Annotated in this window: 50 protein-coding genes and 1 other RNA gene (1 of these 51 only partly in view); 31 read left to right on the top strand and 20 right to left on the bottom strand. The window is 66.8% G+C overall.

Annotation, left to right across the window (positions count from 1 at the left end; translation table 11 throughout):
* From AC2A1N_RS10385 to AC2A1N_RS10365, 5 genes are all read left to right on the top strand, one after another.
* Nucleotides 1–1,002, top strand: the 3' portion of a protein-coding gene (locus tag AC2A1N_RS10385; protein ID WP_180870327.1) for an NHL repeat-containing protein. The gene continues 114 nt to the left of window position 1, outside the view; the window shows 1,002 of its 1,116 coding nt (coding positions 115–1,116); its start codon lies off the left edge, out of view; its stop codon occupies nt 1,000–1,002.
* Nucleotides 1,003–1,016: 14 nt separating this feature from the next.
* Nucleotides 1,017–2,366: a purple acid phosphatase family protein gene (locus tag AC2A1N_RS10380; protein WP_224329389.1), complete on the top strand. Its 1,350-nt coding sequence runs from the start codon at nt 1,017–1,019 to the stop codon at nt 2,364–2,366.
* Nucleotides 2,367–2,376: 10 nt separating this feature from the next.
* Nucleotides 2,377–2,991, top strand: a complete 615-nt coding sequence (locus AC2A1N_RS10375; RefSeq protein ID WP_242893445.1) for an inorganic diphosphatase — start codon at nt 2,377–2,379, stop codon at nt 2,989–2,991.
* 89 nt (nt 2,992–3,080) lie between these two features.
* The gene (locus AC2A1N_RS10370; RefSeq protein WP_242893442.1) at nt 3,081–4,496 is read left to right on the top strand and encodes a cryptochrome/photolyase family protein; all 1,416 of its coding nucleotides are present in this window, start codon (nt 3,081–3,083) and stop codon (nt 4,494–4,496) included.
* A 139-nt stretch (nt 4,497–4,635) separates the two neighbouring features.
* Complete coding sequence (locus tag AC2A1N_RS10365; protein WP_005416156.1) at nt 4,636–5,331, top strand: YiaD family glycine zipper/OmpA-like lipoprotein; 696 nt, start codon at nt 4,636–4,638, stop codon at nt 5,329–5,331.
* A 256-nt stretch (nt 5,332–5,587) separates the two neighbouring features.
* Here the strand turns inward: AC2A1N_RS10365 and AC2A1N_RS10360 are convergent, their stop codons facing one another.
* The gene (locus AC2A1N_RS10360) at nt 5,588–6,619 is read right to left on the bottom strand and encodes a LysR family transcriptional regulator (RefSeq protein ID WP_061477953.1); all 1,032 of its coding nucleotides are present in this window, start codon (nt 6,617–6,619) and stop codon (nt 5,588–5,590) included.
* 147 nt (nt 6,620–6,766) lie between these two features.
* Here AC2A1N_RS10360 and AC2A1N_RS10355 point away from each other — a divergent pair, with 147 nt between their 5' ends.
* From AC2A1N_RS10355 to AC2A1N_RS10330, 6 genes are all read left to right on the top strand, one after another.
* Complete coding sequence (locus tag AC2A1N_RS10355; protein WP_049414419.1) at nt 6,767–6,994, top strand: hypothetical protein; 228 nt, start codon at nt 6,767–6,769, stop codon at nt 6,992–6,994.
* Nucleotides 6,991–7,761 (top strand): SDR family NAD(P)-dependent oxidoreductase, encoded by a 771-nt coding sequence (locus tag AC2A1N_RS10350; protein WP_053499154.1) that lies wholly within the window; start codon nt 6,991–6,993, stop codon nt 7,759–7,761. The genes AC2A1N_RS10355 and AC2A1N_RS10350 overlap by 4 nt, the downstream gene beginning before the upstream one ends.
* 91 nt (nt 7,762–7,852) lie before the next feature.
* Nucleotides 7,853–9,076: an efflux RND transporter periplasmic adaptor subunit gene (locus tag AC2A1N_RS10345; RefSeq protein WP_049414417.1), complete on the top strand. Its 1,224-nt coding sequence runs from the start codon at nt 7,853–7,855 to the stop codon at nt 9,074–9,076.
* Between the two features lie 127 nt (nt 9,077–9,203).
* Nucleotides 9,204–12,374, top strand: coding sequence for an efflux RND transporter permease subunit (locus AC2A1N_RS10340; RefSeq protein ID WP_111201968.1), 3,171 nt, complete (start codon nt 9,204–9,206; stop codon nt 12,372–12,374).
* A gap of 63 nt (nt 12,375–12,437) precedes the next feature.
* Nucleotides 12,438–13,175, top strand: coding sequence for an SDR family oxidoreductase (locus AC2A1N_RS10335; RefSeq protein WP_242893439.1), 738 nt, complete (start codon nt 12,438–12,440; stop codon nt 13,173–13,175).
* On the top strand, nt 13,169–14,590 hold the full coding sequence (locus AC2A1N_RS10330) for an efflux transporter outer membrane subunit (protein ID WP_072168314.1): 1,422 nt from the start codon (nt 13,169–13,171) through the stop codon (nt 14,588–14,590). Before AC2A1N_RS10335 ends, AC2A1N_RS10330 begins: the two co-directional genes overlap by 7 nt.
* 43 nt (nt 14,591–14,633) lie before the next feature.
* On the opposite strand, the gene AC2A1N_RS10325 is transcribed toward AC2A1N_RS10330, so the two are convergent.
* Nucleotides 14,634–15,011 carry a VOC family protein gene (locus AC2A1N_RS10325; RefSeq protein WP_242893436.1) on the bottom strand — a complete coding sequence of 126 codons (378 nt, stop codon included), beginning with the start codon at nt 15,009–15,011 and terminating at the stop codon, nt 14,634–14,636.
* 142 nt (nt 15,012–15,153) lie between these two features.
* On the opposite strand from AC2A1N_RS10325, the gene AC2A1N_RS10320 reads away from it, so the two are divergent.
* A complete protein-coding gene (locus AC2A1N_RS10320; RefSeq protein WP_032959134.1) occupies nt 15,154–15,417 on the top strand; it encodes a hypothetical protein in 264 nt (87 codons plus the stop codon).
* 19 nt (nt 15,418–15,436) lie between these two features.
* Here the strand turns inward: AC2A1N_RS10320 and AC2A1N_RS10315 are convergent, their stop codons facing one another.
* From AC2A1N_RS10315 to hchA, 3 genes are all read right to left on the bottom strand, one after another.
* On the bottom strand, nt 15,437–16,294 hold the full coding sequence (locus AC2A1N_RS10315) for an endonuclease/exonuclease/phosphatase family protein (RefSeq protein ID WP_061477948.1): 858 nt from the start codon (nt 16,292–16,294) through the stop codon (nt 15,437–15,439).
* A 240-nt stretch (nt 16,295–16,534) separates the two neighbouring features.
* Nucleotides 16,535–17,239 carry a PA1136 family autoinducer-binding transcriptional regulator gene (locus AC2A1N_RS10310; RefSeq protein ID WP_061477947.1) on the bottom strand — a complete coding sequence of 235 codons (705 nt, stop codon included), beginning with the start codon at nt 17,237–17,239 and terminating at the stop codon, nt 16,535–16,537.
* Nucleotides 17,240–17,243: 4 nt separating this feature from the next.
* The gene (hchA, locus tag AC2A1N_RS10305) at nt 17,244–18,116 is read right to left on the bottom strand and encodes a glyoxalase III HchA (RefSeq protein WP_242893433.1); all 873 of its coding nucleotides are present in this window, start codon (nt 18,114–18,116) and stop codon (nt 17,244–17,246) included.
* 379 nt (nt 18,117–18,495) lie between these two features.
* Here hchA and AC2A1N_RS10300 point away from each other — a divergent pair, with 379 nt between their 5' ends.
* The gene (locus AC2A1N_RS10300; RefSeq protein ID WP_241776729.1) at nt 18,496–19,719 is read left to right on the top strand and encodes a cytochrome P450; all 1,224 of its coding nucleotides are present in this window, start codon (nt 18,496–18,498) and stop codon (nt 19,717–19,719) included.
* Between the two features lie 17 nt (nt 19,720–19,736).
* Here the strand turns inward: AC2A1N_RS10300 and AC2A1N_RS10295 are convergent, their stop codons facing one another.
* From AC2A1N_RS10295 to ssrA, 3 genes are all read right to left on the bottom strand, one after another.
* Nucleotides 19,737–21,767 (bottom strand): esterase/lipase family protein, encoded by a 2,031-nt coding sequence (locus tag AC2A1N_RS10295; RefSeq protein ID WP_242893430.1) that lies wholly within the window; start codon nt 21,765–21,767, stop codon nt 19,737–19,739.
* A 136-nt stretch (nt 21,768–21,903) separates the two neighbouring features.
* Nucleotides 21,904–22,386, bottom strand: a complete 483-nt coding sequence (locus AC2A1N_RS10290; protein ID WP_061477943.1) for a hypothetical protein — start codon at nt 22,384–22,386, stop codon at nt 21,904–21,906.
* A gap of 158 nt (nt 22,387–22,544) precedes the next feature.
* Nucleotides 22,545–22,898: a transfer-messenger RNA gene (gene ssrA, locus AC2A1N_RS10285) on the bottom strand.
* 220 nt (nt 22,899–23,118) lie between these two features.
* Here ssrA and AC2A1N_RS10280 point away from each other — a divergent pair.
* Nucleotides 23,119–23,691 carry a hypothetical protein gene (locus AC2A1N_RS10280; RefSeq protein ID WP_061477942.1) on the top strand — a complete coding sequence of 191 codons (573 nt, stop codon included), beginning with the start codon at nt 23,119–23,121 and terminating at the stop codon, nt 23,689–23,691.
* 75 nt (nt 23,692–23,766) lie between these two features.
* On the opposite strand, the gene smpB is transcribed toward AC2A1N_RS10280, so the two are convergent.
* Entirely contained in the window at nt 23,767–24,270 is a 504-nt protein-coding gene (gene smpB, locus AC2A1N_RS10275; protein ID WP_005416174.1) for an SsrA-binding protein SmpB, read from the bottom strand.
* A gap of 57 nt (nt 24,271–24,327) precedes the next feature.
* On the opposite strand from smpB, the gene AC2A1N_RS10270 reads away from it, so the two are divergent.
* Nucleotides 24,328–24,753 (top strand): type II toxin-antitoxin system RatA family toxin, encoded by a 426-nt coding sequence (locus AC2A1N_RS10270; protein WP_061477941.1) that lies wholly within the window; start codon nt 24,328–24,330, stop codon nt 24,751–24,753.
* Between the two features lie 3 nt (nt 24,754–24,756).
* Nucleotides 24,757–25,014 carry an RnfH family protein gene (locus AC2A1N_RS10265; protein ID WP_072168307.1) on the top strand — a complete coding sequence of 86 codons (258 nt, stop codon included), beginning with the start codon at nt 24,757–24,759 and terminating at the stop codon, nt 25,012–25,014.
* Between the two features lie 34 nt (nt 25,015–25,048).
* Here AC2A1N_RS10265 and AC2A1N_RS10260 read toward each other — a convergent pair whose 3' ends face one another.
* Entirely contained in the window at nt 25,049–25,441 is a 393-nt protein-coding gene (locus AC2A1N_RS10260; protein ID WP_005409234.1) for an outer membrane protein assembly factor BamE, read from the bottom strand.
* A 103-nt stretch (nt 25,442–25,544) separates the two neighbouring features.
* On the opposite strand from AC2A1N_RS10260, the gene fur reads away from it, so the two are divergent.
* On the top strand, nt 25,545–25,952 hold the full coding sequence (fur, locus tag AC2A1N_RS10255) for a ferric iron uptake transcriptional regulator (RefSeq protein ID WP_005409235.1): 408 nt from the start codon (nt 25,545–25,547) through the stop codon (nt 25,950–25,952).
* Nucleotides 25,953–26,010: 58 nt separating this feature from the next.
* Here the strand turns inward: fur and AC2A1N_RS10250 are convergent, their stop codons facing one another.
* On the bottom strand, nt 26,011–27,255 hold the full coding sequence (locus AC2A1N_RS10250; RefSeq protein WP_154350563.1) for an SGNH/GDSL hydrolase family protein: 1,245 nt from the start codon (nt 27,253–27,255) through the stop codon (nt 26,011–26,013).
* A 97-nt stretch (nt 27,256–27,352) separates the two neighbouring features.
* On the opposite strand from AC2A1N_RS10250, the gene AC2A1N_RS10245 reads away from it, so the two are divergent.
* Nucleotides 27,353–28,270 (top strand): LysR family transcriptional regulator, encoded by a 918-nt coding sequence (locus AC2A1N_RS10245; RefSeq protein ID WP_242893427.1) that lies wholly within the window; start codon nt 27,353–27,355, stop codon nt 28,268–28,270.
* 122 nt (nt 28,271–28,392) lie between these two features.
* On the opposite strand, the gene recN is transcribed toward AC2A1N_RS10245, so the two are convergent.
* Nucleotides 28,393–30,054 carry a DNA repair protein RecN gene (recN, locus tag AC2A1N_RS10240; RefSeq protein WP_484372199.1) on the bottom strand — a complete coding sequence of 554 codons (1,662 nt, stop codon included), beginning with the start codon at nt 30,052–30,054 and terminating at the stop codon, nt 28,393–28,395.
* 115 nt (nt 30,055–30,169) lie between these two features.
* Here recN and hrcA point away from each other — a divergent pair, with 115 nt between their 5' ends.
* The 4 genes from hrcA (at nt 30,170) to dnaJ (ending at nt 35,196) form a co-directional block, all read left to right on the top strand.
* Complete coding sequence (hrcA, locus tag AC2A1N_RS10235) at nt 30,170–31,234, top strand: heat-inducible transcriptional repressor HrcA (RefSeq protein WP_005416180.1); 1,065 nt, start codon at nt 30,170–30,172, stop codon at nt 31,232–31,234.
* A gap of 63 nt (nt 31,235–31,297) precedes the next feature.
* Nucleotides 31,298–31,813, top strand: coding sequence for a nucleotide exchange factor GrpE (gene grpE / locus AC2A1N_RS10230; RefSeq protein WP_061477936.1), 516 nt, complete (start codon nt 31,298–31,300; stop codon nt 31,811–31,813).
* A gap of 181 nt (nt 31,814–31,994) precedes the next feature.
* Nucleotides 31,995–33,917, top strand: coding sequence for a molecular chaperone DnaK (dnaK, locus tag AC2A1N_RS10225; RefSeq protein ID WP_005416183.1), 1,923 nt, complete (start codon nt 31,995–31,997; stop codon nt 33,915–33,917).
* A gap of 154 nt (nt 33,918–34,071) precedes the next feature.
* The gene (gene dnaJ, locus AC2A1N_RS10220; protein WP_061477935.1) at nt 34,072–35,196 is read left to right on the top strand and encodes a molecular chaperone DnaJ; all 1,125 of its coding nucleotides are present in this window, start codon (nt 34,072–34,074) and stop codon (nt 35,194–35,196) included.
* A gap of 122 nt (nt 35,197–35,318) precedes the next feature.
* Here the strand turns inward: dnaJ and AC2A1N_RS10215 are convergent, their stop codons facing one another.
* Nucleotides 35,319–36,116, bottom strand: coding sequence for an AraC family transcriptional regulator (locus tag AC2A1N_RS10215; RefSeq protein ID WP_154350564.1), 798 nt, complete (start codon nt 36,114–36,116; stop codon nt 35,319–35,321).
* Nucleotides 36,117–36,188: 72 nt separating this feature from the next.
* On the opposite strand from AC2A1N_RS10215, the gene AC2A1N_RS10210 reads away from it, so the two are divergent.
* The 3 genes from AC2A1N_RS10210 (at nt 36,189) to AC2A1N_RS10200 (ending at nt 39,963) form a co-directional block, all read left to right on the top strand.
* A complete protein-coding gene (locus AC2A1N_RS10210) occupies nt 36,189–37,388 on the top strand; it encodes an MFS transporter (protein WP_005416188.1) in 1,200 nt (399 codons plus the stop codon).
* Nucleotides 37,389–37,945: 557 nt separating this feature from the next.
* Nucleotides 37,946–38,854, top strand: coding sequence for a pyridoxal kinase (gene pdxY / locus AC2A1N_RS10205; RefSeq protein WP_484372196.1), 909 nt, complete (start codon nt 37,946–37,948; stop codon nt 38,852–38,854).
* Entirely contained in the window at nt 38,851–39,963 is a 1,113-nt protein-coding gene (locus AC2A1N_RS10200) for a prephenate dehydrogenase (protein WP_484372194.1), read from the top strand. Before pdxY ends, AC2A1N_RS10200 begins: the two co-directional genes overlap by 4 nt.
* A 259-nt stretch (nt 39,964–40,222) precedes the next feature.
* Here AC2A1N_RS10200 and AC2A1N_RS10195 read toward each other — a convergent pair whose 3' ends face one another.
* From AC2A1N_RS10195 to AC2A1N_RS10175, 5 genes are all read right to left on the bottom strand, one after another.
* The gene (locus AC2A1N_RS10195; protein WP_005416191.1) at nt 40,223–40,417 is read right to left on the bottom strand and encodes a hypothetical protein; all 195 of its coding nucleotides are present in this window, start codon (nt 40,415–40,417) and stop codon (nt 40,223–40,225) included.
* Nucleotides 40,418–40,487: 70 nt separating this feature from the next.
* On the bottom strand, nt 40,488–42,260 hold the full coding sequence (locus AC2A1N_RS10190; protein WP_061477930.1) for an ABC transporter transmembrane domain-containing protein: 1,773 nt from the start codon (nt 42,258–42,260) through the stop codon (nt 40,488–40,490).
* A complete protein-coding gene (locus AC2A1N_RS10185; RefSeq protein ID WP_072168299.1) occupies nt 42,253–42,849 on the bottom strand; it encodes an IMPACT family protein in 597 nt (198 codons plus the stop codon). Before AC2A1N_RS10185 ends, AC2A1N_RS10190 begins: the two co-directional genes overlap by 8 nt.
* A gap of 40 nt (nt 42,850–42,889) precedes the next feature.
* Complete coding sequence (locus tag AC2A1N_RS10180; RefSeq protein WP_242894248.1) at nt 42,890–43,885, bottom strand: hypothetical protein; 996 nt, start codon at nt 43,883–43,885, stop codon at nt 42,890–42,892.
* On the bottom strand, nt 43,882–44,400 hold the full coding sequence (locus tag AC2A1N_RS10175; protein WP_229298559.1) for an RNA polymerase sigma factor: 519 nt from the start codon (nt 44,398–44,400) through the stop codon (nt 43,882–43,884). The genes AC2A1N_RS10180 and AC2A1N_RS10175 overlap by 4 nt, the downstream gene beginning before the upstream one ends.
* A 247-nt stretch (nt 44,401–44,647) precedes the next feature.
* Here AC2A1N_RS10175 and AC2A1N_RS10170 point away from each other — a divergent pair, with 247 nt between their 5' ends.
* The gene (locus AC2A1N_RS10170) at nt 44,648–47,488 is read left to right on the top strand and encodes a bifunctional diguanylate cyclase/phosphodiesterase (RefSeq protein WP_242894245.1); all 2,841 of its coding nucleotides are present in this window, start codon (nt 44,648–44,650) and stop codon (nt 47,486–47,488) included.
* A gap of 19 nt (nt 47,489–47,507) precedes the next feature.
* Here the strand turns inward: AC2A1N_RS10170 and AC2A1N_RS10165 are convergent, their stop codons facing one another.
* Nucleotides 47,508–48,101: an LOG family protein gene (locus AC2A1N_RS10165; RefSeq protein WP_005416197.1), complete on the bottom strand. Its 594-nt coding sequence runs from the start codon at nt 48,099–48,101 to the stop codon at nt 47,508–47,510.
* A gap of 255 nt (nt 48,102–48,356) precedes the next feature.
* Nucleotides 48,357–49,853, bottom strand: a complete 1,497-nt coding sequence (locus AC2A1N_RS10160) for an aminotransferase class III-fold pyridoxal phosphate-dependent enzyme (RefSeq protein WP_134968677.1) — start codon at nt 49,851–49,853, stop codon at nt 48,357–48,359.
* Nucleotides 49,854–50,063: 210 nt separating this feature from the next.
* On the opposite strand from AC2A1N_RS10160, the gene queA reads away from it, so the two are divergent.
* From queA to secF, 5 genes are all read left to right on the top strand, one after another.
* Nucleotides 50,064–51,131 carry a tRNA preQ1(34) S-adenosylmethionine ribosyltransferase-isomerase QueA gene (gene queA / locus AC2A1N_RS10155; RefSeq protein ID WP_242894242.1) on the top strand — a complete coding sequence of 356 codons (1,068 nt, stop codon included), beginning with the start codon at nt 50,064–50,066 and terminating at the stop codon, nt 51,129–51,131.
* Nucleotides 51,132–51,308: 177 nt separating this feature from the next.
* A complete protein-coding gene (gene tgt, locus AC2A1N_RS10150; RefSeq protein WP_242894239.1) occupies nt 51,309–52,439 on the top strand; it encodes a tRNA guanosine(34) transglycosylase Tgt in 1,131 nt (376 codons plus the stop codon).
* 134 nt (nt 52,440–52,573) lie between these two features.
* Nucleotides 52,574–52,918 carry a preprotein translocase subunit YajC gene (yajC, locus tag AC2A1N_RS10145; protein WP_005416201.1) on the top strand — a complete coding sequence of 115 codons (345 nt, stop codon included), beginning with the start codon at nt 52,574–52,576 and terminating at the stop codon, nt 52,916–52,918.
* Nucleotides 52,919–52,979: 61 nt separating this feature from the next.
* On the top strand, nt 52,980–54,836 hold the full coding sequence (gene secD / locus AC2A1N_RS10140; protein WP_005416202.1) for a protein translocase subunit SecD: 1,857 nt from the start codon (nt 52,980–52,982) through the stop codon (nt 54,834–54,836).
* 16 nt (nt 54,837–54,852) lie between these two features.
* Entirely contained in the window at nt 54,853–55,833 is a 981-nt protein-coding gene (gene secF / locus AC2A1N_RS10135; protein WP_049413603.1) for a protein translocase subunit SecF, read from the top strand.
* The last annotated feature ends 466 nt before the right edge of the window (nt 55,834–56,299 follow it).

Genomic DNA, 56,299 nt, shown 5'->3' with positions numbered 1-56,299 from the left:
GGCGAGCGCGTGGTGACCACCATCGCCGAAGCCTTCCTGTCACCGATGACCCCGGCCGACAACATCGACTCGCCGGCGGCCTGGCGCGCGCCGGACGGCGCACTGTGGCTGATCGCCACCGCCAAGGCTACCGACAAGCTGGTGGTCTACGACGGCAGCACCGGACAGCACCTGCGTGACGTCGGCAGCAGCGGCACCGCACCGGGGCAGTTCGACCGCCCAAATGGTATCGCGGTGATCGACGACCTGCTGTGGATCGTGGAGCGCGACAATCATCGCGTGCAGGTATTGAGCCTGCCGGACTTCGCACCGCTGGCGACGTTCGCTGCGGACGACCTGCGCAAGCCGTACGGGCTGTGGGTAGACCGCCGCGCCGATGGCTACAGCGTCTACGTCACCGACTCCTGGGACAACGGCGAGGATGCGCAGGGCCGTGACATCCTGCCGCCGCTGGCCGAGCTGGACAAGCGCGTGCGCCAGTATCACGTGACCCGCGATGGTGCGAAGGTCGAGGCGAAGCTCGTCGCCAGCATCGGTGACACCAGCGAAGCCGGTGCACTACGCGTAGTCGAATCGATCTGGGGCGACCCGGATAACGACCGCCTGCTGATTGCCGAAGAGGACGAGAGCTACGCCAGCGAGTTCAAGGTCTACACCCTGTCAGGTCGCTTCACCGGTACCACCTTCGGTCGCGACGTGTTCAAGGCCCAGGCCGAAGGCGTGACCCTGCGCACCTGCGGCAAGGATGGCTGGTGGATCACCACCGAACAGGGCAAGCAGCGCAGCGTGTTCCATCTGTTCGACCGGCATACGCTGAAGCCGGTCGGCGCGTTCCAGGGCAATACCGTGGCCAACACCGACGGCATCTGGATGATGCAGCAAGCCAGCGCGCGCTTCCCGCACGGTGCGCTGTATGCCGTGCACGACGACCAGGGCGTGGTTGCGTTCGACTGGGAGAGCATCGCCAAGCAGTTGGCGCTGCCGCTGGAGTGTGGCGCATGAGCGGGCACTGCGTGATGCGTACGCTGGCGCTGAGCTTGCTGCTGGCGCTGCCGTCGCTGTCGTTCGCAGCGGCCGAACCGAATACCCAGGTGCCGGCGGGCAGCCGCCACTACGCAGCAACGACGGTACCTGACCGCATCGTCGCCTCGCCGGCGGTCGATCCCAGCCATGGATTCGCTGTCGCCTGGCGTACCGACGGCAGCGTGCAGGCACCGCTGCTGGAGATTGCCCTCGCCGGAGATTCGCCGGCCATCGAGGGCATCCGCCAGGTGCGCGCAACGACCCGTTCGCTACAGACCGAGAATGGTCTGTCGCATCATCATCGCGCCGACATCAGCGGCCTGCAGCCGGATACCCAGTACGTCTACCGCGTGCAGGGCAACGGCAGCTGGAGCGCCTGGAACCAGTTGCGCACACTGGCCGCGGCCGACCAGCCGCTGACCCTGCTGTACTTCGGTGATACCCAGAACAAGAACGTCAGCCATGTCAGCCGGGTAGTGCGCGCGGCGCAGAAGGCCGCACCGCAGGCGCGCATGAGCCTGTTTGCCGGCGACCTGGTCAGCGGCGGCGACAACATGGATGACAGTGAGTGGGGCGAGTGGTTTGCTGCGACCAGCTGGCTGGCGCAGGAAACCCTGGTGGCCCCGGCCATCGGCAACCACGAGTATTTCGAGGAGTTCGAGGACACCCCGCAGGAACGCCGCGTGCTGGGCAAGCATTGGCCGGTGACGTTTGCGCTGCCGGGCAATGGCGCCAGCGCCGCGCAGCAGACCAGCTACTGGTTCGATGCGCAGGGCGTGCGCGTGGCCGTGGTCGATGGCACTTCGGCACTCGACCTGGGCACCGCCAAGGCACAGGCACAGTGGCTGGACAAGGTACTGGGCGGCAATCCGCAGCCGTGGACCATCGTGCTGCTGCACCAGCCGTTCTACTCGCCGCGCGAAGGACGCGAGAACGCCGCGTTGCGTGACGTGCTGCTGCCGGTGGTACGCCGCCATAACGTCGACCTGGTGCTGCAGGGCCACGATCACACCTATGGTCGCCGTGGTGAAGGGCAGGCCGCGACGCCGCAGTATGTGGTCACCGTGGCGGGGCCGAAGCAGTATCGCCTTTCCGACGAAGCGCGCAGGACGATGGACCCGGTGGCCGAAGACACCCAGCTGTTCCAGGTGTTGAACATCGATCCGCAGCACCTGCGCTATGAAGCACGCACCGTGACTGGCCGTCTCTACGATGCCTTCGAACTGCGCCGTGATGCCAAGGGTGGCAAGCAGCGCACGGAGCTGACCGAAGGCCGCATCACGCCGCGTGACTGCCCGCGCGCGCAGACTGCCAAGGGCCGCGCTGATCGCTGCTGGGAATGAGGAAATCCAGATGAAAACCGTACGCCGTCTTGTCCCCATGGCTGCCATCGGCGGGGCCCTGCTCCTGCTCGCGACGGCGGTGACCGCCGCCGATAGCGTGCTGCATCCGTTCCTGGCGGCGCAGCCGAAGCAGGCTCCGCAGGAAGTGAATCTGGCGGTGGAGATTCCGGCCGGCAGCTTCACCAAGTACGAGATCAAGGAAGACGGCCTGGTGCATGTGGACCGCTTCCAGTCGATGCCGGTCGCCTATCCGGCCAACTACGGTTCGATGCCGCGCACGTTGGCTGGCGACAACGATCCGCTGGACGCGCTGGTGCTGACCCGTGAACCCCTGCATCCGGGCGTGATCGTACGCTTCCGGCCGATTGGCTACCTGAAGATGATCGACGGCGGCGAGCACGACGAGAAGATCATCGGCGTGCCGACCGACAAGGTTGACCCGACCTACGCCAACATCCGCGACCTGGCCGATCTGCCGGAGATCGAACGGCAGCGCATCGAAGCGTTCTTCCGGGTCTACAAGGACCTGCCGGCCGGGCGCAACCCGGTGCAGCTCAACGGTTGGGGCAACGCCGCCGAGGCGCGCGGGCTGATCAGTGAAGCGATGGAGCGATTCAAGCAGTAGACCCACGCCATGCCTGGATGGCCGGGCGCGCGCATCTCCTTCACCACCGCTGGCTATCATGTGCGCCTTCCACAACGAAGGCAGTGCCTGTGTCGGTAGCGTTGGTATGGTTCCGCCGTGATCTGCGGCTGCAGGACAATCCGGCCCTGCATGCCGCGCTGGATGCCGGTCACGACGTGGTGCCGGTCTACATCCATGCGCCGCACGAAGAAGGCGGGTGGGCACCGGGTGCCGCCTCCGATGCGTGGCGCCACCGTTCACTGGCCGCGCTGGATGCGGACCTGCGCACGCGGGGTTCCTCGCTGGTGCTGCGCAGTGGTGACAGCCTGCCGGCCCTGCAGTTGCTGATCGAGCAGACCGGCGCCGAGGCGGTCTACTGGAACCGCAAATACGAACCGGCCACCCAGCCACGCGACGCCACCATCAAGCGCATGCTGCGCAAGCAGGGCATCGACACGCAGAGCTGCAATGGCAGCCTGTTGTTCGAGCCTTGGGACATCGCCACCCAGCAGGGCCAGCCGTACAAGGTATTTACGCCGTACTGGCGCAACGTACTCAGTCATTGGCGCCTGCCGGCACTGCAGGCCGCACCGGAGGCACTGGCGACGCACGCGGTCGACAGCCTCGCAATTGATGATCTACAGCTTGCACCGACGCTGGATTGGGATACCGGCTTCTGGGAGCACTGGCAGCCGGGCGAAGCCGGTGCGCTGGAGGCGCTGTCGGTGTTCGAGGACGGCGCCTTGCGCGGTTACCGCGAGCAGCGAGACCTGCCCGATCGCGTGGGCACCTCGCGGATGTCGCCGCACCTGCATTTCGGTGAGATCGCACCGTGGCGCATCGCGCATGCGCTGGAAAGACTGCGCAGTGCCGGCACCGATGCCGACATCGACGGCTATCTGCGGCAACTGGGCTGGCGTGATTTCGCCTACCACCTGTTGCATCACTTTCCGAAGACGCCCACGGGCAACCTCAATCCGCGTTTTGACCGCTTCCCCTGGGCGGCGCCGACTGCAGCGCAACTGCACGACTGGCAGCGCGGCAACACCGGCGTGCCGATCGTTGATGCCGGACTGCGCGAGCTGTGGCACACCGGCTACATGCATAACCGGGTTCGGATGATCGTGGCCAGTTACCTGTGCAAGCACCTTCGCGCGCACTGGCTGCATGGCGCGCGCTGGTTCTGGGACACCCTGGTCGATGCCGATCTGGCCAACAACACGATGGGCTGGCAATGGGTGGCCGGGACCGGCGCCGATGCCGCGCCGTACTTCCGGGTGTTCAACCCGGTCACCCAGGCCGAAAAGTTCGATCCGCAGGCCCGCTACATCAGCCGCTGGGTGCCCGAGCTGGCGGCGCTGCCGGTGAAGGCGCGGTTTGCGCCGTGGCAGCATCCCCTGCTCCTGGCCGCACACGCGCCTGACTATCCACGCACGCCGATGGTGGACCTGGCTGAGGGCCGCCATGCTGCGCTGGCGGCATACCGCCAGTCGGGGGCGGGGTAAAGGGTGACCCGAGCGATCCGGTCAGTTAGCTGAACGCGGCCCTGTCGGCGCACCGGATCATCATCCCGACATCGCATTCGGCTGTTTATCCTCTCTGCGCCCGCAAGCCGCCGGCCGACCGGAAACCAAGGAGAACCTCATGATCCGCAACACCACCCGCAACGTCGCACTGGCCCTGATGAGTGCGGCCGTCCTGTCGGCCTGCGCCACCGGCGGCTCCTATGTGCAGAGTGACCAGTACGGCAACCCGACCGAACAGCAGAACCGGACCGGCCGCAACGCGCTGATCGGTACCGCCATCGGCGTGGCGGCCGGCCTGCTGACCGGCGACAGTGCTACCGAGCGGCGCCAGCACGCGCTGATCGGTGCCGGTATCGGCGCACTCAGCGGTGCCGCCGTCGGCCAGTACCAGGATCGCCAGGAACGCGCACTGCGCGAGCGCACCGCCAACACCGGCATCGATGTGCAGCGCCAGGGCGACAACATCATGCTGAACCTCCCGGACGGCATTACCTTTGACTTCGGCAAGGCGACCCTGAAGCCGCAGTTCTATGGCTCGCTCAACGGCGTGGCCGGTACGCTGCGTGAGTACAACCAGACCATGATCGAGGTGGTTGGCCACACCGACAGCATCGGCAGCGACGCGGTCAACAACCGCCTGTCGAAGGAACGCGCCGACTCGGTCGCGCAGTACCTGATCGGCCAGGGCGTGCAGAGCGTGCGTATCGAAACGCTGGGCGCCGGCAAGGCGTACCCGATTGCCGACAACAGCACCGATGCTGGCCGCGCCAAGAACCGCCGCGTCGAGATTCGCGTGATTCCGCTCAAGCAATAACGCGTAGCGTTACTGCTTGAGCCGGTCCGGCCATCGGCCGGAGCGAAAATGCCGCCCTTGCAGGCGGCATTTTTGTGGGTGCCGAGCGTTGCTCGGCACACCGATAGCGTTCCCGGTCGCGGCTTCTCCGAACGGCGCCGGCCAAGGTCGGCATCTACCGAAAGCCACACAGCCGGAACGAAAATGCCGCCCTTGCAGGCGGCATTTTTGTAGGTGCCGAGCCTGCTCGGCACACCGATTGCGTATGTAGAGCCGGTCATGCCGCCGAAGCGGCCACCTTCTCCAGTATCCGCTTGCCACTGTTCTCCAGCGCGGCATCTTCCTGTGCCTTCTGCTGCTGCGCCAGCTTCGCGCCGGGGCACTGCGCCAGCATGTAGTTGGCATCGAAGTTGAGCTTCTCGACCAGGAAGTCGACAAACGCACGCACCTTCGGCGAGACCAGGCGGCCGCCGGCGAATACGGCATTGAAGTCCACTTCCGGGCCGGTCCAGCCGGCCAGCACGCGGCGCACCATGCCCGATTCGACGAACGGCTTGGCCATCACATCACCGGTCAGCAGCAGGCCTTCGCCACAGACCAATGCACCATTCAACGCAGACATGTCGTTGGCGGTCATCAGCGGGGTGACCGGGAAGTCGCGCAGTTCGCCCCCGTTCTCGCCCAGCTGCCAGGTGAAGCGCGGCGAGTTGCCGGTATGGTACGGCTTGCGCATCGCCAGGATGCGATGGAACTGCAGCTCTTCCGGATGCAGCGGTTCGCCATAGCGCTCAATGTAGGCCGGACTGGCGAACACCTGCGTGCGCAGGCTGCCCAGCTTGCGCGCGACCAGATTGGAATCGGGCAGGGCACCCACGCGCAGCGCCAGGTCCGCTTCACCGGCGATCAGGTCCAGCTTCTCGTTGCCCATGTGCATGTCCAGGCGGATCTCTGGATACTGCGCATGGAACTGGCCCAGCAGCGGCGCAATCCAGGTGATGCCGATCGAGTAGGGCACAGTGAAGCGCAGCCAGCCGCGCGGGCCGGACTGCAGCTGGCTCACCGCGCTCTCGGCTTCTTCCAGCTCGCGCGCGATGCGCTGGCAGTGCTCGTGATAGATCGAACCGGCTTCGGTCAGGCCGAGGCGGCGCGTGGTCCGGTGCAGCAGGCGCGCGCCCAGGCGCGTTTCCAGCTCCTGCACTTTGCGGCTGACCGTGGTCTTGGGCAGGCCGAGCGATTTGGCAGCGGCAATGAAGCTGCCTTGCTCGACCACTTTGACGAAGATCAGCGTCTCGTTGAGATCGTGCGACATGGTCGGGGGTCCTGGACGTCGGGGATGGGACAATCGTGACAGAATGATTGGACCGGGTGCGGGATGATTATTCCCCTTAATCAGGACTAATCAAGTAAAGGTTTGAGGTCTATCGTGGCGCCATTCGTTAATTGGAGCCCGTCCGCCATGAGCCTGCGCAACATTCTTGCCCGACTCCGGAACGCCGGCCAGAACACCCTGGACCTGGCGATGACCGTCGAAGCCCGTCCGAGTTCCTTGGTACACAAGGACTTTCGTGAGTTTACCGCGCCCATGCGTCAGCAGCGTGGCGGTGCCATCCGCCTGGTCCCACACAAGGGCGACCGCCTGCGTCGAATCGGGACTATCCCGGATTTGGGAGGAAATGTCCCGTGAATGGGATACTGACGCCCGAAGTCCTGGTCCTTGGCGGTACCGGTGCCGTCGGCCAGGGCGTGGTCGGCGCGTTGCTGGAAGCCGGCAGCCCGGTGCTGGTGGTTGGCCGCGATCCGGGCCGGCTGGCCGCGCTGCATGAGCAGTTCGCGGATGAGCCCGGACTGGAGACGCTGCTGGGTTCGCTCAGCGATGACGGCTCGGCACGCGCGCTGGCCGAACGCATCGCGCAGCGCCCGCGTCCGCTGGCCGCCGTGATCGCCGCAATGGGAGGTCCTTATCGTCGCGGCCGGGTGATCGACCGCAACGGCGATGAGTTGCTGGGCGCGATGCAGGCCGACCTGATGCCGCACGTGCACGCCGTGCGCCACCTGCTGCCGCTGCTGCAGGACAACGTGCATGCGCGCCGCTATGTGATGATCGGCAGTCCGGCCAACGCCAAGCCATGGGCGGGCTACGGCGAGACCTCGATCACCACTGCCGCGCTGCGCATGTACGCGCAGGTGGTGCACCAGGAAGCACAGGCGCTGGGCGTGCGCGCGCAGATGCTGGAAGTCTGCAGCCCCGTCTGTACCCCGGCCAACGCGGCCAATGCCTGCATCGAGTGGCCCAGCTCGCTGCTGGTCGGTCGTCGTGTGGTCTCCCTGCTTGATGGGTGCCGCGACAACCGCGCCATCGTCCGCTGCGACAGCAGCGATGCCGAATTGCCGCGTGGCCTGCTGCACCTGGAAGTTCCTCCGCTGTGGCGCGACACCGCAGGCATCGCTTGACCTCGACCATGGTTGAGGTCGCAGTATTCGCCGCCGATTTTTGCAACACGTTCTCATATCGCTGTACCACCCCTCCGTACGGATGCATGCCATGACTTCCCCCAATACCACCCCACATCGTTTCGGCCATCGCATTGCGATGGCCGGCGTGTCGATCCTCGCCGCGGCCGTGCTTGCAGCCTGCAGCGGCGGCCATGCCGAAGAAGGCGGTGCACCGCCGCCGCCGCAGGTCAGCGCCGCGCCGGTGCTGGTCAAGCAGGTCAGCCAGTGGGACGAGTTCAGTGGCCGCGTCGAAGCGGTGCAGAGCGTTGAACTGCGTCCGCGCGTGTCCGGCTACATCGACAAGGTCAACTACGTCGAAGGCCAGGAAGTGAAGAAGGGCGAAGTGCTCTTCACCATCGACGCGCGCAGTTACCAGGCCGAGTACGATCGGGCAGCCGCCGAACTGGCCCGCGCCCGTACCCAGGCCACGCTGGCCCGCAGCGAGTCCGAGCGCGCCAAGCGGCTGTCCGAGCAGCAGGCGATCTCCACCGAGACCGCCGAGCAGCGCCGTGCGGCTGCCGACCAGTCCGGCGCCGCCGTGCAGGCCGCGCAGGCAGCATTGGATGCAGCCCGCCTCAATCTTGAGTTCACCAAGGTGCGGGCACCGATCGACGGCCGTGCCGGCCGCGCGATGGTCACCGCCGGCAACCTGGTCACCGCCGGCGACAGCGCCAGCGTGCTGACCACGCTGGTCTCGCTGGACACGGTGTTCGTCTACTTCGATGCCGACGAAAGCACCTTCCTGCGCTACGCCCAGATGGCACGCAAGGGCGAGCGCCCGAGCGAGCGTGACAGCGCGCTGCCGGTGAAGGTCGGCCTGTCCGGTGAAGAAGGCTACCCGCACACGGGCAAGGTCGACTTCCTCGACAACCAGGTCGCCCGCAGTACCGGGACCATCCGCGTTCGTGCGCTGCTGGACAACGCCGATCGCCAGTTCACGCCGGGCTTGTTCGCCCGCGTGCAGCTGCTTGGCAGCGGCCAGTTCCAGGCGCTGCTGATCGACGACAAGGCCGTGCTGACCGACCAGGACCGCAAGTACGTGTACGTGGTCGACAAGGATGGCAAGGCCCAGCGCCGTGACATCCAGCTCGGCCGCACCGCCGACGGCCTGCGTATCGTCGAGCACGGCCTGGCCGCCGGTGACAAGGTGATCATCGATGGCGTGCAGAAGGTCTTCATGCCGGGCATGCCGGTGCAGGCCAAGGCGGTGGCGATGCAGCCACAGCCGGCGCCGGCACCGGGCCGCGATGCCACCGCTGCCCTGAAGCACTGATCCGCCGTCTCCTGATCCGCGTTTCCGCTTAGCTGCCGGCGCCAGCGGCAGCCTTCCCTGCCTTCGTCATCCCGGCGAGGGGCGGGGTGGCTGTTGCCCGCCGAATGCCTTTCCCAGGAATTCCTCCATGGACTTTTCCCGCTTCTTCATCGACAGGCCGATCTTCGCGGCGGTGCTGTCGATCGTGATCTTCGCCGCAGGCCTGATCACGATTCCAATCCTGCCGATCAGTGAGTACCCCGAAGTGGTGCCGCCGTCGGTGGTCGTACGCACGGTGTATCCGGGCGCCAACCCCAAGGTCATTGCCGAGACCGTCGCCACGCCGCTTGAAGAGGCGATCAACGGCGTCGAAGGCATGATGTACCTGAAGTCGGTGGCCGGCTCGGACGGCGTGCTGCAGATGACCGTCACCTTCCGCCCGGGCACGGACCCGGACGCAGCGGCGGTGAAGGTGCAGAACCGCGTGGCGCAGGCGCAGGCGCGCCTGCCCGAGGACGTGCGCCGGCAGGGCGTGACCACGCAGAAGCAGTCGCCGACCTTCCTGATGGTGGTGCACCTGACCTCGCCGCAAGGCAAGTACGACACCCTGTACCTGCGCAACTACGCGCGCCTGCACGTCAAGGATGCGCTGGCGCGTATTCCGGGCGTGGGTGACGCGCAGATCTTCGGTGGCGGCGACTACGCCATGCGTGCCTGGCTGGACCCGGACAAGGTGGCCTCGCGCGGCCTGACCGCCAGCGACGTGGTGCGTGCCATGCGCGAGCAGAACGTGCAGGTTTCGGCCGGCCAGCTCGGCGCCGAACCGCTGCCGGACAGCAAGTTCCTGACCCTGATCAATGCCCAGGGCCGTCTGAAGACCGAAAAGGAATTCGGCGACATCGTGCTCAAGAGCGGCACCGATGGCGAGATCGTGCGCCTGGCCGACGTGGCCCGCCTGGAACTGGGTGCGGGCGACTATACCCTGCGCTCGCAGCTGGACGGCAAGAACGCGGTGGGTATCGGTATCTTCCAGTCGCCGGGTGCCAACGCGCTGGAAATCCGCGACCAGGTCATCTCGACGATGGACGAGATGCAGAAAACCATGCCGGCCGATGTGAAGTACGAAGCGGTGTATGACACCACCATCTTCGTGCGCGACTCGATTAAGGCCGTGGTCTCCACGCTGCTGGAAGCGATCGCCCTGGTGGTGCTGGTCGTGATCCTGTTCCTGCAGACCTGGCGTGCGTCGATCATTCCGTTGATCGCGGTGCCGGTGTCGGTGGTGGGTACGTTCGCCGCGCTGTACCTGCTGGGCTTCTCGATCAATACGCTGAGCCTGTTCGGCCTGGTGCTGGCGATCGGCATCGTGGTCGACGACGCGATCGTGGTGGTGGAGAACGTTGAACGCAACATCGAGGAAGGCCTGTCGCCTACTGCGGCTGCACACCAGGCCATGCGTGAAGTATCCGGCCCGATCGTGGCGATCGCGCTGGTGCTGTGTGCCGTGTTCGTGCCGATGGCCTTCCTGTCCGGTGTCACCGGCCAGTTCTACAAGCAGTTCGCGGTCACCATCGCCATTTCCACGGTGATCTCGGCGATCAATTCGTTGACCCTGTCGCCAGCCCTGGCCGCGCGCCTGCTGAAGGCCCATGGCGCTCCGAAGGACGGCCCGAGCCGCCTGATCGACCGCCTGTTCGGCTGGGTGTTCCGTCCGTTCAACCGCTTCTTCAAGTCCAGCTCGGAGAAGTACGAGCGTGGCGTGGCCCGCATCCTCGGCCGCCGCGGTGCGGTGTTCGTGGTCTACGCGATCCTGCTGGTCGGTACCGGCGTGATCTTCAAGCTGGTACCGCCGGGCTTCATTCCGACCCAGGACAAGCTGTACCTGATCGCCGGTGTGAAGCTGCCGGAAGGCTCGTCGATCGCACGCACCGATGAAATGCTGCGCAAGGTCGCCAAGATCGCCCAGGAAACCGATGGCGTCGCTCACACCATCTCGTTCCCCGGTCTGAACGCGCTGCAGTTCACCAATACGCCGAACACCGGTGTGGCGTTCATTCCGCTCAAGCCGTTCGCCGAGCGCCATGGCCGCACCGCCGCGCAGATCAATGCCGAGATCAACCAGAAGATCGCCGGCCTGCAGGAAGGCTTCGCGTTCGCGATGATGCCGCCGCCGATCCTTGGCCTGGGCAATGGCAATGGCTACCAGATGTTCATCGAGGACCGTGGCAATCTGGGTTACGGCGCGCTGCAGAATGCGGTGCAGGCCATGCAGGGCACCGTCGCGCAGACGCCGGGCATGGCCTTCCCGATTTCCAGCTACCAGGCCAACGTGCCGCAGCTCGATGCCGAGGTCGACCGCGTCAAGGCCAAGGCACAGGGCGTGCAGCTCACAGAGCTGTTCGACACGTTGCAGACCTACCTGGGTTCGGCCTACGTCAACGACTTCAACCAGTTCGGCCGCACCTGGCAGGTGATCGCCCAGGCAGATGGTCCGTACCGCGAGACGGTCGAGGACATCGGCAAGCTGCGTACCCGCAACGACCGCGGCGAGATGGTGCCGATCGGTTCGATGGTCACCATCAAGCAGACCTTCGGCCCGGACCCGGTGCTGCGCTTCAACGGCTATCCGGCAGCGGACCTGGCCGGTGAAGCCGACCCGCGCCTGCTGTCCTCGGCCGAAGCGATGACCAAGCTGACCGAGATCGCCGGCAAGGTGCTGCCGGTCGGCATGACCACCGAATGGACCGACCTGAGCTACCAGCAGGCAACCCAGGGCAAGGCCGCCTTCATCGTGTTCCCGGTGGCGATCATGCTGGCCTTCCTGGTGCTGGCCGCGCTGTACGAGAGCTGGTCGCTGCCGCTGGCGGTGATCCTGATCGTGCCGATGACCCTGCTGTCCGCGCTGTTCGGCGTGTGGCTGACCGGTGGTGACAACAACGTGTTCGTGCAGGTCGGCCTGGTGGTGCTGATGGGTCTGGCGTGCAAGAACGCGATCCTGATCGTCGAATTCGCCAGAGAGCTGGAGATGGGCGGCAAGGGCATCGTTGAAGCCGCGCTGGAAGCCTGCCGCCTGCGCCTGCGCCCGATCGTGATGACCTCCATCGCCTTCATCGCCGGCACGGTGCCGCTGGTGCTGTCTCACGGTGCAGGCGCCGAAGTGCGCTCGGTGACCGGCATCACCGTGTTCGCCGGCATGCTGGGTGTGACGCTGTTCGGCCTGTTCCTCACCCCCGTGTTCTACGTGGCCCTGCGCAAGTTCGTCACCCGCAACGGTGGTGGCCAGCTGGTGCAGCACGGCGAACCGACCATCCACCACTGATACGGAACTCCGCCGCCGGTCGTTGGCCGGCGGCCACTCTCCCCACAGACAAGGCATGCATCCATGAACACCCATCAGAACAAGATCGCGCTGGTGACCGGCGCTACCCGTGGCATCGGCCTGGAAACCGTGCGCCAGCTGGCAGAGGCCGGCGTGCACACGCTGCTGGCCGGTCGCAAGCGCCATACCGCGGTGGAGCTGGCACTGAAGCTGCAGGCTGAAGGCCTGCCGGTCGAAGCCCTGCAGCTGGACGTGACCGACGCGGCCAGCATCGCCGAAGCGGTCGAGCAGGTGCGCCAGCGCCACGGTCGCCTCGACATCCTGGTCAACAATGCCGGCATCATGATCGAGAACCCGGCGCAGGCGCCGTCGGAGCAGTCGCTGGACACCTGGAAGCGCACCTTCGACACCAACGTCTATGCGCTGGTCGCGGTAACCCAGGCATTCCTGCCGCTGGTCAAGCAGTCCAAGTCCGGACGCATCGTCAATGTGTCCAGCATGCTCGGCTCGCAGACCCTGCACGCGGATCCCTCGTCGGGCATCTACGACTTCAAGATTCCGGCCTACAACGCGTCCAAGGCCGCAGTGAACAGCTGGACCCTGAGCCTGGCCTACGAACTGCGCAATACCCCGATCAAGGTCAACACCGTGCATCCGGGTTACGTGAAGACCGACATGAACGGTGGCAACGGCGAAATCGAGATCAGCGAAGGTGCACGCTCCAGCGTGGAAATGGCGCTGATCGGTGAGTCCGGTGCCAGCGGCAGCTTCACCTACCTGGGCGAGGTGCTGCCATGGTGATCCGCACGTTGGCGATGGCCGTCTCCAGCCTGGTGCTGGCGGGCTGTGTCAGCGTCGGCCCGAACTACAAGGCCCCGGTGCAGGAACCGGTGGTCCTGCAGGGCGCACAGCAGCCGGTGTTCAGTACCGCTTCGCCGGTCGCCAGCTGGTGGGCGCAGTTCGATGATCCAGTGCTCGAACAGCTGGTGCACGGCGCACTGTCGGACAACCTGGACCTTCGCGTGGCCGTGGCCCGCGTCAGCCAGGCCCGCGCGGTGTTCGTGGAAAGCCGCCTCGACCAGGCTCCGCACGTCACCGCTGGCGGCAGCTACGACCGCCGCAAGCAACCCGATCCGCAGCTGGGTGGGCAGCGGGTGTTCAGTGAAAGCTACCAGCTCGGCTTCGACGCCGGCTGGGAGCTGGATCTGTTCGGCCGCAAGCGCCGTGCTGCTGAAGCCGCGCGCGCCGACCTCGGTGCCGAGCAGGCCAACCTGGCCGATGCGCAGGTCCTGGTCGCCGCTGAAGTGGCACGCAATTACTTCGAGCTGCGTGGTACGCAGAAGCGCATCGCGGTGGCCCAGCACACGCTGGAAAACCTGCGCGATACGCAGAAGCTGACCGAGGCGCGCTGGGAGCTGGGCGCAGGCAGCGAGCTGGATGTGCAGAGCAGCCGTGCCCGCCTGAAGGCGATCGAGGCTGACATCCCGTTGCTGGAAGTGGCCGAGGCGCAGTCGCGCAACCGGCTGGCCGTGCTGCTCGGCCAGCGCCCGGAAGTGCTGACTGACATGCTCGCGCCGCACGACGTACCGGCCTTCGCCAAGGCACTTCCGCTGGGCGATACCCGCGAACTGCTGCGCCAGCGTGCCGACGTGCGCGTGGCCGAGCGTCGCCTGGCGGCTGCGACCGCACGCGTGGGCGTGGCCACGGCGGACCTGTTCCCGCGGTTGTCGCTGTCCGGCTTCGTCGGGTTCCTCGGTGGCGATGCCAGCGGCCTGGTCAATGGCAGCAACAAGGCCTGGTCGCTGACCCCGTCGCTGAGCTGGGCGGCATTCGACTTCGGCACCGTGCGTGCACGCCTGCGTGCCAGCAAGGCTGAAGCCGAAGGCGTGGCCGCGCAGTATGAGCAGGCGGTACTGCTGGCCCTGGAAGACACCGAGAACGCGCTGACCCGCTATTCCAAGCAGCAGGCACGATTGGCGATCGTGGTCGAGCAGGCGCAGGCGGCACGGCGTGCCGAATCGCTGGCGCAGATCCGCTATCGCGAGGGCTCGGAGGACTTCCTGACCCTGCTGGATGCGCAGCGCACGCAGCTGGCAGCCGACGATGCGTTGGCGGCGGCCGAGTCCGAGGTCAACGTCAGCGTGGTGGGCGTGTACAAGGCGCTGGGCGGCTGGGGGCAATCACCGCAGCAACCGAGCGTGGCGCAGGTGCAATGACTCCAGGGGGGACGGAGGCCGTGGCTTCCGTCCCTTTGCTCTTTCAGGGCCACTGATTGGCCGGCACCTCGCGCTCGCGCATGCGCACGATGCAGAAGCGATGGCCGGTCGGTGCTTCCATCACCCACCAGCGCTTGACGAAGCCTATCCGTCGCGCGCCGAGCTTCTCCAGGCGGTCGGCCTCGGCATCGATGTCGTCGCTCTCGATGTCCAGATGCACCCGTGACGGGGGATCGACCCGCTGGACCTCAACGTCCAGGCCCGCCGGTGCGCCCAGCAGGTCGGCATACTCGGCGCCCCCATCGGCACGCGCCGCCTGTGCCTGCAGGCCGAGCGCGGCGGCCCAGAAACGGGCGCCTTCGTCGGCGGGAAGGTCCTGGCAGTCGATGATGAATCCAGCCAGCCGGCTCTGGTGTGCCATGTGCTGCTCCGCAGTTCGAGGGGTACGCGGCAGGGTAGCGCGGTGCATTTCGCGTACGTCTTCACCTTGGTGACGCTTCTGACTCTGCCGGATTGCGGGCCCGCCGTGTAACTAGTGGGTCAGGCACTCGGGAGGACAGGTGATGGCGGACGGAAGGCGGGATACCCAACGGATGTTGTTCGGCGATCCGGGTCCACCGGGTGCGGGGCTGTCAGTGGCAGTCGTGGTGCTGCTGGTGCTGGCGACGATGGCCGCAGCGGTCGGTTTCCTGCGCCTGCAGGATTCGATGCTGGGACTGGGCCTGATCGGCGTGGCGGTGTTCCTGGCGATAGGGGCCCGCATCTGCCAGGCGCGCGATCAGCATCAGGCCCTGTATCGCCTGCTGTCGCGGCAGCCGCCGCCGTAGCTGTGGCTGCCGTGCGGGGTCAGTGCTGCGGCCAGTCCAGTTCGACCACCAGCGGGAAATGATCCGATGGCAGCACGCCATCGATGCGGCGGTCATCGGTCAGGAAGCTGCGCGCGTGGAAACCGCGCACCAGCACCCAGTCCAGCTGCGCGGTGGCCTTCCCAGTGAAATCGTGGAAGGTCAGTCGCGGGCCCTGCGGTGTCTTCACCTGGGTACGGGTGTCGTGCAGTACGCGGGTGAATGCTTTGTAGGTGTCGCCGCCGGGTTCGCTGTTGAAGTCACCGGTCAGCACCACCGGCAGGTCGGCCGGCAGGCCGGCCACGCGCCTGCCGATCAGCTCGGCACCTTTCACCCGGCGTGGTTCGTCCTCGTCGCGGTAGGGCAGGTGGGTATCCATGAAATAGAAGCGGCGGCCGTCATCGATGCGGCGGAACAGCGCCCAGGTGACCATGCGTGGATACAGGTTGCCCCAGGTGATGCTGCCGGGCACATCGGGCGTATCAGACAGCCAGAAGTTGCCTGATTCCTCGATCGCCAGCACCTTGCTGTCGTAGAACACGCCCATGTGCTCGTCGCCGCTGCCGCCGCGGCGGCCCTCGCCGAACCAGCGGTAGCCGGGCAGGTGCTGGGCGAGGTAATCGGCCTGCTCCTGCACCAGCTCCTGGGTACCGATCACCGCCGGGTGCGCATCAAGGATGACCTTCACCATCGCATCGCGACGATCGGGCCAGCGCTTGCCGGGCTCGGTATCGGCCGGGGTGCGCACATTGAACGACATCACCTTCAACGGCGCAGGGGCTGCGGCCCAGGCGCTGGTCAGAGGCAGGGCAAGCGCCAGCAGCGCAGACAGCGCGGGGCGACGGAAACGCGACAACATCGTGGAATCCCTCCATTCCATGAAAACGGTTTCACAGAGCATGCCACGAATGCGCGGACAGCGTTATGCAGGGATGGGTGGCTCGCGGATGCCGGGCGGGCGATGAACGTCCCACGCGGTGGACCGCGCACCGGCGATCATGGGTCGTAGCTCATCCCGTCGCCTTCCTTCTGCAATCGCGCAGATGCACAGCGCGTATGCAGCACGCTGATCAGGCAGCAGGAAGTGCCTCCATCCTGATCAGTCTTCAATCTCGCCACGGCGGCCTGCCGCGCGCACTGCCTGAGCGGTGGTGGCCACGCCAAGTCGTTGCCGTGCTCGCCGCAGGTGGTTCTCAACGGTGCGCGCAGACAGCCCCAGCGTGGCCGCTATCTCTGCCTGGCGCCGTCCAGCGGCGACCCAGCGCAGCACCTCGCGTTCGCGTGCGCTCAGCGCGCCCGCGGGGATATCCGCAGGCGCTTCGGCAAGCTGGCGCGCCGCACGGAAGGCTGACGTTCCGACTATTTCCAGCAGCAGGCGCGCGCTGGCGGATGCATCAATCGAAGTGCCGGCGAAACTGACCGCACCCTCCAGACCGGTCGGGCCGAACACCGGCACCTGCAACCCATGCAGGCCATCGCCGCGAGGCTGTTTCACCACCTGGTAGCGCTCGCCACGCACGCCGTGGCGCTTGCTCCAGAAGAACGGCGCATTGCTGTCCAGCACATGGCGGTTGACCGGACAGGCGTGCAGGTAGCGGGCGAGTCCGCTACCGCTGCCGTCGCCAAACCAGTCACCTTCAATCCAGTAAACACGTTGTGCGTCGCGCCCCAGCCCGGTTCCGGTGGCAAACACCAACAGGCGGTCGAAGCCCAAGGGCGAGGCGGCGGCGCGCAGCACGCCGCCTACCGCCGGCAATGACCGCGCCTGTTCCAGTTCCAGCAGCGCGGGCACCAGCGCAGGCATTGGCTCAGCGCCCCGCCAGCGCATCGAGCAGCGTACGTGCGGCCAGCTTGCCCAACGCGTTGCCGGCCAGCGGACTGTCGCCGGTCAGCAGCAGGCGATCCTGCAGCACGCTGCCATCGATGCCCTCATTGACGATCTGCACGCCCTGCTGGGCCAGTCGTTCGCCGAAGAACCAACGCAGCTGCCCCGGCATGTAGCCGATCTCCGGTGTCTGCCGGTCCATTGCGTCGGGGAAGGCACAGATGCGGTAGCCACGGAACAGCGAGGCACCCTCGGCTTCGTCGACGCCCGCCGCCAGCAGCGCCGCCGGGCCATGGCAGAGGGTGATGATGTGGCGCTGCTCGGCCATGGCCCATTGCAGCGCGGCCTTCACCGCCGCGCTCTCCGGCAGGCCGATCAACGCGCCGTGCCCACCGGGAATGAAGACAGCGGCGTAGTCCGAATCGGCGCCCAGGCCGGCCACCACCTGGTCCAGCTGCAACGGCTGGCGGAAGCGTGCCTGGTAGCGTTCGTACAGGGCGCCGATCTCGCTGTCCTTGTGTGGGAAGGCCCACCATTCGAACTTGACCGGGTTGCCGGACAGCGTCGCCACGTCGATGTCGAAGCCGGCCTTGTCCAGGTGGTACATCGGCAGCAGGGTTTCCACCGGATGGTTGCCGGTGGAGAAAAGGTGGCCATTGGCGGTCGGCAGATAGCGCTCGTCGGCGGCGATCATCAGCACCTTCCAGCGACCATCGCGGCGCGCATCCGGATAGTCGGCGCCGGACAGGTCGCTCTTGGGCGAGGTGAACTGCGACAGCGAATACGGCGACGGGAAGAAGGCATCGCGCTCGGCCGGATCGGGGCTGGGCTGGCGGCTGGGCTCTTGCGTGTTCATGCAGACCTCCGTTGGGGGAAAGTGAGCCCAGCATAGGAGGCCGGATGCGCAGGCGCGATGAGGGATTCCCCTCAATCGGCCGCAACCCGGATGCTGCAGCGCGCCACCCGGCCGGTTGGACAGTGGGATTATGTCGTGTTATCTAGCCGGTGCCGGGATAATCCCGGCATAACCACACAGCAAGCAAAGGAATGAAAATGAAAAGATTCGCCCGAGCATTGCGCGTCACTCTGAATATTCATCCGAACGAAAAGAGCAGCGTGTGGAATACCTGGCCTCTGTGGGTCGAATTCTGATCCTGCGGGCCAAACCCGCGATCGAGCGGTAGCAAGACGAAGGGACTCGTCTTTCGAGTCCCTTCCTGCCGGAGACGCACTGCATGCAAGGGATGTCGAATGAAGGCAGCGCCATTGCTGCCGAGCGCCTGGCTGCGCGCGTGGAGCGCGAAGGGCCGGTGCTGAAACTGGAAACCGGCGGTATCGGGGTTTTCTGCCCGGAACTGGCCGGCAAGGTCGACAAGGAGAATTCCGAGCACCTGTTCGTGGTCGAGTCGCTGGCCGACCTGTTCCGCCGGCACGAACGCGTGCGCTGGACCGAAGTGCGCAGCCTGATCGCCGCCTGCAGTGCTGAGCTCACCGGAGCACAGACCCTGGAGGCACTGCAGTCGCGCATGAGGCAGGCTCTGGATGGGGTATGCGGGCACGCGCTGGATGCCACGCCGGCGGTGTGGAAAGTGATGGCCCATCCCTTGATCCCGCTGGTGATCGACGGGCTCGATGCCCGCGGCACCGCAGCCATCGAACGCGCCCTGCATCTGCGCTACACCACCCAGGTCGAGCAGGTCATCCATCGGCGCCACCTGCTGCGCAACTTCCTCATCGGCCGTGCCGAATCACGGGCGATCGCCGCCGAACTCAAGCGCCGGGTCCGCAGTGGACGTTCGGCGCTGGACTACGCGCAGTCATTGCTGAGCCTGCGAGAGCGCATCGGCCTGGACAAGGTCACCTACCTGGTCACCGTGCAGCTGATCGCCATTTCCGGCGTGCCTGGCATGATGGCCGCCTGCCTGCTGCTGGCGATGCAGATGCATCCGCGCTGGCGCCAGCGCATCGAGGAGGAATTCGCACCGCTCTCGGATGCGGAAATCCATGCGCTGCCGATGGCCAGGATTCCCTGCACGATGCGCTTCCTGAAGGAAGTGATGCGACTGTATTCCACGCCCTTCAACAACCGCCGGGTGGCCGCCTGCGATCTGCAGGTGGAAGGGCAGGCCATCGCCGAAGGCACAGTGTTCGAGTTGAGTTCGTTCATCCAGCACCGCTCGGCGAAGTACTGGGATGACCCGCTGCAGTTCGATCCCGATCGCTGGTTGCCCGAACGGCGCAAGCGTACCGCCGGCATCTATGTGCCTTATGGCTTCCCCACGCGTTCCTGCGTGGGATCGGCGGTCGGCAATGCACAGCTGGTACTGCTGTGCGCGCTGCTGGCACGCGAGTTCCGCTTCACCCCCAGCGCCGACTATCGGCCCGAGGTGCGCATGGAGGGCTTTGCGATTCCGGCGGCGCTGCATGGCACGTTCTCGCGGCGTACGGCCGGTGCCTGATCTGTCGGGACGGCGGCTTACTTTCCCGTTCGCCCGTGTGCCTGCATGTCCTCATGCAGGATCCGCCGCAGCTCGACGATGGCCGGCGTAGCTTCCTGCACGCTGTGCCCGGACACGATCACCTTCTCCGAATCCGCGTGCGGCAGGTGCGAACTCCAGTAGGGCACCAGCCCGTCATCGGTCTTCTCAAGTGGGCCATCGGGCTTGGCGCGGGCGATGATCGAGTGGTAGTGCACCTTCGGTGACATCGGCAGGTCAGCCACGGCGCGGACGAACGGGTCGTCCTTGTCCAGGTTCTGGATGCTGTTCATCTGGTAGCCGTGCTTGCCGTCATTGCGGTCGATCTGGCCGTCGTTGGCAATGGTGGCGACGTCTTCCAGCACGGTCAGTGGCAACCGCACCAGCCGGCCGATCCACCGGCCGAGGCGGGTGCCCGCCACGTCGGTGCCGCGATGCGGCGTGGCGATGAACACCACGCGGGACACTTCCGGTTCCGGCAGGAAGGTCAGCACCGGTGCGCCTTTGGTGCGCAGCAGTTCGCGCTGGGCGGGCGTCATCTGCGCGGTGGCCAGCAGGGTGTCGACCAGGTGGTCGCCGGAGGAGGAGATCATCAACCGTGCGATCACCCCGCCCATGCTGTGCCCCACCAGCACCATGTCATGCGAGGCCTGCGCCTTGCCGCTGGGGTCGAAGTGCTTGAACACTTCAGCCAGCGTGTGGCGCATCGCATCGTGGCTCATCGCGATGGGCATGTTGGTCGGGTAATAGAACTGCCAGACCTGGAACTCCTGGCGGATCTCGTCGTCGCGCAGCAGTTCGTTGGCCACGTTGACCCAGGCTTCCGGACTGCTGGCCAGGCCATGGATCATCAGCAGCACGCGGCGGTTCGGGTCATAGGGCTGCATCATGTACAGATGCGGCGTGTCGATGCCGCCCTTGCCACCGAACAGCGTGCGCAGCGACTGTCGGCTGAAGTTGGAGCGGGCCAGCCACAGCGCATAGCCGGCAGTGAAGTTGGCTGCCAGTGGCACCTGCTGGCCGTGCAGGGTCACTTCCGAAACCTGGTAGGGATCGTGGATCTCCAGCTCCGGCTCGTCATCGTGCAGCACCTCCCACAGGTTTTTCCCCGAGAAGCGCAATAGCACCGTCATCGATGGCGAGGGCATCTCGCTCCAGCTCTGCGTGGCAGAACGTCTTGCCTGCGCCGCCTGCGCCGCCTGCGCCGCTGCCGGAGGCGTGGTGGCCGTGCTGCCGGCCGGGTCATCCATCACTGCCACCAGTTCGGCACCGAAGCCATCGCGGCGATGCACGCTTCGCAGCGTGCCGGTGAACGACAGCGAGGCGGCGGGTACCAGCTCGCTGGGGGTACGCTGGTCCAGCGCCGATGCTTCGTCTGAAGGGGCCAGCACGAAGGTCCAGCGGCCCAGCTGGAAATGGCTGGCCTGGCCGTGCACGCGCCCGGTGGCATAGGCGTTGTAAAGCTGCACCGAGGCTTCCTGCACCGCCAGGTTGTAGTAGTCGCGCACCTGGGTCTGGCGGTCTTCGAAGCCGCGCTGGTTCGCCGTGCGCTCGGTGAAGAACAGATAGGCATAGGCCTGGCGCGCGACCTGCATCCACGCATCGAGGCGTGGCTGGAAGTCGGCATCCAGCTCGGTGACGGCGGTCTTGGCACGGCCGGATGCCGAGTACTCGCGCTTTGGCGCCGGCAGGGTCATCGCATACTGCAGCCACAACTCGGCCAGGCTGGAGCGCTTGTCTTCCTCGCGCACCACGATGCTGCTTTCCATGGCCTCGATGCAGGGCAGGCCGGGCTTGGCACAGACGCCCTCATCGAGCCCGGCCACGCGCAGGGTCTCAATGGTCGCCGCGCTGAGCTTGCCGGAGGTCAGGATGTCACCGCGCTTGAGCGCGATGTACTGGCCGGGCGTGACCGAGGCAACCTGCACCGACGGCCCGAACTGGCGCAGCGTCGCGCAGCCGCCCAGGGTGAGCAGCACGGTGATGATGAGGGTCGTGCGGCCGATGAAGCCCAAGCCCGTGGTAGCCATGCGATCCTCCTGCGCGGTGGCGACACTCTAGCGGTGGGCCTGTCAAAGCGGAATCTACCGGCTGGGTCGGGCTTGGCGGCGAGTGCGGTTGGTAGATTCGGGCAGTTCCGTGCGCCGGCTGCAGGTTCCTAGCCCATCAGCGGCTGATCTGGCACTTCACCGCCGCCGAATAGCCCTCGTAGTCGTCACCCGCGATCACGTGCAGGGTGTGGCGCTTGTCGATGCGCTTCACGTAGGAAGGTTCCTCGGTATTGGCATGCTCGTTGACCTCGGTCACCGACCAAGCCCTGGCCAGGCGCTTGGGATCGACGCCGTTGAAGTACACGAAGAGGCCTTTCTCGCCTTCGGCCACATTCACATCGGCACTGCTGACCGTGCCGCCAAACAGCGCGACCGGCTTGTCCTCCGGCTCGAACGTGCCGCCCGGCTTCTTGGCCAGGCCGGCCGCCTGCAGCGCATCGATGGCGTCGGCCGCGCTGAAATCCGAGCCTGCCTTGCAGGCCAGCAGCGCCTCCAGCGTGGCGATGCCGGGCGGCGCGATGGCCGGGGCTGCGGCGTGCGTGGCTGGGGCGGCGGCGAGCGCGGTGAGGAGCAGGGACATCGCGAGGGGGGCTTTCATGGCAGATCCTTCTGGCGGTCGCGGATGAAGGGACTGCTGTGTTGGCGGTGTCATCCCGATTATGCGCCACACGTCCTGCGCGACGGGCAGGCACAAAAAAGCCGGAACCCCAGTTGACGGGAGATCCGGCTTCTTGCGGCCTCGACAGGCCTTACAGATGGTGGAGGTGGGCGGAATTGAACCGCCGTCCGAAGGCACTCCATCCCCAGCACTACATGCTTAGCTCACCGTTGGATCTCGTCCCCGAACAGCACGGTGCGCAAAGCGCATCCGGGAACCAGCCTGTTGTGTTCTAGTGCCGGACTGACAGGCAGCCGTCCAGCGCGATTCCATGATAGTGACTCTACACCGCGAGCATGGACACAAGCGGTTTCGAGGCTTAGGCCTTAAGCGGCCAGAGCGTAGTTGTCGTCGTTGGCAACTAGAGTTTTGCAGCTGGATTTACGAGGAAAGCTACCCCCTCGGCATGCGCCAGGCGACTTCACAACCCCCGTCGAAACCAATGCACCCCCGGTTTCTTCAAGTTCTGCAAGGTACAAGGCCTGTTTCGTGTCGCCACGGTCAGTGCCTGCCCAACAGTGGCAATGCTACGGCAAAACAGCTGAACAGTCACCTTGGCAATCCGCAACAAGTTGTAGAGCCTCCGTCATAGCGGATTGGTAACGTCATGGGCACGAATTTGCGACACACTGGCGGCGACCATCCGGGCCAGGACAAACACGGAGACTGTGGGTGACCGAGGCAAGCCAACAACGCAGCCTACGACAGCTGGTCGGGCCCGTCGGGGCCGACTATCAGCGGCGCGCGCTGCCGCCCGGCTGGGTCTGGGCGGTACTGGCGGCGTTGCTTGCGGCCACCGCGCTGACCGAACTGCCGGCCACAGCGGCCGCAGCACTGGTCGCCAGTGCGGTGGTGGTGCATTGGTCGCAGCGCGGTCGCATCCATTGGCTGGGCTGGCGTCTGCCGGGCATGGCGGTGTTGGCGGCCCTGCTGTGGGGGCCGGAAGTGCTGTCGCAGTGGTTCGAGCACGGGCTGGCCGTGGTCCTGATGTCGCTGGCGAGCCTCAGCATCGGCGTGCATGTGTGGCAGTCGCGGCAGCTGGCGCGACAGCTGCAGGGCGCTGCCGATTCGCTGGATGACGCCCAGCTGCTGGCCCTGTTGCCGGCCGATGCGGCCCAGATGGCACAGCAGTGGCGCGCGGGCGATGACCGGCATGCCCCGGAACTGGCGGTCGTAATGCACCTGGCCGTGATGCACGCGGCGCTGGCACCGCGCATGCGCGGGCAGGGCATGCTGGCGGGGTGACCCGCCTTTTGTAGAGCCGAGCCTGCGCTCGGCTGCCCTTCTTGCCGAAGCCGAGCATGGCTCGGCGCTACAGCCTTACGCGTCGCGGTTGCCGCGACGCATCACACGCTGCTTCTCGATCGCCCAGTCGCGGTCCTTGGCGGCATCGCGCTTGTCATGGGTCTGCTTGCCCTTGGCCAGCGCGACTTCGAGCTTGATCTTGTTCTTGCTCCAGTACATCGCAGTGGGCACGATCGTGTAGCCATCGCGCTCGACCTTGCCGATCAGCTTGTCGATCTCGTTCCGGTGCAGCAGCAGCTTGCGCTCGCGCCGGTCATTGGCCACCACGTGGGTGGAGGCCTGGATCAACGGGGTGATCTGTGCGCCGATCAGGTAGATCTCGCCGCGCTTCACATAGGCGTAGGCGTCGATGATGTTGCCGCGGCCTGCGCGGATCGACTTGACCTCCCAGCCCTGCAGGGCGAGGCCGGCCTCGAAGCGCTCTTCGATGTGGTACTCGTGGCGGGCACGCTTGTTCAACGCGATGGTTTTGTTGGCCGTCGCGCTCTTTGCTTTATCCTTGCCGCTGTTCTTGCTCATTTCCGTATTGTCTCCGATTCGGGCCCGCCCGGTCGATTGCCGAAACGTCCTGTATTCATGCCTACTATCCGCCGCAGCGCCCTGGTCGAACATTCGGCCGCGCGCATGTTCGACCTGGTCAATGATGTCCAGGCCTATCCGAGCCGTTTCCGCTGGTGCTCGGCTGCCCAGATCATGGAGCAGGGCGAGGACCGCCTGGTGGCGCGCCTGGACCTGGGCCTGGGTTCGTTCAGCACCTGGTTCCAGACCGAAAACACCCTGCGGCGACCGCACAGCATCGATATGCAGCTGCGCGATGGCCCGTTCAAGCAGCTGCACGGCCGCTGGGAATTCCATGCGCTGGCCGAGGATGCCTGCAAGGTCACCCTGACCCTGGAGTTCGAACCCAGCTCGCGCCTGCTCGGTCCGGCGCTGGCGATCGGCTTCCAGGGGCTGGCCGATCGCATGGTCAACGATTTCGTCCGCGTCGCCGACGAGGGCTGAGCGATGATCGAGGTCGAGGTGGTACTGGCCTGGCCGCAGCGGGTGCTGTCGTGCCGCCTGCAGCTGGAAGAGGGGGCCACCGTCGCCGATGCTGTCGCGGCGGCCGCACTGGAAGGCAGTGCCGATTGTCCCGCCGTCGCCGTGCATGGCGTAGTGGCACGCCCGCACCAGGTTCTGCTGGACGGCGACCGCATCGAACTGCTGCGCCCGCTGCTGGCAGATCCGAAGGATAACCGCCGGCGTCGCGCGCTCGGCGGTTGATTCCGGAAGCCGTACCTGCGGACGGGCAGGGGGCTCAGCGGCCCTTCTTCTTCTTGTCCTTCGGCAGATTGCGGCCGAACTGGCGCACGGTCTGCTGGGCCAGGGCCTTGTCGTTGCCCGGGAAGTAATCGCCTTCCCAGCGGGTCACGGTGTCATTCTCGAAGAACACCACAAAGTTCTTCACTTCGGTACGGCCCAGGCGGTTCACGCGCTGGCTGGAGGTGTAGTCCCAGCGCTGGGCGTGGAACGGGTCGGGAATGGACGGGGTGCCCAGCAGCGCGGTGACCTGCTGCTTGCTCTGCCCGACCTGCAGCTTGGCCACGGCATCTTCCCGGATCAGGTTGCCCTGATAGATGGGTTGCTTGTAGATGATGCCGCACCCGGTGGTGGACAGGGCGACGGCGGCGACCAACAGGAGATTGCGCATCGGGACTGGCGGTTGGGGAAATCAAACCGATGATACACTCCCGGCGTGCCACCGCGACCCAATCCGAGGCAGCTGGCGCTAAATCGCCAATGAACGGAGACCTATGGAAACCCACGACCTGCGTAAAGTCGGCCTGAAGGTGACCCATCCGCGGATGCGGATCCTGGCGCTGCTCGAGCAGCGCAATGCCCAGCACCACATGACCGCCGAAGACATCTACCGCCAGCTGCTGGAGCATGGCGACGAGATCGGCCTGGCCACGGTGTACCGGGTGCTGACCCAGTTCGAGGCCGCCGGCCTCGTGCTCAAGCACAATTTCGAGGGCGGCCAGGCCGTTTACGAGCTGGACCGTGGCGGCCACCACGACCACATGGTCGACGTGGACAGTGGCAAGATCATCGAGTTCGAAAGCCACGAGATCGAGGAGCTGCAGCGCAAGATCGCCGCAGACCATGGCTACGAGCTGGAAGAGCACTCGCTGGTGCTGTACGTGCGCAAGAAGCGCAAGTAAGCCGTTCCGGCCAGCTGGATGCGACGAAACCCCGGGCCTGCCCGGGGTTTTTCGTTGCTTACGGTAGATCCACGCCATGCGTGGATGGCCCCATGAGCACCTCAAGATCGACCGCCTCAGCCATGGCCCGGTTGCCGGCATCACCCGGGTGGAGGTGGTCGCCGGAGTCGTAGGCGGCGGCCATCCGTGAGGGATCGGCCGGGTCGCGCAGCGCCGCGTCCAGGTCGATCACTGCGTCGAACGGGCTGTCCGTGCGCAGCCAGGCATTGATCCGCTGGCGCAGGCCATCCTTGTCCGGGTGGTAGTAGTCGTCCAGTGGCGTGCCGGGCAGGGCGTCGGCAAACGGCGGCAGGGTGGCGCCAATGATCCGCACGCCACGGTGGCGGGCCTGTTCTGCCAGCGTGCGATACCCCGCCTGCAGTTCGGCCAGCGTGGGCCGGGCCTGGTTCCGGGCGAATGCGGTACCTGGCCAGCTGATGTCATTGATGCCGATCAGCACGATCACACTGGATACCGCAGGCTGGTCCAGCGCGTCGCGCCGGAAGCGGACCAGGGCGGATTCACCCATGCCGTCGCGCAGCAGCCGCCCCCCGGAAATGCCGGCGTTCACCACGGCTATGCCCCGCGCTGCCAGGCGCGCGGCCAGATGATCGGTCCAGCGCTGGTCCTGGTCGAGGCTGGCGGTGGCACCGTCGGTGATCGAATCCCCGATCACCACCACGCTGCGCGCGTCGGCGCCGGCCTCGACGTCAATTCCGGTCAGCAGCAGGCGGGCGGTGGTGCTGCTGGCTGCGCTCAGGGCCTGGGCCCGGCTCTGGTCGCCGGGGGCGATCCAACTGGTCTGGCGGCCTTCCCAATGGAACGTCTGAACGGTTGCCGGCCCCGGCACAAAGACGCTGACCTGCACTGCCTGGCGGTCATCCGTGGCCAGCGGGAGCGGATCGCTCAGCTGTTCCTGACCGGGCCCGATCAACACCCCGGGCTGGCCGCCGAAGCTGAGCGGTTGCGGGATGGCGCCCGCGCGTGCGGCCACGCTGGCTGCTCCGATCCGCAGCGGCTGGGTGCCGTAGGCATTGCTCAGCCGCACCCGCAGCCGCGGGCCGCCCAGGCTGATGCGCGCCGTCTGGCGGAAGGTATGGTCCTGCAGTGTGGCCGGGACCAGGGTCGGGAACAGGAAATCCGCGTTCCAGACCGGCTGCGGGCTGGCCTGCCAGGTGGCGACCCAGTGCGGGGCGGATGCGGCACTGGCGGCGCCGGACACGGCGAGCAGGGCGGTGGCGGTGAGCTGGCTCAAGCGGTTCATCGGGCAGTCCCGAGTGGAGGGACCGCCATGGTGATTCCGTGCTTATCTGTGAACTAGACTGCGCATGGACAATCATCTGTGAACTGGATTCATTGCCATGGCGCGACCTGACATCAACCGATCTGGCGAACTGGAAGTGTTCGTGCGCGTGATCGAGACCGGTGGCTTCTCCGCCGCCGCCCGAACGCTGGACATGACCCCGTCGGCGGTCAGCAAGCTGGTGGCCCGGCTGGAGCAACGGCTGGGCACGCGCCTGCTGCAACGCTCCACCCGCCAGCTGCAGCTGACCTCGGAAGGCTGCGCGTTCTACGAGCGTGGCCTGCGCGTGCTGGCCGACCTGGAGGAGGCCGAGCGTTGTGCCAGCGCCCATGCCGAGCCGCGCGGGCGGCTGCGGGTCAACTCCAACGTGCCGTTTGGCCGCCATTTCCTGTTGCCGCTGCTGCCGGCGTTCCTTGAGCGTAACCCGCAGGTGGGCGTGGACCTGACCCTCAACGACGAGGTGATCGACCTGCTGGAGCAGCGCACCGACGTGGCAGTGCGGGCCGGGCCGCTGAAGAGCTCCAGTCTGGTGGCGCGACGGCTGGGCGCGACGCGGATGATGATCGTGGCTGCACCGGCCTACGCGCAGCGGCACGGGCTGCCACGCACTGCCGAGGAGCTGCAGTCGCACAACCGGCTGGACATCGGCCACGCGCGTGCGATGCAGGGGTGGCCGTTGCTGCAGGAGGGGCGCGAGCGGATGCTGCTGCCCAGTGGCAATGCCCGCGCCAGCAACGGCGATGCGCTGCGCCAGCTGGTGCTGGGCGGGCTGGGCATGGCGCGGCTGGCGGCATTCCAGGTGCAGGAGGACATTGCTGCCGGGCGCTTGCTGCCGGTGCTGGAAGAGGCCAATCCCGGCGACCTGGAAGAGGTGCACGCGGTGTTCCTGGGGCAGGGCGGTTACCTGCCGCTGCGGGTGCGCGCGTTCCTCGATTTCCTGGTGGAGAACGTCGACCTGACGCAGCCACGGGGGTAATGCCGGCCGCTGGGGTGAGCTGTGCCACGCTGGTGCGCGGAAGCCGAGCATGGGCTCGGCGCTACACGTCGGTTCGTTCGGGAAATCCTGTAGAGCCGAGCCCGCGCTTGGCTCCGCCGGCCTCAGGCCTGCAGCAGCTTGCGGGCGGCGGCGCGCGCTTCCTTGCTCACTTCCACGCCGCCGAGCATGCGCGCCAGCTCTTCCTCGCGCGCCTTGTTGTCCAGCTTTTCCACTGCGCTCTGGGTCATGCCTTCCACTGGGGCCTTGCTGACCCGGTAATGGGCATGGCCCTTGGAAGCGACCTGCGGCAGGTGGGTCACGCACAGTACCTGGCGCTTCTCGCCGAGCGCGCGCAGCTTCTGGCCGACGATGTCAGCCACCGCGCCGCCGATGCCGGAGTCGACCTCGTCAAACACCATGGTTGGCACTGCATCCAGGTCCAGCGCGGCTACTTCAATGGCCAGCGAGATGCGTGACAGTTCACCGCCCGAGGCCACCTTGCGCAGGGCGCGCGGCGGCTGGCCGGCGTTGGCCGCCACCAGGAACTCGACGCGCTCGGCACCCTGCGCGTCGGGCTTGCCGCTGTCCTGTGGCTCCAGTTCGATCAGGAACTGGCCGCCGCCCATGCCGAGCTCGGCGATGATGCCGGTGGTGGTGGCCGACAGTTCGGCAGCGGCGCTGCGGCGGCTGGCGGTCAGCACTTCAGCCTGCACGCGCCAGGCGGCGGCGGCCTTGTCGATCTCGCCGGCCAGGCGCTGCAGGCGCTCGTCGGCGCCACGCAGCTGCTCCACTTCGGCATGCATGCGCTCGCGCTGCGCGCCCAGTTCGTCCATCGGCACGCGGTGCTTGCGGGCCAGGTCGTGCAGGCGGCCGAGGCGGCGCTCGTTCTCCTCGAACTGTTCCGGGTCGGCATCCAGATCGTCGTGCACGCGATCAAGCAGCGACAGGGCTTCGTGCAGCTGGATCGAGGCGTTCTCGATCAGGCCGTCCACCTCGCCCAGGCGCGGGTCGTGCTCGACCAGCCGCGACAGCTCGTGGCGCACTTGCTGCAGCAGGTCCAGCGCAGAGCTGCCGTCATCGCCGTTGAGCTGGTTGCTGGCCGCCTGGCAGGCGCTCAGCAGGGCGCTGGCGTGGGCCTGGCGACGGTGGCTGGCGCCAAGCGCGGCAATCGATTCCGGTTCCAGGTCCTCGCGGTCCAGTTCGCGCAGCTGGTGCTCCAGGAAGCCGATCCGGTCACTGACGTCGCCCTGTTGCGACAACGCCAGCGATTCATCGACCAGTGCCTGCCAGGCCGCGGCGGCGTGGCGCACCTGGCGGCGCTCGTTCTCGTTGCCGGCATAGGCATCCAGCAGGGCCAGCTGCGACGGGCGCGCCAGCAGCGCCTGCTGTTCATGCTGGCCGTGGATCTCCACCAGCAGCGAGGCCAGGTCGCCCAGCTGTGCCAGCGTCACCGGGCGGCCATTGATCCAGGCCCGCGAGCCGCCGTCGGCGCGGATCACGCGGCGCAGCTGGCATTGGTCCTCGTCGTCCAGCTCGTTGTCGGCCAGCCACTGGCGGGCGGCCTGCAGCTGCTCCAGCGCGAACTCGGCGGAAAGCTCGGCGCGTGCGGCGCCATGGCGGACCACACCGCTGTCGGCGCGCAGGCCGGACAGGAAGCCCAGTGCGTCGACCATCAGCGACTTGCCGGCGCCAGTCTCGCCTGAAACCACGGTCATGCCTGGCCCGAACTCCAGTTCGGTGGCGCGGACGACGGCGAAATCCTTGATCGAAAGATGTCTGAGCATGGGTAAGGGGGTGTCAGCAGCCGCGCAACGCTAGCACGCGGGCGCGGGAGGTCCAATGACTTGCCAAGGCGATGCGCCGCCATTATCTAGTGTCCGTGTCTCACAGGTTGATTCCATGCACGGTTCTCCCGACCAGCTTGCCCCGCGTGCGCGCCACCTGCTGCGCACGCTGATCGCGCGATACATCCAGGACGGCGAGCCGGTCGGCTCGCAGACGCTGGCGCGCGTGGCCGGCCTGGAGGTCAGCCCGGCCACCATCCGCAACATCCTGGGCGACCTGGAGGATCTGGGCCTGCTGGCCTCGCCACATACCTCGGCCGGCCGCGTCCCGACCGCGCATGGCTATCGGGTGTTCGTCGACAGCCTGCTGCAGATGCAGCCGCCGGGCGAGGGCGAGCTGGCCCGGTTGCGCCAGGAGCTGGCCGGCGGCGGCAGTACCCAGGCCCTGCTCGGCAGCGCCTCGGAGCTGCTGTCGGCGATGAGCCACTTCGTCGGCGTGGTCAGCGCACCGCGGCGCGAGCAGTTCGCCTTCCGCCAGATCGATTTCGTGGCGCTGGACGGGCGCCGGGTGCTGGCGATCCTGGTATTTGCCGACAACGAGGTGCAGAACCGGGTGATCGAGACCCGGCAGGAGTTTGCGCCGGGCCAGCTGGAGCAGGTCGCCAACTACCTCAATGCGCATTTCGCCGGCCTGCCGATGGCCGAGATCCGTACCCGCCTGCTGCTGGAGCTGCGCGACGCCCGGTCCGAACTGGAGCAGTTGCTGGCCCACAGCATCGAACTGGCCGAGCAGGCCCTGCAGCCGGCGGCCGACGACATGCTGGTGGCCGGGCAGACCCGCTTGATGGGCGTGCAGGACCTGTCCGACCTGGAGCGCCTGCGCGAACTGTTCGAGCTGTTCTCCAGCAAGCGCGAGATCCTGCAGCTGCTGGAGCGGACCATCCAGGCGCCGGGGGTGCGCATCTTCATCGGCGAAGAGACCGGAATGATGCCGCTGCAGGGCGTCTCGCTGGTCACCGCCCCGTATACCGCCAATGGCCAGGTGCTGGGCGTGCTGGGCGTGATCGGTCCCAAGCGGATGGCCTACGACCGGGTGATCCCGCTGGTCCAGGCCACCGCCGATGTGCTTGGCGCGGCCTTTTCGCCGGCCGGACGCACGCCGGGAACATCCGACGCTTGAAACGCAGCATCCCGCCCACACTAGGGTGGGTGGAGGCGGAGAGTGACCGCCAGGGACCCAGACATGAACCACGAACATCCAGATATCGAATCCCAGCAGAGTGCCGCCGATGCGGCTGCCACCGCCGGCGTCAACGACGAAGTCGAGCGTCTGCGCGCCGAAGTCGAGCAGGTCAAGGCCGATGCGCTGCGTGAGCGCGCCGACCTGGAAAACCAGCGCAAGCGCGTTGCCCGTGACATCGAGCAGGCCCGCAAGTTCGCCAACGAGAAGCTGCTGGGCGAGCTGTTGCCGGTGTTCGACAGCCTGGATGCCGGCCTGAAGGCCGCCGGCGACGATCCGCACCCGCTGCGCGAAGGCCTGGAGCTGACCTACAAGCAGCTGCTCAAGGTCGCTGCCGACAACGGCCTGGTCCTGCTGGACCCGATCGGCCAGCCGTTCAACCCGGAGCACCACCAGGCCATAAGCCAGGCGCCGACCCCGGGCGCTGCCCCGGGCAGCGTGGTGACCGTGTTCCAGAAGGGCTACCTGCTCAACGAGCGCCTGCTGCGGCCGGCGCTGGTGGTGGTGGCCGCCGACTGACCCTGCCGGGCCGGGCGGCGGGAATGACCTGCGACCCGGCCCGACGCTGAACGCGCCGGGCGACCGGAAACACAGCGTTCGGGAGGTGGCTTGAATGTTCCACGGGCCTCCCCCACATCGTATTCATCCACCGGCCGAACGGCCGGACTGACCCCAACAAGCATCCTCAGGAGTCTCCCCCATGGGCAAGATCATTGGTATCGACCTCGGCACCACCAACTCGTGCGTGGCGATCATGGACGGCGGCAAGGCCCGCGTCATCGAGAATTCGGAAGGCGATCGCACCACCCCGTCGATCGTCGCCTACACCAAGGACGGCGAAGTCCTGGTCGGTGCCTCGGCCAAGCGCCAGGCCGTGACCAACCCGAAGAACACCTTCTACGCGGTGAAGCGCCTGATCGGCCGCAAGTTCACCGATGGCGAGGTGCAGAAGGACATTGCCCACGTCCCGTACAGCATCCTGGCCCATGACAATGGCGATGCCTGGGTCGCCACCAGCGACGGCAAGAAGATGGCCCCGCAGGAAATCTCGGCCAAGGTGCTGGAGAAGATGAAGAAGACCGCCGAGGACTTCCTCGGTGAGAAGGTCACCGAAGCGGTCATCACCGTGCCGGCCTACTTCAACGACAGCCAGCGCCAGGCGACCAAGGACGCCGGTCGCATCGCCGGCCTGGACGTCAAGCGCATCATCAACGAGCCGACCGCGGCTGCGCTGGCCTACGGCCTGGACAAGGGCGACAACAAGGATCGCAAGATCGTGGTGTACGACCTGGGCGGCGGCACCTTCGACGTCTCGGTGATCGAGATCGCCAATGTCGACGGCGAGAAGCAGTTCGAAGTGCTGGCCACCAACGGCGACACCTTCCTGGGTGGCGAAGACTTCGACAACCGCGTCATCGAGTACCTGGTTGAAGAATTCAACAAGGACCAGGGCATCGACCTGCGCAAGGATCCGCTGGCCCTGCAGCGCCTGAAGGATGCTGCCGAGCGCGCCAAGATCGAGCTGTCCAGCGCCCAGCAGACCGAAGTGAACCTGCCGTACGTCACCGCTGACGCGTCGGGTCCGAAGCACCTGAACATCAAGCTGACCCGCGCCAAGCTGGAAGCACTGGTGGACGACCTGATCAAGAAGTCGATCGAGCCGTGCCGCGTCGCCCTGAACGATGCCGGCCTGCGTTCGAGCGACATCAGCGAAGTGATCCTGGTCGGCGGCCAGACCCGCATGCCGAAGGTGCAGCAGGCGGTGACCGAGTTCTTCGGCAAGGAACCGCGCAAGGACGTCAACCCGGACGAAGCCGTGGCACTGGGTGCGGCGATCCAGGGCGGCGTGCTGGGCGGCGACGTCAAGGACGTGCTGCTGCTGGACGTGACCCCGCTGTCGCTGGGTATCGAAACCATGGGTGGCGTGTTCACCAAGATCATCGAGAAGAACACCACCATCCCGACCAAGGCCTCGCAGGTGTTCTCCACCGCCGAGGACAACCAGTCGGCCGTGACCGTGCACGTGCTGCAGGGTGAGCGCGAACAGGCCCGCTTCAACAAGTCGCTGGCCAAGTTCGACCTGTCCGGCATCGAGCCGGCCCCGCGCGGTCTGCCGCAGGTGGAAGTGTCCTTCGACATCGACGCCAACGGCATCCTGCATGTGTCGGCCAAGGACAAGAAGACCAACAAGGAACAGAAGGTCGAGATCAAGGCCGGTTCGGGCCTGTCCGAGGAGGAGATCGCGCGCATGGTTGCCGACGCGGAAGCCAACCGCGAAGAAGACAAGAAGTTCCAGGAACTGGTGCAGGCCCGCAACCAGGCCGACGCCCTGATCCACGGCACCCGCAGCGCCATCACCGAGCACGGCAGCAAGGTCGGCGGCGATGTCATCGGCAAGGTCGAGGCAGCGCTGGCCGACCTGGAAACCGCGATGAAGGGCGACGACAAGGCACAGATCGAAGCCAAGTCGAAGGCACTGGAAGAAGCTGGCCAGTCGCTGTTCGCCGCTGCTTCGGCCGACCAGGGCGGTGCCCCGGGGGCCGACGCCGGCAATGCCGGCAAGGCGCAGGATGACGTGGTCGACGCTGAGTTCACCGAAGTCAAGGACGACAAGAAGTCCTGATCCGGACCGACGCGGGACGCTGGCCACCAGCGTCCCGTTGTCGCATCAGGGTCCTGACCGCCCACCGGCGTGTCGGGGCGCCCGACGCAAGAGCGGACCTGGTTCCGCTCTTCCGCTTTGACGAATCCCGACTTTCCGGAACCCGATTCACGATATGAGCAAGCGCGATTACTACGAAGTGCTGGGCGTTGCCCGCACCGCCACCGACGACGAGCTGAAGAAGGCGTACCGTCGCTGCGCGATGAAGTTCCATCCGGACCGCAACCCGGGTGATGCGGCGGCCGAGGCCTCCTTCAAGGAGTGCAAGGAAGCCTACGAAGTGCTGTCCGACGGCAACAAGCGCCGCATGTACGACAGCCACGGCCACGCCGCGTTCGAGCACGGCATGGGCGGCGGCGGCCCGGGTGGCCCGGACATGAACGATATCTTCGGCGATATCTTCGGCAACATCTTTGGCGGGGGCGGCGGTGGCCCGCGCCAGGCCCGTCGCGGCGCCGATATCGGCTACGTGATGGAGCTGGACCTGGAAGAAGCCGTGCGCGGCGTCGAGCGCCGCATCGAGATTCCGACCCTGGCCGAGTGCAGCGACTGCGATGGCAGTGGCTCCGAGGACGGCAAGGTCGAGACCTGCAATGTGTGCCATGGCCGCGGCCAGGTGCGCATCCAGCGCGGCATCTTCGCCATGCAGCAGGCCTGCCACAACTGCGGCGGCCGAGGCCAGATCATCGCCAAGCCCTGCAAGACCTGCCACGGCAACGGCCGCGTCGAGGAAGACAAGGTGCTGTCGGTGAAGGTGCCGGCGGGCGTCGATACCGGTGACCGCATCCGCCTGCAGGGCGAGGGTGAAGCCGGGCCGGCCGGTACGCCGCCGGGCGACCTGTACGTGGAAGTGCGCGTGCGCGAGCATGCGATCTTCCAGCGCGATGGCGACGACCTGCACTGCGAAGTGCCGATCCGCATCTCGCAGGCGGCACTGGGTGACACCGTGCGCGTGGCTACCCTCGGCGGCGAAGCGGAGATCCGCATTCCGGCCGAGACCCAGACTGGAAAGCTGTTCCGCCTGCGCGGCAAGGGTGTGCGTTCGGTGCGCAGCCGCAGCGAAGGCGACCTGTATTGCCGCGTGGTGGTGGAGACTCCGGTCAACCTCACCACCGAACAGCGCAAGCTGCTGGAGCAGTTCGAAGCCACCTTCGTCGGCGAGGAAGCGCGCAAGCATTCGCCGAAGTCGGCCACCTTCATCGACGGCGTGAAGGGCTTCTGGGACCGGATGACGTCCTGAGTTTTTCAACCGAAGCGTTGAGCGGAAGCGCCGGGCCATGCCCGGCGTTCTCGTTTGCGATCCGCGATGGTTTCCGCCGGGCATGCGCCGCGATGGTGGATCCACGCCATGCGTGGACGGCGTTACCGGAAAAACGCCGCAGGTGTCTGCCCCAGCTGGCGCTTGAACATGCTGGTGAACGCGCTGGGGCTGTCGTAGCCCGTCGCCAGCGCGACATCGATGACCTTGTCGCCGACCGCCAGCCGTTCCATCGCGGCCAGCAGCCGTGCCTGCTGCCGCCACTGGCCGAAGGTCATGCCCAGCTCGTTGGCGAAATGCCGCTGGATGGTTTTCACGTCCACCTCCAGCGCCTGCGCCCAGTCCTGCAGCGTGGCGTCATCGCCCGGGTGCTTCTGCAGGTGCAGGCAGATCCGCTGCAGGCGCGGGTCGGTTGGCGCGGGCAGGTGCAACGGCAGCACGTCCATGCGGTGCAGCTCATCCAGCAGCAGGCGGACCACGCGGCCATCGCGGCTGTCCTCGATGTGCTCGCCCTTGACCAGCGTGGCGGCCTGCAGCAGCTCGCGCAGCAGGGGAGAGACCTGCACCGCGAACGGTTCGGCCGGCAGGTGCGGGGCGAACGACGGGTCGATGTACAGGCTGCGCATGTGCACGGCGGCGATGCAGTCCACCGCGTGCACCATGCCGGCCGGCATCCAGATCGCGCGGTTCGAGGGCACCACCCAGCGGCCGACTTCCGAGCGCACCACCATCAGGCCGGAGATGGCGTAGACCAGCTGGTGGCGCTGGTGCTTGTGCCCCGGAATGTGGGTACCTACCGGGTACTGGGTAACCCGATAGGTGACCGGGCGATGCAGTGGAACCTCCCGCCAGGGCGCGGCCGGATCGACGTCACTGGCAATGTCCTTTTTGCGATAGGGCATGACCTGAACGCGGCAGAAGGGAGGGAGGGGCAACCGTAGCATGCGTGGCTCGCCCCCAACCTGACTGCGTCCATGTCGACCCTGGCTTCTCCCGCAACGACCTCACGCCCGGCGGCCCCCGGCGTGCTGGCCGCCATTTCCACCTCGCACGTCGTCAACGACATGATGCAGTCGCTGATCCTGGCCATCTATCCGGTGATCAAGGGCGGCTTCAATCTCAGCTTCACCCAGATCGGCCTGATCACGTTGACCTACCAGCTCACTGCGTCGATCTTCCAGCCGTTGATCGGTGTAGCCACCGACCGCCGCCCGGCACCGTATTCGCTGCCGATCGGCATGGCTTCGACCCTGTGCGGGATGCTGTTGCTCGGCTTCGCACCGAACTACGCGATGGTGCTGCTGGCAGCGGCAATGGTCGGCATCGGCTCGGCGATCTTCCATCCGGAGGCCTCGCGCATCGCGCGGCTCGCCTCGGGCGGCCGTCATGGCTTCGCGCAGTCGGTGTTCCAGGTGGGGGGCAATTTCGGTACCGCGTTGGGCCCCCTGATTGCGGCGGCAGTGATCGTGCCGTACGGCCAGCATGCCGCGTCGTGGTTCGCAGGCGCGGCCCTGATCGGCATCGCGCTGCTGACCTATGTCGGCCGCTGGTACGCGCTGCATCTGGGCACGCCGCGCCCAGCCAGTACCGCCTCGATGGCGCCGCGCCATCCACCACGCACGGTGGCCAAGGTGCTGGCGATCCTGCTGGTGCTGATCTTCAGCAAGTACTTCTACATGGCCAGCATCGGCAGCTACTTCACCTTCTACCTGATCCACCATTTCGGCATTCCGGTGGCGCAGGCGCAGCTGCACCTGTTCGCGTTCCTGGTGGCGTCGGCCGCTGGCGGCTTCCTCGGCGGCCCGTTGGGTGACCGGATCGGCCGCAAGCCGATCATCTGGACCTCGATCCTCGGCGTGGCGCCGTTCGCGCTGATGCTGCCGCATGCCGATCTGCTGTGGACCACGGTGCTCGCGGTACTGATCGGCTTCGTGCTGTCTTCGGCGTTCTCGGCGATCGTGGTCTATGCGCAGGAGATGATGCCGCACCGCATCGGCATGGTGTCCGGCCTGTTCTTCGGTTTCGCGTTCGGTATGGGCGGGCTGGGTGCCGCCGTGCTCGGCCTGCTGGCGGACAGGACCAGCATCGAGTACGTCTACCAGCTGACCGCGTTCCTGCCGTTGCTGGGCATCGTGGCGGCGTGGCTGCCGCCGTCGCGGCCTGCTGCTCACTGAGGGGGGGGCAGGGCTTGCAGCCCTGCACCTGCCGAAGTAACGGCAACAGACGAAGCGCGCTATCCGTGGATTGGCGGGGGGGGGCCGGTTGCGGGGGCGTGAGCGCCATGGATGGCGCGACCGAGCCTACAGGGACGTATTCACGGCGTCCCCCGCAACCGGACCCACCCCGCCTTCGACAGTTTCCTGCGATTTGTCGGAACGGTGTACTGCTCTGGTAGGTGTCGACCTTGGTCGACACGGTAGACCCATGCCATGCGTGGATGAATTCATTCGATATCTGACAGATGTGTCGACCAAGGTCGACACCCACCAACAGCCGCAGTTACCAACAGCCGCGTGAACCTGTCGAAGGCGGGGCGGTGTCGGAGTGCGGGGTGTCAGCCGCATGGATGCGGCTGCCAAGCCTACACGGACGTACTTGCGGCGTCCCCGCATTCCGACACCGCCCCGCCACCCCACGGATAGCTCGCTTTTGCCGTTGTCGTTGCTTGCAGCTTCGGCAGGTGCAGGGCTGCAAGCCCTGCCGAAAACCCCCTTGGGCGTAGAATGCGACCATGAGCGAATCCCTTGATAACCACCTGGTCCACGGCCGCCGCCAGCGGCCCGACGGCCCGTCGCCGATCGATGTCATCTCGGTCCAGTCGCAACTTGTCTACGGCCACGCCGGCAACAGCGCTGCCGTACCGCCGATGCGCGCGCTGGGCGTGCGTGTGGCAAGCATTCCGACGGTGCTTCTCAGCAACGCGCCGTTCTACGACACCACGCGTGGCCGCGTGCTGCCGGCCGACTGGTTCGCCGACCTGCTGCTGGGCACCCACGAACGCGGCCTGCCGCAGCGGGCGAAGATGCTGGTCTCCGGCTACTTCGGCAGCACCGCCAACGGTGCCGCCTTCGCAGACTGGCTGGACGAGATCCTGCCGGGCTGCCCGCAGCTGCGCTATTGCCTGGACCCGGTGATTGGCGACACGCACACCGGCCCCTACGTGGAACCCGGGCTGGAAGCGATCTTCGCCGAGCGCCTGCTGCCGCATGCCTGGCTGGTGACGCCGAACGCTTTCGAACTGAATCGCCTGACCGGCATGCCGGCGCTGGCCGAGGCCGATGCCCTCGCCGCCGCGCGCACGCTGCTGGATCGCGGCCCGCATTGGGTGATCGCGCACAGCGTGGGCGGCACCCCGGGTGAACTGGTGACCCTGGCCGTCGGCCGCGAGGAAACCTGGCGCTGGACCTCGCCGCTGCTGCCGGTGGACGTGGCGGGTACCGGCGATGTGCTGATGTCGCTGGTGGTGTCGTTCCTGCTGCGCGGCGAATCGATGCAGCAGGCGATTTCGCGTGCGATTGCCGGCACCCATGCGGCGCTGGAGGCGACCCTGGACAACGGCTTCGAGGAATTCGACGTGGTCGCCGCCGCGCCGGCGGCGCTGGCCGAAGGAATGCGCTTCCGCGCCGAACGCGTGGCATGAGCGGCCTGGACCCACGCACGCCGCGCACGGTCGGCATCGTCGGCAGCGCTGGCGCCTACGGGCGCTGGCTGACCCGCTTCTTCCAGCAGCACCTGCAGCTGCAGGTGATCGGCCACGATCCGGCCGACCCTGGGTCGCACACGCCGGAACACCTGCTGGCGCAGGCCGATGTGCTGGTGTTCTCGGCACCGATCCGGCACACCCCGGCGTTGATTGCCGAGTACGTGCGGCAATCGGAGGGCCGCGAGCAGGGCAGGCTGTGGCTGGATGTGACCTCGGTAAAGGAGGCGCCGGTGCAGGCGATGCTGGCGTCGCAGGCCGAAGTGGTCGGCCTGCACCCGATGACCGCGCCACCCAAGGCGCCGACCCTGAAGGGGCGGGTGATGGTGGTCTGCGAAGCGCGGCTGCAGGTCTGGCAGGCGTGGGTCGATACGCTGTGCGCTGCGCTGCAGGCCGAGTGCGTGCGGGCCACGCCGCAGCACCACGACCAGATGATGGCGCTGGTGCATGCCACCCATCTGGCCCAGGCCGGCGTGTTGCGCCAGTACCAGCCGCAGCTGGGCGATCTGGCTGCGATGATGCCGTACCGTTCGGCATCGTTCGAGCTGGATACGGCGATCATTTCGCGCATCCTGTCGCTCAACCCGGCGATCTACGAAGACATCCAGTTCGGCAACCCGTATGTGGCGCCGATGCTGGAGCGGCTGGTGGGCCAGCTGCAGGCCCTGCAGGCGCAGGTCGGGCAGGGGGACGACCGTGCACGTGATGCCTTCCGCGAGCAGCTGCTGTCGGCCAATCGCAGTGCTTTCGGTGAGCAGGCGCTGGCGGACGGTAACTATACGTTCGAACGCGTGGGCTATCTGCTGGCCGATCTGACCGAGCGCAACGCGCTGTCGGTGCACCTGCCGGAAGACCGGCCCGGCTCGCTGCGCGAGCTGCTGAACGTGTTCGAGCAGCATCGCATCAGCCTGGCCTCGATCCATTCCTCACGTACGCCCGGCGGCGAAGTGCACTTCCGCATCGGGTTCATCGCCGGCAGTGATCCGGCCGCGATCACCCGGGCGGCCGCGGAAGTGGATGCCAGCGGCATCGGGCGGGTGCTCGGCTGACTACATTCATCCACAGGTGGTGTGGATGGATCCTGAGCAAATGTGTGGATAACCTCGCTCAGCCCTTGTTGGCAAAGGCTGTCAAGATGCCTGGCGAAAAATTGGCCACGCTTCTTTGTAGGGTCGAGCCATGCTCGACTGCTTTTGGCGACAAGCGTGTCGACCCAGGTCGACACCTACCAGAGCGGAGGATGGAGATCCGGTAGCGCGAGCGCGGAGCAGCACGAATGCGGTAGCGCCGGGCCATGCCCGGCGAACCTCAAATCGTCAACCGCAGTTCACCACCACTGGTGGTGAACTCGCGTCCATTGCGCACCAGCTGGCGCCCGTCATCCAGCTCATAGCGCGGCGTGGCTTCGGAGTGGTGCCCGCTGCCGTTCGCCTCGGGCTTGAATTCGATAATGATGTGGCTTTCGCCATTACTGTCGACGGCGGGGAACTGACGGAACGACATCGCGTACCTCCTTCAGCGGATGCTGCGGGTGCGCGGCCAGCTTGGTCTTGCCGATGTTAGCCGGCCGTCATCAATCGATGAACTGCAGTCGTGCCAGTTCAGCGTACAGTCCGCCTTCGGCCAGCAGCTGCGCATGGGTACCTTCGGCGACGATACGGCCCTGGTCCATCACCACGATGCGGTCGGCCTTGAGCACGGTGGCCAGGCGGTGGGCGATGACCAGCGTGGTGCGACCGGCCATCAGCCGCTCAAGCGCCTGCTGCACGCCATGCTCGCTCTGCGCATCCAGCGCGCTGGTGGCTTCGTCCAGCAGCAGGATCGGCGCATTCTTCAGCAACGCGCGGGCGATCGCCACGCGCTGTTGCTGGCCACCGGACAGGCGCGCACCGCGTTCGCCCAGCTCACTGTCGTAGCCTTGCGGCAATGCCCGCAGGAAGCCATCGGCCTCTGCTGCACGTGCGGCGTCCTCGACCTCGGCGTCGCTGGCCTGCAGCCTGCCGTAGCGGATGTTGTCGCGTGCACTGGCTGCGAACAGCGTCGGCTGCTGCGGTACCAGTGCCAGCTGCGCGCGCAGCTCGGCCGGATCGACCTGGCGCACGTCGATGCCATCCACGCAGATGCGGCCGCTGGCCGGATCGTGGAAGCGCAGCAGCATCGACAGCACCGTGCTCTTGCCTGCGCCCGACGGGCCGACCAGGGCCACGGTCTCACCCGGGCGCACATGCAGATTGAAGTGGTCCAGCGCGGCCTGGTCCGGGCGCTGCGGGTAGTGGAACACCACGTCGTCGAACTGGATTTCGCCGCGTAGCGGTTGTGGCAGTGCGTGCGGCTGCGCCGGCGCACGGATCTCGATGTCTTCCTGCAGCAGCTCGCCGATACGGCCCATGCCACCGGCCGCACGCTGCAGCTCGTTCCACACTTCGGCCAGGGCGCCCACCGAGCCGCCGCCGATCAGCGCGTACAACACGAACTGGCCCAGCGTGCCGGCACTGAGGCGTCCGTCGATGACATCGTGCGCGCCCAGCCACAGCACGCCAACGATGGCGCCAAATACCAGCAGGATGGCGCTGGCGGTAACCAGCGATTGCGCACCGATGCGCCGGCGTGCGGCACTGATGGCATCGCCCAGCGCCTTGTCAAAGCGCCCGCGCTCATAGGGCTCGCGCGCATGCGCCTGCACCGTGCGCACGGCGCCCAGCGTCTCGCTGGCCAGGCTGTTGGCATCGGCGATGCGGTCCTGGCTGCTGCGCGCAACCGTGCGCAGCTTGCGCGCGCCGATGATGATCGGCAGCACCGCCAGCGGGATGCCGAGCAGTGACCACGCGGCCAGCCGCGGGCTGGTGACGAACAGCATCGCCAGGCTGCCGACCACGGTGACGCTGCTGCGCAGGGCGACTGACATGGTCGAGCCGACCACGCTGCGCAGCAGTTCGCTGTCGGCGGTCAGGCGCGAGACCAGTTCGCCGCTGCGGCTGCGGTCGTGGAAACCGGCGCCGAGCTGGATCAGGTGTGCGTACAGGCGGCTGCGCAGGTCGGCGACGACCTTCTCGCCCAGCAGCGACACGAAGAAGAACCGTGCGGCCGTCGCCAGTGCCAGCACCACCGCCACCAGCATCAGCAGGGCGAAGGCACGGTTGATCTGGCCACCGCTGGTGAAGCCGTGGTCGATCATCTGCTTCACGGCGGGGGGCAGGCTCAGCGTGGCGGCCGAAGAAACCGCCAGGGCCAGCAGCCAGGCGGTGAACAACCCGCTATGGCGGCGCACGAACGGCCACAACGTCCGCAGGCTGCCGAGGCGGCGCAGCGGCGGGGTCGAGGCAGGGGCGTCGTCCTTGTCAGTCATCCTGGGTGTCGTCTTGTATGCGGATACGGTCACGGGTGGCGTCGCGCAGGCGGATTTTCAATGCATCGACCTGATCGGCCGGCAATTCGGCCCGCAGGCACACGCCGTTGGCATCGAACCGTTCATCGAGCTTCCCGGCGCCGAAGGCGGGCAGGGTGGCGTGCAGGGTGCCCAGGTCCTCGAAGCCGGCCAGCAGCTGCAGCCGGGCCATCGCCACCAGGGGCAGGCGGGGGGCGGTGCGCAGGCACTCGGCGGCAGCGCCACCGTAGGCGCGCACCAGTCCACCGGCGCCCAGCTTGATGCCGCCGAACCAGCGCGTCACCACCACCATCACGCGGTCGAACCCCTGGCCATCGATCGCCGCCAGGATCGGTCGTCCGGCCGTTCCAGCGGGCTCGCCGTCGTCGCTGGAGCGGTAGTCCTGGCCGTACCGGTAGGCCCAGCAGTTGTGGGTCGCGTCGGCTGCTGCAACCTGCTGCAGGATCGCCATGGCCGCTGCGGCGCTGTCGATCGGCGCAGCATGGGCGATGAAACGACTGTGTTTGACTTCCAGCGTGTGGCTGACAGGCTGGGCGAGGGTATCGAGCATTCCCGTCATTCTACGGGGTCGCCGGAGATCACGTTCTGCTTCAGTCGTCCAGCAACGGGCGCAGGTCGCGCGGCAGGCGGGCTTCCGGATACTGCTGCACGTAGCGCTCCAGGCTGGCGCGGGCCAGATCGCGCTGGCCGTCGTCGCGACGCGCGCGGATTTTCTGCAGCCACTGCCGGCGCGGCAGTCGCGCGTCGGCGTCCACCTCGGCCTGCACGGCATCCGCGCTCAGGCCCGCATCGCTGCCGCGGCGCATGATGCCCGGTGCGGAACGGCTGGGCGCCTCACGCTTCATCGAGGTGATCTCCACCCGATCCAGCGCCTGCGCCCGCTCGGCCGAGGCCTCGGCGGCATTGGCTGCCGAGGCCTCGGCCGTGCGTGCTTTCATTGCCCCGGACGCTGCTGGCGCGAATGCCGGTGCGGGTGCCGAGTAGGCGGTCGGTGCAGGTGGCGCTGGCGGTGCTGCAGCCGGAGCGGGCGGGAGCGTCGCAAAGGAGGTGTCGGCGGCCGCATCCGCAGCCTTGGATCGTGCGGCCTGGGCAGGCACTTCAGCGGTCTTGGCCGGCGCAGGCTTGTGCGCACGCGCGATGGCCGGTGCCGGGGCAGCGGAAACAGGGGCGGACTCGGGTGCTGCCGGCGCAGCGGCTGGTTCCGCAACCGCCACTGCGCTGTGGGCCGAACCACTTCCAGCGGCCTGATCGGCAGCCGCGACGTCTTCTGCCGCAGCCGGTGCTGCGGCAACAGCAGTCTCGCCCGCCGGAACCGGCGGCGGTTCAGGACGCAGCTGCCAGGCGATGCCGATGGCGAACACCATCGAAGCGGCGATGCCGAACACCGCTGGCCAACGCGGGCCTGTGCGCTGCTTGCGCGGCGCCTCGGGAGAGGCGGCAACATCGGTACCCGGAGCGTCCACGGCGGCACGCGCCGCAGCCAGGATGGCGGCGTCCAGTGCGGCCGGTGGTGCCTGCTCGGCGCGACGGCCGAGCAGCCGGGCCAGCTCGCGTTCTTCCGGCGTCAGCGGTTCGTCTCGGTTCATGCGTTCAATCCCGCACGCAGCTTGTCCATCGCATAGCGCAGCCGCGATTTCACGGTTTCCCGGCCTACGCCGGTGATCTGGCCGATCTCCTCCAGGCTCAGTTCCTGATCCAGCCGCAGTTGCAGCACTTCGCGCTGCTCCGGCGGCAATTGCTCCATCGCCAGCTGGATGCGGCGACGTTGTTCGAATTCGGAAAGTTCGGCTTCCGGGGTCTGCCCGTCCTCGATCGCGGCCAGGCGCAGGTCGGCGTCGGCCGGCGCGGCAGGGCGATGGCGGGCGGCGCGCCAATGGTCGTTCAGGCGGTTGTGGGCGATGCGGAACAGCCAGGTGCTGAACGCCGCTTCGGGCTGCCACCCGGCACGGGCGCTGATCACCCGCTGCCAGACGTCCTGGAAGATCTCCTCGGCCAGCGCGTTGTCGCGCAGTTGGCGCAGCAGGAAGCCGAACAGTCGTTTGCGATGGCGCGCATACAGGCTTTCGAACGCGTGCAGGTCGCCGCCGGCCCAGGCCAGCATCAAGGCTTCATCGGTTGGCAGTGCGCTGGCTTCCACGGCGTACAGGGTAAGGCCTGCAGGCGATGGCGCATAGCCGGTGGCAGGGGCGGGCAGGGCGAGGGTCATGGCTCGGAAGGGGCTGCGGACGGCAGGAAAAACGTACGGGCGCACGATTCGGGGTTTACGGGCTTCCATTGCCCCCCGGGTGGCGCGCTATGCTCGTCGGCTCAGGGGAGGCGACGCATAGACGGCGCCAAGAGATTGTCATTTGTCCACGCATGCTGAACCGGCGGAAGAGCCACCACACGAGGCCGTGCTGAGCACGGCGCTGGTGCGCGCGTTGCATGCGCTTTTGCCGGAAACGGCTGTGGTCCGCGTCGGCTGGGACGACCCGCAGCTCGGGCGTGGTCAGGACGGGTGGCCGGCCGACGGGGCGGCAGGCGCGTTCACTGCGCCGGGCATCGGCGACGGCTGCCATGGCTGGAAACATGACGGTGCACGCCTGCAGCTGTCGGTGGAAGGCGCCGTGCCTTCCGCGGCGTGGTGGGGGCTGGCCCGTCAGGCCATGGAACTGGCACTGCAGCGTGGCCGCCAGGCCGGGCAGATCAAGGCGCTGGAAGAGGCTGAACGGTTGCAGCAGGCGCTGTTCCAGATCGCCGATCTGGCCGGCGCCGATCTGGAGATGTCGGAGATGCTGCGTCACGTGCACGGCGTGCTCGGCACGCTGATGTATGCGGAGAACTGCTACATCGTTGAATACGATGATGTGCGTGACCAGATCCGCTTCCTGTACTTCGCCGACCAGGTCGACGATTTCGTCGCCGACCCGTCGCAGAGCCATGACGCCGCCGAGATGCCGCGCAGCCTGACCGTCGCGCTGCTGCGCCACGGCAAGCCGCTCAGCGGACCCTCGCGCGAACTTCTGGCACGCGTGGTCGAGCAGGAGCACGACCCGCAGCGTGGCCCCGAGAGCCTGGACTGGCTGGGTGTGCCGATGCTGCGCGATGGCCGGGTATGCGGCGCAATCGTGGTGCAGAGCTATAAGCTGGCGGCCCGTTATGGCGAGGCCGAGCGGGCGTTGCTGGGCTTTGTCGCGCAGCACGTGCAGACTGCGATGGACCGGCGCCAGGCGCAGGTCCGGCTGGAGCAACAGGTGGAGCGGCGCACGCTGGAACTGCAGCGTGCCAACCGCAGCCTGCAGGATGAAGTGGCGGAGCGCCGGCGCGCCGAGCAACTGCAGACCGCGCTGTACAACATTGCCGAAATGGCGATGTCGGCCGACAGCCTGGCCCAGTTCTACGGGCAGGTGCATGGCGTGGTCGGGCGCCTGCTCGATGCGCGCAACTTCTATATCGCGCTGGTGAACGGAAGCGGCAACGGCCTGGACTTCGTCTATTCGGTGGACGAGCACAATGCCAGCCGTGCACCTCGTCCGTTCAGTCGCGGCCTGACCGAATACGTGGTGCGCAACCGGCGGCCCCTACTGGCCTCACGCGCCCAGATCGATGCGTTGCTGGCCAGTGGCGAGGTGCGTGAATCCGGCGCGCGCTCGCATTGCTGGCTGGGCGTGCCGCTGCTGCGCGATGACGAGGTGGTCGGTGCGATCGTGGTGCAGAGTTACAGCGAGAACAGTACGTTCAGCGTGCACGATCAGCGGCTGCTGACGTTCGTTGCGCAGAACATCGGAACCGGCTTGGCGCGCCAGCGCGACCAGCAACGGCTGCGTTTGGCGCATGCCGAACTGGAAAAGCGCGTGGAGGAACGCACGCGTGAGCTGGCCGAGGTCAACGAGAAGCTGCTCGGCCAGATCGGCGAGCGCCTGCGGGCCGAGCAACGCCTGACCCATCAGGCCATGCACGATGCGCTGACCGGCCTGCCCAACCGGCTGCACCTGCTCGATCGCCTGCAGGATGCGCTTGCGCTGGCCAAGCGCGAGGGTGGGCCGGTGTTCGCCGTGCTGTTCCTCGACCTGGATCGCTTCAAGCTGGTCAACGACAGCATCGGCCACGCCGCGGGTGACCGCATGCTGGTGGAGGTGGCCAAGCGCATCGTATCGATGGCCGGTGCTGATGACGTAGTGGCACGGCTGGGCGGTGATGAATTCGCGGTGCTGCTGCAATGCCCGCAGGGCCTGGCACAGGCGCTGGATTTCGGCCAGCGCTTGTTGCTGGCATTGCAGGAATCGATATGGATCGCCGGCCGCGAGTTGTTCCCGTCCGGCAGCCTGGGCATCGCGTTGTGGAATCCGCGCTACCGTACCGGCGAGGAACTGCTGCGTGATGCGGATGCGGCGATGTACCGGGCCAAGGCACAGGGCCATGACCGCTGCGCGATCTTCGACGAGGACATGCGCGAACAGGCCATGCGCAGCCTCGACCTGGAAGCCGATCTGCGCCGCGCGATCAACAACCGTGATTTCGTTCCGTTCTTCCAGCCGATCGTGCGCCTGTCCGATGGCGAAGTGGTGGGACATGAGGCATTGCTCCGCTGGCAGCACGAGCGTCGTGGCCTGCTGTTGCCTGGCGCGTTCCTGGAGCTGGGAGAGGAAAGCGGCCTGATCGAACAGGTCGACTGGCTGATCTACGAGCAGGTCATCGCGCGCCTGGCCGAAGGTGGGCAGAGCTATGTCTCGGTGAACGTTTCGCCGCGCCATTTCCGCTCGGCCGAGTTCAGCGACCGCCTGTTCGGCCTGCTCGACGCGTGTGGCGCCGATCCGCGCCGGCTGCGGCTGGAGATTACCGAGGTCGCGCTGCTGGACGATGCGCCGCACACGCTGCGCATCCTGCAGGGCCTGCGCGAGCGTGGCATCCAGGTGCAGCTGGACGACTTTGGTACCGGCTTCTCTGCGCTGTCCTACCTGCACCGATTCCCGATCAGTACATTGAAGATCGACCAGAGTTTCATCGCCGGCCTGCACGGGCCGGAAGTGCAGAGCACGCGCGCGCTGGTCGAAGGCGTGCTGTCACTGGCCCGCACCCTGGGCATCGAAACCATTGGCGAAGGCATCGAGACCGAGGCGCAGCGGCAGACACTGCGCGAACTCGGTTGCGACTATGGCCAGGGATACCTGCTGGGCCGTCCCGCACCGTGGGCGCGGACGCTGGCGTGAGCCACCGCGACGGTTCACTTCAGCGCAGAGCCGAGCGACGTTTCTCGTCGATCCACTTCGAGGCCTGGGCCGGCTGGTAGTTCTGCATCCACACCAGCATTTCCTCGATGTCCGAGCCGTACCAGAGGTCCTGGCGCTGGTCCGGATGCAGGAAACGCTCTTCCACCATGCGGTCGATCATGCCGATCAGCGGCGCGTAGAAACCTTCCACATCCAGGAACGCGCAGGGCTTGTTGCCGATGCCCAGCTGGCGCCAGGTCAGCATCTCGAAGATCTCTTCCATGGTGCCGAAGCCACCGGGCAGGGCAACGAAGCCATCGGCGAGGTCGAACATGCGCGACTTGCGCTCATGCATCGAGCCGACGATCTCCAGTTCGGTCAGGCCGCGGTGGGCCACTTCCCAGTCGGCCAGCTGGCGCGGGATCACGCCGGTCACCTCGCCGCCAGCGGCGAGCACGGCGTTGGCCACGGTGCCCATCAGGCCAACGTTGCCGCCGCCATACACCAGGCGCAGGCCATCGCGGGCGATGCGATCACCCAGGGCAATGGCGCGTTCGGTGTAGGCCGGCTTGCTGCCAGCGTTGGAACCACAGTACACACAGATCGATTTCATGGATCTTCTGTCTCTTGACCGGAAACGAAAACGCCCCGTCACCGACCGCAAGGCGGTCAGAGACGGGGTGTCCTTGGATTATGAGCCCTTCTGTAGAGCCGAGCCATGCTCGGCTGCTCTTCGTTCAGATCGCGGCAAACGCCAGCCGAGAATGGGCCATGCCGGTCGTCCTGACCGGCACCCTTCGGGCCGTCGCCAGCGACGTTGGCAGCGGCCCCTGCCGCTGCCTTCGGCTCTACGTACGTAAGCGGCGGCTTACGCCGCCGCGGCCTGCTCGCGGCGCGGGCCTTCACGCAGGGCACGTCCCACCATGCCGACCAGCAGGTCCAGCTCCTGGCTGTCCATGCCGAAGTGCGGGGTGAAGCGCAGCGAGTTCTCACCACCGTGAATCACGTTGATGCCGTGCTGGCGCAGCCATTCCTCGGTGGAGTTGGCGCCGTAACACTTGAACTGCGGCGCCAGCTCGCACGAGAACAGCAGCCCGGTGCCCTGCACCTTGGTGATCAGGCCACCCAGCTCGCTCTTGAGCTGTTCCAGCTTGCGCACGGCCTCGGCGCCACGTTCGGCGATGTTGGCGCGTACCTGTGGGGTCAGCTGGGCCAGGGTGGCGCAGGCCACGTCCAGCGCACGCGGATTGCTGGTCATGGTGTTGCCGTAGATGCCCTTGCGGTACAGCTGCGCGGCATGCTCGGTCACCGCCAGCACCGACAGCGGGTACTGCGCGGCGTTGAGCGCCTTGGAATAGGTCTCCATGTCCGGCGGGTCAAGGCCTTCAAAGCCGGGGTAATCGACCACCGACAGCACGCCATGCGCGCGCAGGCCTGCCTGGATCGAGTCGAGCAGCAGCAGGCTGCCGTGTGCACGGGTCAGCTCACGGGCAACGGCATAGAACGACGGCGGCACCGAACGGCCCGGGTCGCCCTCGCCCATCACCGGCTCCAGGAATACGGCTTCGATGAACCACTGGTTGCGCGCGGCATCCTCGAACACCTTGCGCAGCCCGGCCTCGTCGTAAGGCGCCACGGTGATCACCGAGTCCTCGCCGCGGTAGCTGGCCAGGTGCTGCATGTAGCTCTTGCGACTGGAATCCGAATAGAGGGCAGGGCGGTCGGTACGGCCATGGAAGCTGCCCTTGACCACCACGCGCTTGATCGCAGCGCCGGCGTGACGTGCGCCAGGATCGGTCTGCAGCTTGGCGTTGACGTCGGCGATGCGCGCGGCCAGGCCGACGGCTTCGGAGCCGGAATTCAGGCACATGAAACGGGCGAACGGGCAGCCGCCACGGCGGTGGCCGATCTCGGCACGCAGGGCGGTGATGAAGCGCTGCTGCGACAGGCTGGGGGTCATGATGTTGGCCATCACCTGTGGGCGCGCCATGGCTTCCAGCACGGCGTCCGGGGTGTGCCCGAAGCCGAGCATGCCGTAGCCGCCGGCGTCGTACAGCACGGCGCCCTTCAGGGTGACCACCCATGGGCCGCGCGCGGCCAGCGCCACGTAGGGGGTTACCGCGTCATCGGCATAGAAATTGACGAATCCGTCCTGCATCGCGTCGATCTGTGCCTGTTCGTCCTGCGCCAGCAGCGGCCCCAGGTCGGCCTGCACGCGCGCGAATTCCTCGGCGGCGGCGTCCACTGCGGCGATCAGCTGCGGGTGGTTGGCGGACAGGGCGGTCAGGGTGGCATCGTCCAGGCCGGTGGTGAGGCGGGTGCCGGGCTGGTTGCGCAGGGGGGCGAGGCGTTCGATGAAGCTCATTGCAGATCTCCTGAAACAATGGGTCGCACGGGCCATCAAAAGCAAAACGCGCGTCATCACGCGCGCTTGGGGCAGGCTCGTGCAGCGGACTTCCGGTTCGATGCTAGCACTTGTTTTTTTGCGCGATAACCCCGTAGAAACCTGCTGCATAGCAGCATTTTGCGCGACGTTCGCCGCGAAGTGCGCCGGCTCGCAGACGCTGGACGTACAATGCGCGCCATTGTCGACCTGTTGCCGCCCACCGCCTTGAAGAAGTCCGATTTCCATTACGACCTGCCGGCTGAACTGATCGCGCAGGCTCCCCTGGCCGAACGTTCCGCCAGCCGCCTGCTGGTGGTACCACCGGCGCCCGGTGCCTTCACCGACCTGCAGGTGCGCGACCTGCCGTCGCTGCTGCAGCCGGGCGACCTGCTGGTGTTCAACGACACCCGGGTGATTCCGGCGCGCCTGTTCGGGCAGAAGGCCAGCGGCGGCCGCGTGGAGATCCTGATCGAGCGCCTGCTCGGCGCTCAGCAGGCGCGTGCGCAGGTCGGCGCCAGCAAGTCGCCGAAGGCCGGCAGCCGCATCGCGCTGGATGCCGGTGGCGAAGCCAAGGTGCTGGGCCGCGATGGCGAGTTCTACGTGCTGCAGTTCCATGTGCCGGAATCGCTGGAACAGTGGCTGCTGCACGCCGGCCGCCTGCCGCTGCCGCCCTACATCCAGCGCGAGCCGGGCGTGGACGACCGCGAGCGCTACCAGACCGTGTTCGCGCGCGAGGTGGGCGCGGTGGCGGCACCGACTGCCGGCCTGCATTTCGACGAGCCGCTGCTGGCGGCGCTGAAGGACAAGGGCGTGGCGTTCGGCCACGTCACTCTGCATGTGGGTGCGGGCACCTTCCAGCCGGTGCGCGCCGATGACCTGAAGGACCACGTGATGCACCGCGAGTGGCTGAACGTCGGCGCCGAACTGGTGCAGCAGGTGCGGCGCACGCGCGCCGCCGGCGGCCGGGTGATCGGCGTCGGCACCACCGTGGTGCGCGCGCTGGAAAGCGCGATGCGCGATGGCGAACTGCTGCCGTTCGCCGGCGAGACCCAGATCTTCATCACCCCGGGCTACCGCATCCGCAGCGTCGACGCGATGGTGACCAATTTCCACCTGCCCGAAAGCACGCTGCTGATGATGATTTCGGCGTTTGCAGGCAAGGACCGCGTGTTCGAGGCCTACCAGCACGCGATCGAGCAGCGCTACCGCTTCTTCAGCTACGGCGACGCCATGCTGCTGTTCCCGCAAGCGGGGTAGGGCGCTGACCTCTGCCTGCTTGTGGTGGGTGCGCACCGTTGGTGCGCACTTGCAGGTGCCTGGAGACCAGGAAAGCCACGCATGGCGTGGCTCTCCTGCCGTGCCGTTCAGGCCTGAATGGGCGGTCGCCCCGGTTTTGGGAGACAATGAGCGACTATTTGCCTGAATGACCGCTCCATGTCCCGACTGCAGTTCCAGCTCCAGACCCGCGACGGCCGTGCCCGCCGTGGCCGCCTGACCTTCCCGCGTGGCACGGTGGAAACGCCGGCCTTCATGCCGGTCGGGACCTATGGCTCGGTCAAGGGCATCCTGCCGAACCAGGTGCGTGCACTGGGCGCCGAGATCATCCTCGGCAACACCTTCCATCTGTACCTGCGCCCGGGCCTGGACATCATCGCCGACCACGGCGGCCTGCACGGCTTCTGCCGCTGGGATGGCCCGATCCTGACCGATTCGGGTGGTTTCCAGGTGTTCTCGCTGGCCCACCGCCGCAAGATCACCGAGCAGGGCGTGACCTTTGCCTCGCCCACCGACGGCGCCCGCGTGTTCCTCGGTCCCGAGGAGAGCATGAAGATCCAGAAGGTGCTCGATTCGGACATCGTGATGATCTTCGACGAGTGCACCCCGTACCCGGCCACCGAAGACGTTGCCCGCCGTTCCATGGAGCTGAGCCTGCGCTGGGCCCAGCGCAGCCGCAACGCGCATGACGAGCTGGGCAACGACGCGGCCTTGTTCGGCATCGTCCAGGGGGGCGTGCACACCGACCTGCGCAGCCGCTCGGCCGACGCCCTGCAGGCGATCGGCTTCGACGGCTACGCCATCGGCGGCCTGGCCGTGGGCGAGCCGGAGCACGAGCGCAATGCCATGCTCGACCACCTGGATCCGGAGCTGCCGGGCGACCGGCCGCGTTACCTGATGGGCGTGGGCCGGCCGGAGGACCTGGTCGAGGGCGTGGCGCGCGGCGTGGACATGTTCGACTGCGTGATGCCGACCCGTAATGCGCGCAACGGCCACTATTTCACCTCGTTCGGCACCGTTCGCATCCGCAATTCCCAGTACGCGCGGGACATGGACCCGATCGAGCCGGGCTGCGGCTGCGTGGCCTGCACCGGCGGTTACACCCGGTCCTACCTGCGCCACCTGGACCGCTGCAACGAGATGCTGGCGCCGATGCTGGGCACCCTGCACAACCTGTTCTATTACGAAAAGCTCATGGCCGACATCCGTGCCGCGATCGAGGCGGGAACCTTCCTGGCATTCCGCGAGTCCTTCTACGCGGCACGCGGAGCGGTGGCCCCGCCGCTGTAACCCCGACGCCCCCCTGCCGAACGGCCCAAGGACGAACGCCCGGGGCCGTGGCATACTTCAAGGCTGACCCAGATCCGCGGTCGACACCCCCGCCCCTCAAGGGACGGGAGCGCCGCCCAACCAAAGGACCAACGATGAACCTGCTTGCTTTCCTGATTCCCGCCGCCCACGCCCAGGCCGCCGGCGGCCAACCGCAGGGCATGGGCCTGACCACGCTGCTGTTCCCGATCATCCTGATCGCCATCATGTACTTCCTGATGATCCGCCCGCAGATGAAGCGGCAGAAGGAGCACAAGGCCATGCTGGAGAAGATCAAGCGCGGCGATGAAGTGCTGACCAACGGCGGCATCGCCGGCAAGGTCACCGACATTGGCGACCACTTCATCACCGTCGAAGTGGCCGACAACGTGCGCATCCGCGTGCAGAAGGGCGCTGTCGGCAGCGTGCTGCCGACCGGCACCCTGGATTCGGCCAAGTAAGCCACTCCCTTTCCGAAGCACAACCGCGGCGCCGGGGATGGCGCCGCGCGGGACCCAAGCAATGCTCGAATTTCCACGCTGGAAGTACGTCGTCATCCTGATCGTACTGGCGCTCAGCGCGCTGTATGCGCTGCCCAACATCTACCAGAAGGACCCGGCCATCCAGATCACCGCCAACCGTGGCGGGCAGATCGACGATGCGCTGCGCGACCGTGTGCTGGCCGACCTGAAAAAGGCCGGCATCGCCACCATCGGTGCCGAAAAGGAAGGGGAAAGCCTGATCGTCCGCCTGTCGGACCTGAAGTCGCAGTCCGCTGCCAGCGACGCCCTGCGTGACACCGTCGGCGAGAAGTACACCGTGGCCCTGAACCTGGCCTCGACCGTGCCGGACTGGCTGGCCAACCTCGGCGGTCGCCCGATGGTGCTGGGCCTGGACCTGCAGGGTGGCGTGCATTTCGTGCTGCAGGTCGACCAGAAGGCTGCCCTCGACAAGCGCCTGGATGCCTATACCGAAGACGTGCGCAGCACCCTGCGTGACGCGCGCATCGCCTACCAGTCGGTGGAACGCCGCGCCGATAACAGCATCGTGGCCAACCTGAGCCCATCCGCCGGCGATGACGCCGCGCAGCGTGCCCGCGCCGCGCTGGTCAAGGCACAGCCGACCCTCGGCTATGACGTCAGCGGCAACCGCATCACGGTCACCGTGCCGGAGACCGAGATCACGCAGATCGCCAACGGCGCCATCGAGCAGAACATCAACACCCTGCGCAACCGCGTGAACCAGCTCGGCGTGGCCGAGCCGATCATCCAGCGCCAGGGTGCCGACCGTGTGGTCGTGCAGCTGCCGGGCGTGCAGGACACCGCCGAAGCCAAGCGCATGATCGGTGCCACCGCCACCCTGGAGTACCGTGCGGTGGTTGAAGGCAATGCGCAGGACGCCATCAACTCCGGCCGCATTCCGCCGGAAGCGAAGGTCTACCAGCAGCGTGACGGCCGCGGCCCGATCCTGCTGAACAAGCGCGTGATCGTCACCGGCGACCAGATGGTCGGTGCGCAGGCGGTGACCGATTCGAACAGCGGCTCGCCGGCCGTCAGCGTGACGCTGAACAACGTCGGTGGCCAGCGCATGTTCGACTTCACCAGCGCCAACGTGAACAAGCCGATGGCGGTGGTCTACACCGAGCGCGTGCCGACCGTAACCGTCGTCGACGGCCAGGAAGTGCGTGGCTTCAAGGTCAACGAGGAAGTGATCTCGGTGGCCAACATCAACGGCGTGTTCGGCAAGAACTTCCAGACCACCGGCCTGCAGAAGAAGGAAGCCGAAGACCTGGCCAAGCTGCTGAAGTCGGGTTCGCTGGCTGCGCCGATGGACTTCGTCGAGGAGCGCGTGGTCGGCCCGAGCCTCGGCGCCGAGAACGTCAAGAACGGCATGCGCGCGGTGGTGTTCGCGTTCCTGTTCACCCTGGTGTTCTTCAGCGTGTACTACCGCATGTTCGGTGTGATCACCTCGGCAGCGATGCTGTTCAACCTGCTGATCGTAGTGGCGGTGATGTCGCTGTTCGGTGCCACCATGACCCTGCCGGGCTTTGCCGGCCTGGCGTTGTCGGTCGGCCTGTCGGTGGACGCCAACGTGCTGATCAACGAGCGTATCCGTGAAGAGCTGCGAGCCGGCGTGCCGGGCAAGACGGCGATCGTGACCGGTTACGAGCGTGCCTCGGGCACCATCCTCGACGCCAACCTGACCGGCCTGATCGTCGGCGTGGCGCTGTTTGCATTCGGTACCGGTCCGCTGAAGGGCTTCGCGCTGACCATGATCATCGGTATTTTCGCCTCCATGTTCACCGCGATCACCGTGTCGCGTGCGCTGGCGACGCTGATCTACGGCCGCCGCAAGAAGCTCCAGAACGTGGCCATCTGACGGGACGACACGCACAATGAAACTGTTTCCGCTGCACATCCTCCCGAACGACACCAAGATCGACTTCATGCGTTGGCGCCATGTCGCCATGGCAGTCACCATCGTGGTGTTCCTGGCCTCGGTCGCCATCATCGGCATCAAGGGCTTCAACTACGCACTGGACTTCACCGGAGGCACCCTGATCGAAGCCCGCTTCGACAAGGCGGTGGATGTTGAGCAGGTCCGCACCAAGCTCGAGCAGAGTGGCTTCGAAGGCGCCCAGGTGCAGAGCGTCGGTGGCAACACCGACCTGCTGATCCGCCTGGCCCCGCACGGCGAGCATGCTCCGGGTACCGGCGACGCCGCCCACGAGGACAAGGCCACGGCCGCTGCCGTGGTGAAGGCGTTGTCCACTGCCGACAATCAGGCCACCGTGCTCCGCAACGAGTTCGTGGGCCCGCAGATAGGCAAGGACCTGGCGATGAATGGCCTGTATGCCACCATCTTCATGCTGGCCGGCTTCCTGATCTACATCGCGGTGCGCTTCGAGTGGAAGTTCGCGGTCACCGCCAGCATCGTGGCGATGTTCGACCTGATCGTGACGGTCGCTTACGTGTCCCTGCTGGGCCGTGAGTTCGACCTGACCGTGCTGGCCGGCCTGCTGTCGGTGATGGGCTTTGCGATCAACGACATCATCGTGGTCTTCGACCGCGTCCGTGAGAACTTCCGCAGCCTGCGCGTGGACTCGATGGAAGTGCTGAACCGTTCGATCAACCAGACGCTGTCGCGTACGGTGATCACTGCCGTGATGTTCTTCCTGTCGGCGCTTGCCCTGTACCTGTACGGCGGCAGCTCGATGGAAGGGCTGGCCGAGACGCACATGATCGGCGCGGTGATCGTGGTGCTGTCCTCGATCCTGGTGGCGGTGCCGATGCTGACGATTGGTGTGCTGCGCGTGAGCAAGCAGGACCTGCTGCCGAAGGCGAAGGACGTCGAGGCCCTGGCCCGTCGCCCATAAGCGTTCGCGCTGCACGCAACACACAGAGAACCCCGCGCAAGCGGGGTTTTTTGTGTGCAGGGCTTGCAGCCCTGCACCCACGGTAGTGCCGGCCGCTGGCCGGCAACAGCAACAGCAGCAGCAAGAGCGTGCCTTCCGTGGATGGGCGGGGCGGTGTCGGAGTGCGGGGACGCCGCAAGTACGTCCGTGTAGGCTTGGCAGCCGCTTGCTCGTGTGCGCTTTCCTGCGCACACGGCAAGACCGGGGTTGGGCGTCCTGCCCAACCCGCCCGAGGCATGCCTCGGGCCCATGCGGCTGACACCCCGCACTCCGACACCGCCCCACCTCTGACAGATTCCCGCGATCGGGTATATCCACGCCGTGCTTGGATGAAATCTGTCAGATATCGATACCCAACGAGCTGTTCCGACAGATCGCAGAGAACTGTCGAAGGCGGGGTGGGTCCGGTTGCGGGGGCGTGAGCCGT

The sequence above is a fragment of the Stenotrophomonas maltophilia group sp. SKK55 genome (genome assembly GCF_057179845.1).
This window is presented reverse-complemented; position numbering and strand designations above follow the sequence as displayed.

Bases quoted from the DNA above. Each gene is read 5' to 3' on its own strand.
- AC2A1N_RS10335 (WP_242893439.1), top strand. From the start codon at position 12,438: ATGAACACCCATCAGAACAAGATCGCGCTGGTGACCGGCGCTACCCGT.
- dnaJ (WP_061477935.1), top strand. From the start codon at position 34,072: ATGAGCAAGCGCGATTACTACGAAGTGCTGGGCGTTGCCCGCACCGCC.
- AC2A1N_RS10270 (WP_061477941.1), top strand. From the start codon at position 24,328: ATGCCTACTATCCGCCGCAGCGCCCTGGTCGAACATTCGGCCGCGCGC.
- secD (WP_005416202.1), top strand. From the start codon at position 52,980: ATGCTCGAATTTCCACGCTGGAAGTACGTCGTCATCCTGATCGTACTG.
- yajC (WP_005416201.1), top strand. From the start codon at position 52,574: ATGAACCTGCTTGCTTTCCTGATTCCCGCCGCCCACGCCCAGGCCGCC.
- AC2A1N_RS10160 (WP_134968677.1), bottom strand. From the start codon at position 49,853: ATGAGCTTCATCGAACGCCTCGCCCCCCTGCGCAACCAGCCCGGCACC.
- AC2A1N_RS10250 (WP_154350563.1), bottom strand. From the start codon at position 27,255: ATGAACCGCTTGAGCCAGCTCACCGCCACCGCCCTGCTCGCCGTGTCC.
- AC2A1N_RS10180 (WP_242894248.1), bottom strand. From the start codon at position 43,885: ATGAACCGAGACGAACCGCTGACGCCGGAAGAACGCGAGCTGGCCCGG.
- AC2A1N_RS10315 (WP_061477948.1), bottom strand. From the start codon at position 16,294: ATGTTGTCGCGTTTCCGTCGCCCCGCGCTGTCTGCGCTGCTGGCGCTT.
- pdxY (WP_484372196.1), top strand. From the start codon at position 37,946: ATGAGCGAATCCCTTGATAACCACCTGGTCCACGGCCGCCGCCAGCGG.
- AC2A1N_RS10345 (WP_049414417.1), top strand. From the start codon at position 7,853: ATGACTTCCCCCAATACCACCCCACATCGTTTCGGCCATCGCATTGCG.
- grpE (WP_061477936.1), top strand. From the start codon at position 31,298: ATGAACCACGAACATCCAGATATCGAATCCCAGCAGAGTGCCGCCGAT.
- AC2A1N_RS10165 (WP_005416197.1), bottom strand. From the start codon at position 48,101: ATGAAATCGATCTGTGTGTACTGTGGTTCCAACGCTGGCAGCAAGCCG.
- AC2A1N_RS10290 (WP_061477943.1), bottom strand. From the start codon at position 22,386: ATGAAAGCCCCCCTCGCGATGTCCCTGCTCCTCACCGCGCTCGCCGCC.
- fur (WP_005409235.1), top strand. From the start codon at position 25,545: ATGGAAACCCACGACCTGCGTAAAGTCGGCCTGAAGGTGACCCATCCG.
- AC2A1N_RS10365 (WP_005416156.1), top strand. From the start codon at position 4,636: ATGATCCGCAACACCACCCGCAACGTCGCACTGGCCCTGATGAGTGCG.
- recN (WP_484372199.1), bottom strand. From the start codon at position 30,054: ATGCTCAGACATCTTTCGATCAAGGATTTCGCCGTCGTCCGCGCCACC.
- AC2A1N_RS10215 (WP_154350564.1), bottom strand. From the start codon at position 36,116: ATGCCCTATCGCAAAAAGGACATTGCCAGTGACGTCGATCCGGCCGCG.
- AC2A1N_RS10375 (WP_242893445.1), top strand. From the start codon at position 2,377: ATGAAAACCGTACGCCGTCTTGTCCCCATGGCTGCCATCGGCGGGGCC.
- AC2A1N_RS10245 (WP_242893427.1), top strand. From the start codon at position 27,353: ATGGCGCGACCTGACATCAACCGATCTGGCGAACTGGAAGTGTTCGTG.
- AC2A1N_RS10320 (WP_032959134.1), top strand. From the start codon at position 15,154: ATGGCGGACGGAAGGCGGGATACCCAACGGATGTTGTTCGGCGATCCG.
- tgt (WP_242894239.1), top strand. From the start codon at position 51,309: ATGTCCCGACTGCAGTTCCAGCTCCAGACCCGCGACGGCCGTGCCCGC.
- AC2A1N_RS10185 (WP_072168299.1), bottom strand. From the start codon at position 42,849: ATGCTCGATACCCTCGCCCAGCCTGTCAGCCACACGCTGGAAGTCAAA.
- AC2A1N_RS10340 (WP_111201968.1), top strand. From the start codon at position 9,204: ATGGACTTTTCCCGCTTCTTCATCGACAGGCCGATCTTCGCGGCGGTG.
- AC2A1N_RS10200 (WP_484372194.1), top strand. From the start codon at position 38,851: ATGAGCGGCCTGGACCCACGCACGCCGCGCACGGTCGGCATCGTCGGC.
- AC2A1N_RS10195 (WP_005416191.1), bottom strand. From the start codon at position 40,417: ATGTCGTTCCGTCAGTTCCCCGCCGTCGACAGTAATGGCGAAAGCCAC.
- smpB (WP_005416174.1), bottom strand. From the start codon at position 24,270: ATGAGCAAGAACAGCGGCAAGGATAAAGCAAAGAGCGCGACGGCCAAC.
- AC2A1N_RS10325 (WP_242893436.1), bottom strand. From the start codon at position 15,011: ATGGCACACCAGAGCCGGCTGGCTGGATTCATCATCGACTGCCAGGAC.
- hrcA (WP_005416180.1), top strand. From the start codon at position 30,170: ATGCACGGTTCTCCCGACCAGCTTGCCCCGCGTGCGCGCCACCTGCTG.
- AC2A1N_RS10175 (WP_229298559.1), bottom strand. From the start codon at position 44,400: ATGCTGGCCTGGGCCGGCGGCGACCTGCACGCGTTCGAAAGCCTGTAT.
- queA (WP_242894242.1), top strand. From the start codon at position 50,064: ATGCGCGCCATTGTCGACCTGTTGCCGCCCACCGCCTTGAAGAAGTCC.
- AC2A1N_RS10265 (WP_072168307.1), top strand. From the start codon at position 24,757: ATGATCGAGGTCGAGGTGGTACTGGCCTGGCCGCAGCGGGTGCTGTCG.
- AC2A1N_RS10330 (WP_072168314.1), top strand. From the start codon at position 13,169: ATGGTGATCCGCACGTTGGCGATGGCCGTCTCCAGCCTGGTGCTGGCG.
- AC2A1N_RS10210 (WP_005416188.1), top strand. From the start codon at position 36,189: ATGTCGACCCTGGCTTCTCCCGCAACGACCTCACGCCCGGCGGCCCCC.
- AC2A1N_RS10380 (WP_224329389.1), top strand. From the start codon at position 1,017: ATGCGTACGCTGGCGCTGAGCTTGCTGCTGGCGCTGCCGTCGCTGTCG.
- hchA (WP_242893433.1), bottom strand. From the start codon at position 18,116: ATGAACACGCAAGAGCCCAGCCGCCAGCCCAGCCCCGATCCGGCCGAG.
- AC2A1N_RS10300 (WP_241776729.1), top strand. From the start codon at position 18,496: ATGCAAGGGATGTCGAATGAAGGCAGCGCCATTGCTGCCGAGCGCCTG.
- dnaK (WP_005416183.1), top strand. From the start codon at position 31,995: ATGGGCAAGATCATTGGTATCGACCTCGGCACCACCAACTCGTGCGTG.
- AC2A1N_RS10260 (WP_005409234.1), bottom strand. From the start codon at position 25,441: ATGCGCAATCTCCTGTTGGTCGCCGCCGTCGCCCTGTCCACCACCGGG.
- secF (WP_049413603.1), top strand. From the start codon at position 54,853: ATGAAACTGTTTCCGCTGCACATCCTCCCGAACGACACCAAGATCGAC.
- AC2A1N_RS10355 (WP_049414419.1), top strand. From the start codon at position 6,767: ATGAGCCTGCGCAACATTCTTGCCCGACTCCGGAACGCCGGCCAGAAC.
- AC2A1N_RS10360 (WP_061477953.1), bottom strand. From the start codon at position 6,619: ATGTCGCACGATCTCAACGAGACGCTGATCTTCGTCAAAGTGGTCGAG.
- AC2A1N_RS10310 (WP_061477947.1), bottom strand. From the start codon at position 17,239: ATGCCTGCGCTGGTGCCCGCGCTGCTGGAACTGGAACAGGCGCGGTCA.
- AC2A1N_RS10295 (WP_242893430.1), bottom strand. From the start codon at position 21,767: ATGGCTACCACGGGCTTGGGCTTCATCGGCCGCACGACCCTCATCATC.
- AC2A1N_RS10190 (WP_061477930.1), bottom strand. From the start codon at position 42,260: ATGACTGACAAGGACGACGCCCCTGCCTCGACCCCGCCGCTGCGCCGC.